Origin of the sequence: Streptomyces sp. MRC013, from assembly GCF_023614235.1 — a bacterium.
Classification (GTDB): domain Bacteria; phylum Actinomycetota; class Actinomycetes; order Streptomycetales; family Streptomycetaceae; genus Streptomyces.
Window position 1 is genome coordinate 568,187 of the sequence record NZ_CP094264.1, and the last position, 57,671, is coordinate 625,857.

Annotated in this window: 43 protein-coding genes and 7 pseudogenes (2 of these 50 running past the window's edge); 27 read left to right on the forward strand and 23 right to left on the reverse strand. The window is 73.7% G+C overall.

Annotated features, from left to right (window positions below):
* From LUW75_RS02620 to LUW75_RS02635, 4 genes and pseudogenes are all read right to left on the reverse strand, one after another.
* Positions 1-1,223 carry the 5' portion of a substrate-binding domain-containing protein gene (locus LUW75_RS02620; protein WP_250334179.1) on the reverse strand. It extends 415 nt beyond the left edge of the window, so 1,223 of the gene's 1,638 nt are visible here — the first part of the coding sequence; its start codon is at positions 1,221-1,223; its stop codon lies beyond the left edge, outside the window.
* A 454-nt stretch (positions 1,224-1,677) separates the two neighbouring features.
* Positions 1,678-2,184 carry a methylated-DNA--[protein]-cysteine S-methyltransferase gene (locus tag LUW75_RS02625; RefSeq protein WP_250334180.1) on the reverse strand — a complete coding sequence of 169 codons (507 nt, stop codon included), beginning with the start codon at positions 2,182-2,184 and terminating at the stop codon, positions 1,678-1,680.
* 17 nt (positions 2,185-2,201) lie between these two features.
* Positions 2,202-3,669 (reverse strand): annotated as a pseudogene (locus LUW75_RS02630) (AlkA N-terminal domain-containing protein).
* A 159-nt stretch (positions 3,670-3,828) separates the two neighbouring features.
* A complete protein-coding gene (locus tag LUW75_RS02635) occupies positions 3,829-4,398 on the reverse strand; it encodes an NAD(P)H-dependent oxidoreductase (RefSeq protein WP_250334181.1) in 570 nt (189 codons plus the stop codon).
* A 120-nt stretch (positions 4,399-4,518) separates the two neighbouring features.
* Here LUW75_RS02635 and LUW75_RS02640 point away from each other — a divergent pair, with 120 nt between their 5' ends.
* From LUW75_RS02640 to LUW75_RS02655, 4 genes are all read left to right on the forward strand, one after another.
* A complete protein-coding gene (locus LUW75_RS02640; protein ID WP_250334182.1) occupies positions 4,519-5,154 on the forward strand; it encodes a TetR/AcrR family transcriptional regulator in 636 nt (211 codons plus the stop codon).
* Between the two features lie 291 nt (positions 5,155-5,445).
* A complete protein-coding gene (locus LUW75_RS02645) occupies positions 5,446-5,670 on the forward strand; it encodes a hypothetical protein (RefSeq protein WP_250334183.1) in 225 nt (74 codons plus the stop codon).
* A 12-nt stretch (positions 5,671-5,682) separates the two neighbouring features.
* On the forward strand, positions 5,683-6,420 hold the full coding sequence (locus LUW75_RS02650; protein ID WP_250334184.1) for a hypothetical protein: 738 nt from the start codon (positions 5,683-5,685) through the stop codon (positions 6,418-6,420).
* Between the two features lie 74 nt (positions 6,421-6,494).
* Entirely contained in the window at positions 6,495-8,948 is a 2,454-nt protein-coding gene (locus LUW75_RS02655; RefSeq protein WP_250334185.1) for a beta propeller repeat protein, read from the forward strand.
* 184 nt (positions 8,949-9,132) lie between these two features.
* Here the strand turns inward: LUW75_RS02655 and LUW75_RS02660 are convergent, their stop codons facing one another.
* The 6 genes and pseudogenes from LUW75_RS02660 to ggt form a co-directional block, all read right to left on the reverse strand.
* Positions 9,133-10,554 (reverse strand): phytoene desaturase family protein, encoded by a 1,422-nt coding sequence (locus LUW75_RS02660; protein ID WP_250334186.1) that lies wholly within the window; start codon positions 10,552-10,554, stop codon positions 9,133-9,135.
* A gap of 120 nt (positions 10,555-10,674) precedes the next feature.
* A complete protein-coding gene (locus LUW75_RS02665; protein ID WP_250334187.1) occupies positions 10,675-11,505 on the reverse strand; it encodes an inositol monophosphatase family protein in 831 nt (276 codons plus the stop codon).
* A gap of 220 nt (positions 11,506-11,725) precedes the next feature.
* On the reverse strand, positions 11,726-12,973 hold the full coding sequence (gene rocD / locus LUW75_RS02670; protein ID WP_250334188.1) for an ornithine--oxo-acid transaminase: 1,248 nt from the start codon (positions 12,971-12,973) through the stop codon (positions 11,726-11,728).
* The gene (gene ddaH, locus LUW75_RS02675; protein WP_250337521.1) at positions 12,973-13,773 is read right to left on the reverse strand and encodes a dimethylargininase; all 801 of its coding nucleotides are present in this window, start codon (positions 13,771-13,773) and stop codon (positions 12,973-12,975) included. Before ddaH ends, rocD begins: the two co-directional genes overlap by 1 nt.
* A gap of 175 nt (positions 13,774-13,948) precedes the next feature.
* On the reverse strand, positions 13,949-14,476 hold the full coding sequence (locus LUW75_RS02680; RefSeq protein ID WP_250334189.1) for an Lrp/AsnC family transcriptional regulator: 528 nt from the start codon (positions 14,474-14,476) through the stop codon (positions 13,949-13,951).
* 413 nt (positions 14,477-14,889) lie between these two features.
* A pseudogene (gene ggt, locus LUW75_RS02685) lies at positions 14,890-16,711 on the reverse strand (gamma-glutamyltransferase).
* A gap of 439 nt (positions 16,712-17,150) precedes the next feature.
* On the opposite strand from ggt, the pseudogene LUW75_RS02690 reads away from it, so the two are divergent.
* A pseudogene (locus tag LUW75_RS02690) lies at positions 17,151-18,756 on the forward strand (alpha/beta fold hydrolase).
* Between the two features lie 160 nt (positions 18,757-18,916).
* Here LUW75_RS02690 and LUW75_RS02695 read toward each other — a convergent pair.
* Positions 18,917-19,360 carry a DUF6278 family protein gene (locus LUW75_RS02695; protein WP_250334190.1) on the reverse strand — a complete coding sequence of 148 codons (444 nt, stop codon included), beginning with the start codon at positions 19,358-19,360 and terminating at the stop codon, positions 18,917-18,919.
* A 73-nt stretch (positions 19,361-19,433) separates the two neighbouring features.
* Positions 19,434-20,213 carry an exodeoxyribonuclease III gene (locus LUW75_RS02700; protein WP_250337522.1) on the reverse strand — a complete coding sequence of 260 codons (780 nt, stop codon included), beginning with the start codon at positions 20,211-20,213 and terminating at the stop codon, positions 19,434-19,436.
* 571 nt (positions 20,214-20,784) lie between these two features.
* On the opposite strand from LUW75_RS02700, the pseudogene LUW75_RS02705 reads away from it, so the two are divergent.
* Positions 20,785-21,726 (forward strand): annotated as a pseudogene (locus LUW75_RS02705) (S41 family peptidase); the annotation flags it as partial.
* Between the two features lie 195 nt (positions 21,727-21,921).
* Here the strand turns inward: LUW75_RS02705 and LUW75_RS02710 are convergent.
* From LUW75_RS02710 to LUW75_RS02735, 6 genes and pseudogenes are all read right to left on the reverse strand, one after another.
* A pseudogene (locus LUW75_RS02710) lies at positions 21,922-22,955 on the reverse strand (ABC transporter substrate-binding protein).
* 36 nt (positions 22,956-22,991) lie between these two features.
* Entirely contained in the window at positions 22,992-23,765 is a 774-nt protein-coding gene (locus tag LUW75_RS02715; RefSeq protein WP_250334191.1) for an ABC transporter ATP-binding protein, read from the reverse strand.
* A pseudogene (locus tag LUW75_RS02720) lies at positions 23,765-24,868 on the reverse strand (FecCD family ABC transporter permease). Before LUW75_RS02720 ends, LUW75_RS02715 begins: the two are co-directional and overlap by 1 nt.
* Before the next feature lie 288 nt (positions 24,869-25,156).
* Positions 25,157-25,879, reverse strand: a complete 723-nt coding sequence (locus LUW75_RS02725) for a TauD/TfdA family dioxygenase (protein WP_250334192.1) — start codon at positions 25,877-25,879, stop codon at positions 25,157-25,159.
* Between the two features lie 306 nt (positions 25,880-26,185).
* Complete coding sequence (locus LUW75_RS02730) at positions 26,186-26,788, reverse strand: hypothetical protein (protein WP_250334193.1); 603 nt, start codon at positions 26,786-26,788, stop codon at positions 26,186-26,188.
* Positions 26,785-27,957, reverse strand: a complete 1,173-nt coding sequence (locus LUW75_RS02735) for an ROK family glucokinase (protein ID WP_250334194.1) — start codon at positions 27,955-27,957, stop codon at positions 26,785-26,787. Before LUW75_RS02735 ends, LUW75_RS02730 begins: the two co-directional genes overlap by 4 nt.
* 1,716 nt (positions 27,958-29,673) lie before the next feature.
* Here LUW75_RS02735 and LUW75_RS02740 point away from each other — a divergent pair.
* Positions 29,674-30,378, forward strand: a complete 705-nt coding sequence (locus tag LUW75_RS02740; RefSeq protein WP_250334195.1) for a hypothetical protein — start codon at positions 29,674-29,676, stop codon at positions 30,376-30,378.
* Positions 30,379-30,634: 256 nt separating this feature from the next.
* On the opposite strand, the gene LUW75_RS02745 is transcribed toward LUW75_RS02740, so the two are convergent.
* Both LUW75_RS02745 and LUW75_RS02750 read right to left on the reverse strand, forming a co-directional pair.
* Positions 30,635-31,021 (reverse strand): hypothetical protein, encoded by a 387-nt coding sequence (locus LUW75_RS02745; protein ID WP_250334196.1) that lies wholly within the window; start codon positions 31,019-31,021, stop codon positions 30,635-30,637.
* 343 nt (positions 31,022-31,364) lie between these two features.
* The gene (locus LUW75_RS02750) at positions 31,365-32,459 is read right to left on the reverse strand and encodes an IS701 family transposase (protein ID WP_250334197.1); all 1,095 of its coding nucleotides are present in this window, start codon (positions 32,457-32,459) and stop codon (positions 31,365-31,367) included.
* A gap of 1,569 nt (positions 32,460-34,028) precedes the next feature.
* On the opposite strand from LUW75_RS02750, the gene LUW75_RS02760 reads away from it, so the two are divergent.
* The 17 genes from LUW75_RS02760 (at position 34,029) to LUW75_RS02840 (ending at position 50,464) form a co-directional block, all read left to right on the forward strand.
* Positions 34,029-35,246, forward strand: a complete 1,218-nt coding sequence (locus LUW75_RS02760) for an IS110 family RNA-guided transposase (protein ID WP_250334198.1) — start codon at positions 34,029-34,031, stop codon at positions 35,244-35,246.
* Positions 35,247-35,576: 330 nt separating this feature from the next.
* Complete coding sequence (locus LUW75_RS02765) at positions 35,577-36,830, forward strand: aspartate kinase (protein ID WP_250334199.1); 1,254 nt, start codon at positions 35,577-35,579, stop codon at positions 36,828-36,830.
* Positions 36,831-36,832: 2 nt separating this feature from the next.
* The gene (locus LUW75_RS02770; RefSeq protein WP_250334200.1) at positions 36,833-38,170 is read left to right on the forward strand and encodes an APC family permease; all 1,338 of its coding nucleotides are present in this window, start codon (positions 36,833-36,835) and stop codon (positions 38,168-38,170) included.
* Complete coding sequence (locus tag LUW75_RS02775; RefSeq protein WP_250334201.1) at positions 38,167-39,504, forward strand: homoserine dehydrogenase; 1,338 nt, start codon at positions 38,167-38,169, stop codon at positions 39,502-39,504. The genes LUW75_RS02770 and LUW75_RS02775 overlap by 4 nt, the downstream gene beginning before the upstream one ends.
* A 26-nt stretch (positions 39,505-39,530) precedes the next feature.
* Positions 39,531-40,013 (forward strand): hypothetical protein, encoded by a 483-nt coding sequence (locus LUW75_RS02780; protein WP_250334202.1) that lies wholly within the window; start codon positions 39,531-39,533, stop codon positions 40,011-40,013.
* Positions 40,014-40,319: 306 nt separating this feature from the next.
* Complete coding sequence (locus LUW75_RS02785) at positions 40,320-40,760, forward strand: hypothetical protein (RefSeq protein ID WP_250334203.1); 441 nt, start codon at positions 40,320-40,322, stop codon at positions 40,758-40,760.
* A gap of 2 nt (positions 40,761-40,762) precedes the next feature.
* On the forward strand, positions 40,763-41,320 hold the full coding sequence (locus LUW75_RS02790) for a thiamine pyrophosphate-dependent enzyme (protein ID WP_250337523.1): 558 nt from the start codon (positions 40,763-40,765) through the stop codon (positions 41,318-41,320).
* Between the two features lie 11 nt (positions 41,321-41,331).
* On the forward strand, positions 41,332-42,339 hold the full coding sequence (locus LUW75_RS02795) for a beta/alpha barrel domain-containing protein (RefSeq protein WP_250334204.1): 1,008 nt from the start codon (positions 41,332-41,334) through the stop codon (positions 42,337-42,339).
* Positions 42,336-43,253, forward strand: a complete 918-nt coding sequence (locus tag LUW75_RS02800; RefSeq protein ID WP_250334205.1) for an isocitrate lyase/phosphoenolpyruvate mutase family protein — start codon at positions 42,336-42,338, stop codon at positions 43,251-43,253. Before LUW75_RS02795 ends, LUW75_RS02800 begins: the two co-directional genes overlap by 4 nt.
* Positions 43,250-44,365, forward strand: coding sequence for a phosphoenolpyruvate carboxykinase (ATP) (locus LUW75_RS02805; protein WP_250334206.1), 1,116 nt, complete (start codon positions 43,250-43,252; stop codon positions 44,363-44,365). The genes LUW75_RS02800 and LUW75_RS02805 overlap by 4 nt, the downstream gene beginning before the upstream one ends.
* Positions 44,362-44,790, forward strand: a complete 429-nt coding sequence (locus LUW75_RS02810) for a YjbQ family protein (RefSeq protein ID WP_250334207.1) — start codon at positions 44,362-44,364, stop codon at positions 44,788-44,790. The genes LUW75_RS02805 and LUW75_RS02810 overlap by 4 nt, the downstream gene beginning before the upstream one ends.
* On the forward strand, positions 44,787-45,929 hold the full coding sequence (locus LUW75_RS02815) for a pyridoxal-phosphate-dependent aminotransferase family protein (RefSeq protein ID WP_250334208.1): 1,143 nt from the start codon (positions 44,787-44,789) through the stop codon (positions 45,927-45,929). The genes LUW75_RS02810 and LUW75_RS02815 overlap by 4 nt, the downstream gene beginning before the upstream one ends.
* On the forward strand, positions 45,929-46,219 hold the full coding sequence (locus LUW75_RS02820; RefSeq protein ID WP_250334209.1) for a glutaredoxin domain-containing protein: 291 nt from the start codon (positions 45,929-45,931) through the stop codon (positions 46,217-46,219). The genes LUW75_RS02815 and LUW75_RS02820 overlap by 1 nt, the downstream gene beginning before the upstream one ends.
* Positions 46,216-47,439 carry an ATP-grasp domain-containing protein gene (locus LUW75_RS02825; RefSeq protein WP_250334210.1) on the forward strand — a complete coding sequence of 408 codons (1,224 nt, stop codon included), beginning with the start codon at positions 46,216-46,218 and terminating at the stop codon, positions 47,437-47,439. The genes LUW75_RS02820 and LUW75_RS02825 overlap by 4 nt, the downstream gene beginning before the upstream one ends.
* 3 nt (positions 47,440-47,442) lie before the next feature.
* Positions 47,443-48,096: a metallophosphoesterase family protein gene (locus tag LUW75_RS02830; RefSeq protein ID WP_250334211.1), complete on the forward strand. Its 654-nt coding sequence runs from the start codon at positions 47,443-47,445 to the stop codon at positions 48,094-48,096.
* Entirely contained in the window at positions 48,093-49,241 is a 1,149-nt protein-coding gene (locus LUW75_RS02835; protein ID WP_250334212.1) for an ATP-grasp domain-containing protein, read from the forward strand. Before LUW75_RS02830 ends, LUW75_RS02835 begins: the two co-directional genes overlap by 4 nt.
* Positions 49,238-50,464 (forward strand): MFS transporter, encoded by a 1,227-nt coding sequence (locus LUW75_RS02840; protein ID WP_250334213.1) that lies wholly within the window; start codon positions 49,238-49,240, stop codon positions 50,462-50,464. Before LUW75_RS02835 ends, LUW75_RS02840 begins: the two co-directional genes overlap by 4 nt.
* A gap of 1,080 nt (positions 50,465-51,544) precedes the next feature.
* Here the strand turns inward: LUW75_RS02840 and LUW75_RS02845 are convergent.
* The gene (locus LUW75_RS02845) at positions 51,545-53,380 is read right to left on the reverse strand and encodes a serine/threonine-protein kinase (RefSeq protein WP_250334214.1); all 1,836 of its coding nucleotides are present in this window, start codon (positions 53,378-53,380) and stop codon (positions 51,545-51,547) included.
* 195 nt (positions 53,381-53,575) lie between these two features.
* Between LUW75_RS02845 and LUW75_RS02850 the strand changes: the two are divergent.
* Positions 53,576-54,168: pseudogene (locus tag LUW75_RS02850) on the forward strand (nucleotidyltransferase family protein).
* A 375-nt stretch (positions 54,169-54,543) separates the two neighbouring features.
* Here the strand turns inward: LUW75_RS02850 and LUW75_RS02855 are convergent.
* Positions 54,544-54,714: a hypothetical protein gene (locus tag LUW75_RS02855; protein ID WP_250334215.1), complete on the reverse strand. Its 171-nt coding sequence runs from the start codon at positions 54,712-54,714 to the stop codon at positions 54,544-54,546.
* Positions 54,715-55,407: 693 nt separating this feature from the next.
* Between LUW75_RS02855 and LUW75_RS24865 the strand changes: the two genes are divergently transcribed.
* Positions 55,408-55,839, forward strand: a complete 432-nt coding sequence (locus LUW75_RS24865) for a hypothetical protein (RefSeq protein ID WP_462933685.1) — start codon at positions 55,408-55,410, stop codon at positions 55,837-55,839.
* A gap of 3 nt (positions 55,840-55,842) precedes the next feature.
* Complete coding sequence (locus LUW75_RS02865) at positions 55,843-56,136, forward strand: GNAT family N-acetyltransferase (RefSeq protein ID WP_462933686.1); 294 nt, start codon at positions 55,843-55,845, stop codon at positions 56,134-56,136.
* Between the two features lie 52 nt (positions 56,137-56,188).
* On the opposite strand, the gene LUW75_RS02870 is transcribed toward LUW75_RS02865, so the two are convergent.
* Positions 56,189-57,671, reverse strand: the 3' portion of a protein-coding gene (locus tag LUW75_RS02870) for an AMP-binding protein (protein ID WP_250334216.1). It continues 140 nt past the right edge of the window; only the last 1,483 of its 1,623 coding nucleotides appear in the window; its start codon lies off the right edge, out of view — the gene reads right to left on this strand; the stop codon is at positions 56,189-56,191.

The following is a 57,671-nucleotide window of genomic DNA, read 5'->3' on the forward strand; positions in this document are numbered from 1 at the left end:
AGCTTGGAGACGAGAGTGTTGCGGGTGCCCGAGCGGGGCTCGCGGTTGATCAGGTGGACGGGTTCGTCGCTGCCGCCGACCTGGGACCAGTTCTTCACCCGGCCGGCGAAGATCTCGCGTACCTGGGTCAGGCTCAGGTTCTCCACGCCCGCCTTCCTGTTGACGACGAGGGTGAACACGGAGAGGGCGACGGGTCTGGGGATCAGCCGGGGGTGGCCGTCGGGGGCGAGGCCGTCGGTGAAGGCGATGTGGTCGCCGAGGCCCTCGCCGACCCCGATCCCGGCGTCCTCGCCGGCCCGCTCCAGGGCGGTGACCCCCTTGCCGCTCCCCTTGAAGGGGCCGTCGAGGACGGACACGCCCGCTCCTTCGCAGCGCTTGAGGTAGTCCTCGGCGGCGGCCCGCGCGGCGCTCTCGAAGGCCGTGGAACCGTGGAGGTGGAGGGTGCCCCCGACACAGTCCATCGGAGGCCGCCGCTCGTCGGGCAGGAGGAGCGTGAAGCACGCCTGGACGCCGACGCCCGCGATCAGGATCCAGATGAGCCACCAGGCGGGCCGGGAGGCGAAGACGTGGCTCTCGGTCCTGGTCGCCTTCAGCCGGAAGAACCTCAGCACCGTGTCGTACCAGTGGCCCTGCCCGCCGACGCCGCTGACGATCGGCTCCGGGAACTCGCCGGTGCCGTTGTCGTCGGGCCAGCGTTCCAGCACGATGAGCACCTTGTACTCGGCGCCCCGGGAGAGGGTCACCTTCGGCAGCCGGACGATGCCCGTGCGGTCCGCTTCGCTGTTGCTGCGGCGGAAGCCGGGCTTGGCGACGGTGCGGACGGTGTTGTCGTCCTCCTCCACCTCCTCGAAGAAGAAGTCGGGCACCTCCTGTTCGCTCGGATCGGTGAGGACCACGGCCGCGACCCGGCGGTCGCGGAAGGTGACCTTGATGCCGTAGGGGTCGGCGGGGTCGGCCAGGTAGTCCTCGGAGAGGATCCTGGCCGACCCGGCGTTCTCGATGCGCAGCAGGACGAACGAGGGGTCCTTGAGCCGGTGGCCGTCGTGCTCCATGTCCCCCAGCACGTCGGCGTACGGCTTGCCGGCCGCGTCGGCGGCCAGGGTGTCCATCTGCACCCGGTAGCCGAGCCGCTTGCGGCCGACGACGGCGAACTCCCACAGGAACGCCGCCACGGGAACCACGAGACTCAGGATCGCGATCCACTGCTCCACCTGTTCGCTCATCACAGGACCCCCGAACTCTTCTGACCGCCAGGGCGGTTGGCAGGAGGCCCAGAGTGACGAGCGGGTGCGGGGGCTGCCACCGGTGTCGGAGCTCTCCGAACGATGTTCACCCGGGGGCCATCTGCGAAATCTCCCGTTCACCGGCCCGGCCCCCGGTCGGGACCCGGCTCCCGCCCCCGTCCGCCCCCTCCGCCCGTTCCCCGACCGCGGTCCGTCGAGGTGGCGCCGGGTCCCGCGGGAGCCGGGAGGCCGGTTGCCCGCCGTGGGGGCGCCGAGGGGGCCCGAGCCGTGTGGCGGGCGTCCGGGCCGGTCGCGCGCCGGTTCGCGTGGGGATTCCGTGCACGCCGGTCCGCGGGTCGCCGGTGGAACGGCGCGGCTCGCGGGCCGCGCGGCCGGGTCGGTCGTCCGGCCGCGCACGGGGCCGGCCGACCGGCCGGGGCCGCGTGACGGGCCGTCAGCCGACCGGGAAGAGGGCCTCCGGGGCCGGGGCGCCGCTCTCGAAGGCGAGCAGGCGGCGCTTGCGGTCCAGGCCGCCGCCGTACCCCGTGAGGCCGCCGTCCGCCCCGACCACGCGGTGGCAGGGGACGATGATCCCGATCGGGTTGCGCCCGTTGGCGAGGCCGACCGCGCGGGAGGCGGTGGGCTGCCCGAGGGCGGCGGCAAGCTCGCCGTAGGTGCGGGTCTCGCCGTACGGGATGGCCCTCAGCAGCTCCCACACGCGCCGCTGGAACGGGGTGCCGTCCAGGCGCAGCGGCAGGTCGAACCGGGTCAGTTCGCGTGCGTGGTAGGCGTCGAGTTGGCGGACGGCCTCGCGGAAGGGGCGCGGGTCGGGTTCGCCGAAGGTCTCCCGGGGCGGCCGGTGGCGCTGGCCGGCCATGTACAGCCCGCTGAGGACGCCGTCGGTGGCGACGAGGGTGAGCGGGCCGTAGGGGCTGTCGACGGTCGTGTGCTGCCGGTTCATGGCGGGCTTCCTCGGACTTAGGCGGGGAGGTGGTTGACGGGGTGGCTGTCGGTGGCCCACAGGTACTGGACGGCGTAGGCGCGCCAGGGGCGCCAGGCGGCGGCGCGGGCCGTGAGGGCGGCGGGGGGTCGCGGGCAGGCCGAGCCCGGCGGCGGCGCGGCGGACGCCGAGGTCGGTGGGGAGGAACGCGTCGGGGTCGCCGAGCGCGCGCATGGCGATGATCTCGGCGGTCCAGGGCCCCAAGCCGGGCAGCGCGATCAGGGTGGCGCGGGCGGCGTCCCAGTCGCTGCCGGGACCCAGCTTGAGGGAGCCCTCCGCGAGGGCCCCCACGAGGGTGGTGAGCGTGGCGCGGCGGCTGCGCGGCAGGGCGAGGGCGTCCGGATCGAGCGCGGCGAGCGCCTCGGGTGCGGGGAACAGGTGGGTGAGGCCGCCTCCGGGGTCCTCGACGGGGGTGCCGTACGCGGCGGTCAGGCGCCCGGCGTGGGTGCGGGCGGCGGCCGTGGAGACCTGCTGGCCGAGGACGGCGCGGACGGCGAACTCGGCGGCGTCGACCGTGCGCGGCACCCGGCGGCCGGGCGCCCGGTCGACGTGCGGGGCGAGCAGCGGGTCGGCGCGCAGCTGCTCGTCGACGGCTACGGGGTCGGCGTCGAGGTCGAGGAGCCAGCGGCAGCGGCTGATGGCGTGGGCCAGGTCGCGCGGGTCGGTGAGGTGGAGGCGGCAGGCGATGTGGGCGGCGGCCGGGGCGAGGGCGGCGACGCCGTGCCCGTACGGCAGGGAGAGGGTGCGCCGGTAGGTGCCGTCGCGCCACTCCTCGACGCCGGGGACGGCGGTCGCGGCGAGGTGGCCGAAGAGGTTGGAGGGGTTCAGCGGTGTGCGGTACGGCAGCCGCAGCGCGATCACGCCGGGAGTGGGCGCCGGGGTGCCGGCGGCGCGGGCGCGCAGCTCGGTCGGGGCGAGGGCGAACACCTCCCGGACGGTGTCGTTGAAGGCGCGTACGGAGGAGAAACCGGCGGCGAACGCCACGTCGGCCATGGGCAGTGCGGTGGTCTCGATGAGGACCCGGGCCGTCTGGGCGCGCTGGGCGCGGGCGAGGGCGAGGGGCCCGGCGCCGAGTTCGGCCAGGAGCTGCCGTTCGATCTGGCGGGTCGAGTAGCCGAGCCGCGCGGCGAGTCCGGGCACGCCCTCGCGGTCGACGACGCCGTCGCGGATGAGGCGCATGGCGCGGGCGACGACGTCGGCGCGGACGTCCCACTCGGGGGAGCCGGGGCTCGTGTCGGGGCGGCACCGCTTGCAGGCCCGGAAGCCGGCCTGCTGGCAGGCGGCGGCGCTCGGGTAGAAGACCATGTTCTGCGGCTTGGGCGGCACGACCGGGCAGCTGGGGCGGCAGTAGATGCGGGTGGTCAGGACGGCGGTGAAGAACCATCCGTCGAAGCGGGCGTCCTTCGACCGGACGGCCCGCACGCAGCGCTCGGTGTCGGTGTGCACGCCCCCAGCATGGTCGAGGCGGGCCGGCCGGCGCTGGCGGGAATCCGACATGGGCCTCGCCCGGCCTGGGGGCGGGTCCTCCGGATCGGTGCGCACGATCGCGGTCGCCCCGCGACGGTGGCCTCGGGCGGCCACCGTCGCGGAGCGGGCGCGCGGGGGTCAGGCGGTGGCCTCGGCGGGGGCGGCGGCGGCCTCGGCGACCCGGGCGAGGACGGCGGGCAGGCCGGCGGCGACCTCCGCGTCCTCGGAGGGGTGGGTGTCGGCGAAGCGGGTCACGGAGCCCGGCAGGGCGAACTCGACGTCCTCCAGCACGCGGGCGCCGGCCACGCCCAGGGCCTTGCGGGCCTCGGTCTGCGCCCACGCGCCGCCGTACCGGCCGAAGGCGGTGCCGACGACGGCGGCCGGCTTCGCCCGGAGGGCCCCGGCGCCGTAGGGGCGGGACAGCCAGTCGATCGCGTTCTTGAGCACGGCGGGCATGGTGCCGTTGTACTCCGGGGTGAACAGCAGCAGGGCGTCGGCCTCCGCGGCGGCGGCCCGCAGCCGGGCGGCGGCCTCGGGAGCGCTCCCCTCGGTGTCGACGTCCTCGTTGTAGAAGGGCACGTCGGCAAGGCCCTCGTACAGCTCCACGGTGACGCCCTCGGGGGCGAGGGAGACGGCGGTCTCGGCGAGCCGGCGGTTGTGGGAGCCCGCGCGGAGGCTGCCGACGAGTGCGAGGATGCGGACGGGCATGGTGGCTCCTGGAAGGGGAGGCGAAGGGAAGGACAGATAAGCGGACCGGAGTCCGGTTACGGTTGTACCAGCGAAACGGACCGTGGTCCATTTTCATTCCGGTCGCGTTAGGCTGCCTCCATGACCCCTCCGCCCCCGCACGGACGCACGGAGCTGTCCCTCACCCCCGCCGGGGCGCCGCCGCGGCTGCGCGCGGACGCGGCCCGCAACCGCGCCCGGCTCCTGGAGGCCGCCGCCCGGCTGGCCGCCGAGCAGGGCGCCGCCAACCTGACCATGGAGGCCGTCGCCTGTGCCGCGCAGGTCGGCAAGGGCACCGTGTTCCGCCGGTTCGGCGACCGCTCGGGGCTGCTGCTGGCCCTGCTGGACCACCGGGAGCAGCAGTTCCAGGCGGCGTTCATGTCCGGCCCGGCGCCGCTCGGGCCGGGTGCCCCGGCCGACGAGCGGCTGCACGCCTTCGGCCCGGCCGTCCTGCGCCACGAGGGCGCGCACCGGGACCTGTACCTGGCCGCCCACCGGCCCGACCCGGTGCGCCGGTACACCGTGCCGGCCCGTCTCGTACGGCTCGCGCACCTGACGGCGCTGCTGCGCGAGGCGGGTACGGACGCCGACGCCGAGCTGTCCGCGCACACCCTGCTGGGGTACCTCGACACGGGCCTGGTCCACCACCTGGTGTCCGGGCGCGGCCTGCCGCCGGGCCGGGTGGAGGCGGGCTGGCACGACCTGGTGTCGCGGACGCTGGCGCGCCGGGACCCCTGACCCCGACCGCCCCCGCCCGCCGGCGCGGCGCTCGCCGGTGCCCGGTGCCCCCTCCGGGCCGCGGGCGGCGGGACCGGGCCCGTCCGGGGCGAGCCGCCGGCGGATCCGCACCGTCCCCGTGGCGCTCCTCCCCGGGGGCGCCGGCGAGCGGGCGGACCCCGGCGCGCGTACCGGCGGGGCGGGGTCCGCCTCCCGGGGATGCGGCGCGCGCGGACCGGGAGGACGATGGCGGTGCGGGGCACCGCGTGCGACGGAGCGGTGCCTCCCACCCCTTCCCCCGGGGGGACGACGATGTTCCAGCTGCTGCACAACCTCAGCTCGACCGATCTGGCGGCCCGGCAGTTCCCGGTCTTCGCGGTGTCCTTCGTCCTGGCGAGCCTGTTCTACAGGTTCGGCAGCTTCGCCCTGGAGGCGGTGGCGTTCCTGGCGACGTGGTTCGTCCTGGACGCGGTCGTCGAGGGCGCGCGGCGGGCGCGCGAACGGCGGTGGGGGGTCCACCCGCAGCAGGGCGGGTAGAGCGGACCTGCGATGGTCGCGGGCATTCCGCGCGGTGTGGTCGACGCGGACGGCCGGCGGGCGGTCGTCCACGACCGGCACGGCACGCTGATCGCGCTCGACGTGGGCACCGGCGCGGTGCTGTGGCGCCGCGGCCGCCGGCTGCGGCCGTGCGCCGTGACGGACCGGGCGGTCGTCGCCGTACGGCTCGGCGGGCCGCCCCCGCGGGACGGGCCGGGCCCGGCGGGCCCGGTCGCGGTGGTGGTCCTCGACGTCGGGGAGGGCACCGAGCGGTGGAGCTCCGCGCCCCTGGACCTGCCGTCCTGGGCCCGCCCCTCGCTCGACGACACACCCGCCTTCACGCTGACCGCCGAGCTGCCCGGCGGCGGGCACGTCGTGCTGCGCTGGGCCGCGCGCACTGTGTACGACGGGGGCGCGCCGCCCGGTCCGGGCACCCCCGCGGACCTGGTCCGGGAGGCGCGCGGGGCGGTGCGCGTGCGCCCGGCCGGCCCGGCGCCGAAGGTGCTGCCCGAACCGCCCGGCCCCCCGGCCCCGGCCGGCCGGGAGGCCCCGGAGGGCACCGGGCCGCTCGCCCCGGACGTCCTGGAGGCGCGGCGGGTGGGGGCGCGGCGGATCGAGCTGGCCGTGCGGCGGGGACCGGAGGCCGACGCGCTGGTGCTGCGGGCGGTGGACCCGGGGGCGGGCGCACCCGCCTGGGAGGTGGTGCTGGACGAGGGTCCGCGCGGGGTCCCGCCGATGCCCCGCCCGTGACCCCGGGCCTCCGGCCGCGGCCGGAGGCCGTGACCCGCAGTCGACCATCCGGCCCGCGAGGAGGGCGGATCGCCATGATCATCCCGGACGAAGAACTGGCCCGCGCCAAGCACATCAGCGTCGAGCAGGTGGTGCTGCTGCGGGAGAGCCGCGGCACCACCAACGAGACGCTCGCGGAGATGCCGGAGGGCGCCGTACGGCAGGCGCTGGTCCACCTCGACCACCCCGACCTGCCCACCGAACGCGGTCTCTTCCGCCTCGAGCAGGAGCGGGACGACGACGGCGAGGTGCCCGAGCAGGCGCTGGAGACGGCCCTCGGGCAGCTGTGGACGGCCGTCCGCTCCAGTCCGCCCGCCCCGACGACGGCCGGCGTGCCCACCCTCCGGGAGGGGATCGGGGCCCGGTCGGGGCCGGCACCGACCGCCGGGACGGCGACGACCGCCTGGGAGTGGCTCGGCCCCGGCAACATCGGCGGCCGCACCCGCGGCCTCGTGATCGACCCGGACGAACCGCGCAGGATGTGGGCGGCGAGCGCCGGCGGCGGGGTGTGGCACACCGCGGACGGCGGAGGGCGGTGGGCGCCCGTCGACGACTTCCTCGGCAACCTCGCCTGCGCCTGCATCGTCATGGACCCGGCCGACCCGGCCCGGATGTACGTCGGCACGGGCGAGGGGTTCTCCAACGGAGACGCGCTGCGCGGCGCCGGCGTCTTCACCACCGCCGACACCGTGACGTGGGCACCGCTGCCGGCCACGCAGACGCCGGACTTCCACTACGTGAGCCGGATCGCGGTGTCGTCGACCGGCGAGGTGCTCCTGGCGGCGACCGACAGCGGCCTCCACCGCTGCGACGACCCCGCGCGGGCCACCTGGCGGCAGGTGCTGCGGGTGCCGGTGGCGGACGTCAGGTACGACCCGGGCGACGACCGCCGGGCCGTCGCGGGGGCGATGCGGGACGGCGAGGCCTGGTACACGCGGGACGGCGGCCTGAGCTGGCTGCCCGCCGAGCGCGGCCCCTGGACGGGGCGCGTCGAGCTGGCCTACGCGGCCCGCACGGCGGAGGTGGTGTACGCGTCGGTGCAGGCGGTGGACGGCGAGATCTGGCGGTCGTCCGACGGCGGTGCCTCGTACCTGCGGCGGCGGACGCTCGGCCCGGACGGCCGGAAGGCGCCGTACCTCGGCACGCAGGGCTGGTACGACAACGCCGTCTGGGCCGGCGACCCGACCGACGAGGACCTGCTGGTCGTCGGCGGCGTCAACCTGTGGCGCAGCACCGACGGGGGCGACCGGCTCAGGGAGATCAGCACCTGGTGGGACGACCGGTCGGTGCACGCGGACCACCACGCGATCACCGCGCACCCCGGTTACGACGGGAGGGGCAACCGGACGGTGTTCTTCGGCAACGACGGCGGCGTGTTCGAGGCGGCGGACCTGGCGGCCGTGGGCACCGAGCCCGGACCCCCGTACGTGGCGGGCTGGACCGAGCTGGTCAACAACTACGGCGCCACGCAGTTCTACGGGGGTGCGGGGAACGCCTCCACCGGCACGATCATCGGCGGCGCGCAGGACAACGGCACCCTCGCCGTCGATCCGGCCGCGGGCAGCGAGACCTGGCGGAAGATCTTCGGCGGCGACGGCGGCTGGTGCGCCGCCGACCCGAGCGACCCGGACGTCTTCTACGGCGAGTACGTGCACCTGGGCATCCACCGCTGCACGGACGGCGCGACGACGGACGGGGTGTCGGCGGGCGAGCCGTGGTACGAGAGGTACATCAACGGCCAGGTGCTGGACCCGGTGGCCAACGCGTGGCAGTGGAAGCCCGTCCCCTATCGCATCCCGGACGCCATGACCGGCGACGCGCTGTTCATCGCCCCGTTCGTGCTCGACCCGAACGAGCCCCGGCGGATCCTCGCCGGCGGCATGTCCCTCTGGCGCACGGACGACGCCGGAGAGCCCAACACCCTGTCCTCGGGCCCCGGCTGGCGGTCGGTCAAACCGCCGGCGGGACGTCCGGTCAGCGCGATCGCGGTGGCGCCCGGCCACCCGGAGGTCGTCTGGGTGGGCCACGCGGACGGCCAGGTGTTCCGCACGGGCGACGGCACGGATCCCGTTCCGTCCTGGGACCGCGTCGGCGTGACCGGGCCCCGCCCGCTCGAACCGGCCCGGTACTGCACCTGCCTGACGGCCCACCCGGACGACCCGGACACCGTGTACGCCACGTTCGGCGGGTACGTCCGCGGCAACGTCTGGGCGACCGGGGACGGCGGCGGCGAGTGGGTGAACCTGGGCTCCGCGCTGCCCGCCGCCCCCGTACGGGCCCTCGCCGTGCACCCGCGGCACCCCGCGTACCTCTACTGCGGGACGGAGGTCGGGCTGTTCGCCAGCGAGGACGCGGGGCTGTCGTGGTCGCCGACGAACGAGGGCCCGACGAACTGCTCGGTCGACGACCTGTTCTGGATGGGCGGGACGCTGGTGTGCGTGACGCACGGCCGCGGCATGTTCCGCATCGACCTGTCCGACGCCGGATGAGCCGCCGGGCGGCTCCCGGCGGCCGGGCCGGGAGCCGCCGGTGCGGTCCGGCGGCCGTCCGCCGCGCCGCGCCCCGTCCGCCCGGGGCGCCCGCCCCCCGCCCGCGCGCCGGGCGGGCGCCCCGTGCACCCGCCGGGGTCGGTCCCGGCACGGGCCGGTCCCGCCCGGTCCCGCCGGTGCGTCCTCAGCGCGGCCCGCGGCGCAGGTGCCGCCAGACCGCCTTCGCGGCGTTGTGCCCGCACATGCCGTGGACACCGGGGCCGGGCGGGGTGGCGGAGGAGCAGAGGAACACCGCCGGGTGCGGGGTGTGGTGGGGGCGGAGGGTGAGGCGGGGCCGCAGGAGGAGCTGGAGGCCGGCGGCGGCGCCGCAGGCGATGTCGCCGCCGACGTAGTTGGCGTTGTGGGCGGCCATGTGGGGCGGGCCGGCGGTGGCGCGGGCGAGGACGAGGTCGCGGAAGCCTGGCGCGAACCGTTCGAGCTGCCGCTCGATCGCGTCGGTGAGGTCGCCCTCCCAGCCGTTGGGGACGTGGCCGTACACCCAGAAGACGTGCTTGCCGGCCGGGGCGCGGCCCGGGTCGACGAGGCTGGGCTGGGCGGTGATCAGGAACGGCGTGCCGGGCGCCGTGCCTCCGGACGCCTGGCGCAGGGCGGTGCCGATGTCCCGGCTGAGCGGGCCGACCTGCACGGTGCCGGCGCGGCGGGGCTCCTCGGCGGTCCAGGGGACGGGGCCGTCCAGCGCGTAGTCGATCTTGAAGACGGAGGCGCCGTACCGGTAGCCGTCGTAGAGGCCGCCGAGGCCGGCGATCCGGGCGAGGGCGGTGGGCGAGGTGTCGAAGACGTACGCGCGGGCCGGCGGCAGGTCGTCCAGTCGCTTGACCTCGTAGTCCGTGTGGACGGCGCCGCCGAGTTCCCGCAGGTACGCGGCGAGGGCGTCCGAGAGGGCCTGGGAGCCGCCGCGCGGCAGGGGCCAGCCGTTGGCGTGCGCGGCGAGCGCGAAGACGAGGCCGACGGCGCCGGTCGCGAGGCCGTCGAGCGGGGCGATGACATGGGCGACGAGGCCGGCGAAGAGGGCGCGGGCGCGGTCGTCGCGGAAACGGCGCATCAGCCAGGTGGACGGGGGCAGGCCGTCGAGGCCGAAGCGGGCGAGGGTGAGGGGGTCGCGGGGCAGCGCGGTCAGCGGCAGCGACATGAAGTCCCGGGAGAGCGTGTCCCACCTGCCGACGTACGGGGCGACGAGACGGCGGTACGCGCCGGCGTCGCGCGGTCCGAGCGAGGCGGCCGTCTCGGCCACGGACCGGGACAGTACGGCGGCCGTGCCGTCGTCGAAGGGATGCGCCATGGGCAGCGGCGCGTGGAGCCACTCGAGGCCGTGGCGGCCGAGCGGCATGGCGCGGAAGGCGGGCGACCCGGCGCCCAGCGGATGCACGGCCGAGCACGGGTCGTGGCGGAAGCCCGGGAGGGTCAGCTCCTGCGTGCGGGCCCCGCCGCCGACCGTGCCCTTCGCCTCGAACACGGCGGTCGAGAAGCCGCGGCGGGCCAGCTCGACGGCGGCGGTCAGCCCGTTGGGGCCCGCCCCCACGACGACGGCATCGAGCATCGACGGCACCTTCGGACTCCTTCGTCAGCCGGCGGCCAGGAGAGCCCAGGATAGGGCCCTCCGCCCGGCCGTCCGGCGGCGGACGGGCGGGGGCGGCCGTCCGGGCGGCGGACGGCCGGGCCCGGTGCGTCACTGCGGGCGGAGGAGGGACGCGACGCGCGCGGCCGTCGCCGCGTCCCGTGCCGCCGTGAACGGCAGGGCGTTGCCCCCGGTGACGCGGAACGGCGCGCCGTCGATCGTGCGGTGCGCGCCGCCCGCCTCCGTGACCAGCAGGAGCCCCGCCGCGTGGTCCCAGGCGTACTCCCAGGTGAAGGCGACGGCGTCGGAGTCGCCGCGTGCCACCGCCAGGTACTCCAGCCCCGCCGAGCCGCACGGCCGGGGGGCGACGCCCTCTGCGGCGAGCCCCTCGATGGCGCGCTTCTGCGCGGACGTGGTGTGGTCGGGGTGGGACGTGGCGACGCGGAGCGCCGCGCCGGGCTCGGGCGTGCCGGCCCGCAGGGCCGAACCGTTCAGCCGGGCGCCCCGGCCCCGCACGGCGACGGCCGTCTCGCCGAGCGCCGGCGCGTGCGTCCAGGACGCCAGCAGCTCCCCGTGGCGGGCGAGGGCGACGAGGGTGCAGAAGCCGGGCTCGCCGCGGACGAACTGGCGTGTGCCGTCGACCGGGTCGACGATCCACACGGGCGCGTCGCCGCGCACCGCGTCGTACACGCCCGGATCGGCGTGGACCCCTTCCTCCCCCACCACGACGGAGCCGGGCAGCAGTGCGATCAGGGACCGCGCCAGGTGCTTCTCGGCCTCGCGATCGGCGACGGTGACCAGGTCGTGCGGGCCGGACTTCTCGCCGACCTCGTGCGCGGCCAGCTTCCGCCAGCGGGGCATGACCTCGTCGGCGGTGGCCGCGCGGATCGCGTCCTCGACGGCGGACAGGAAGCCGGTGTCGTCCAGAAGGTCATCGATCATGTGTCCATCACACCACGCCCCGCTGACACACGGGGTTCACGGGTGGTGACGTCCGATGGCGCGGGCGGCTCCCGCCGCAACCCGCCGTTCCCCCGGGGTTCACGGCCCCGGGGAAACGGCCTGCGGCCTTCCGCGCCGGGGCGGGCGCGGAAGGCCGCAGGCCGTGGGACGAGGGGCGGTCGTGGGGCGGGCCGCCGGCCCGCCCCACGACCGCGCGGGCTCAGCCCAGGACCTTCCGCAGAGCCGCGAGCGCGGACTCCAGCTCCTCCTCCGTGATGGTCAGCGGCGGCGCCAGCCGGATCGTGGAGCCGTGGGTGTCCTTGACCAGGACGCCCTCGGCCATGAGGCGCTCGCTGATCTGCCGCCCCGTGCCGATCGCGGGGTCGATGTCGACGCCCGCCCAGAGCCCGCGGGCCCGGTAGGCCGTGACGCCCGAGCCGGTGAGCGCGGCCAGACCCCGGCCCAGCACCTGGCCCAGCTCGGTGGCGCGCCGCTGGAACTCGCCGGTGGCCAGCAGGTCCACGACCGCCGAGCCGACCGCCGCGGAGAGCGGGTTGCCGCCGAACGTCGAGCCGTGCTCACCGGGCCGCAGCACGGAGAGCACGTCGCGGCGGGCGACCACCGCGGAGACCGGGACGATGCCGCCGCCCAGGGCCTTGCCCAGGAGCAGCATGTCCGGCACGACCGCCTCGTGCTCGACGGCCAGGGTTCGGCCGGTGCGCCCCAGGCCCGACTGGATCTCGTCGGCGATGAAGAGGCACCCCGCGCGCCGGGTCAGCTCGCGGACACCGGTGAGGTAGCCCTCGTCGGGGATGATGACGCCCGCCTCGCCCTGGATGGGCTCGATCAGCACGGCCGCCGTCGTCTCGTCCACGGCCGCCTCCAGCGCGGCGAGGTCGTTGTAGGGGACGACGCGGAAGCCGGGGGTGAAGGGACCGAAGCCGGTGCGGGCCGACTCGTCCGTCGAGAAGCTCACGATGGTCGTCGTGCGGCCGTGGAAGTTGCCGTCGGCGACGACGATCGTCGCCCGGTCCGGCGCGACGCCCTTGACCTCGTACGCCCACTTGCGCGCCACCTTGACGGCGCTCTCCACGGCCTCGGCGCCGGTGTTCATCGGCAGCACCATGTCGAGGCCGGTCAGCGCGGCCACGCGCTCGGCGAAGCCGGCCAGCCGGTCGTTGTGGAAGGCGCGCGAGGTGAGCGTGAGCTCGTCGAGCTGGCGGTGGGCCGCCTCGACGAGGGCGGGGTGGCGGTGCCCGAAGTTGAGGGCCGAGTAGCCGGCCAGCATGTCGAGGTAGCGGCGGCCCTCGACGTCCTCGACCCAGGTGCCCTCCGCGCGGGCGACGACCACGGGCAGGGGGTGGTAGTTGTGCGCGAGCACCGGGGCCTCGGCGCGGATCAGCTCCGCCGACGAACGCGTCTCGGAGGCGGACACCGGGGCGGCGGCGGTGGTGGCGGAAGCGGTCATCAGCGGATCTCCTGTGTGCAGCACTTGATGCCCCCGCCGGACTTGCGGAACTCCGAGAGGTCGACGGGGACGGGGGCGTAACCGCGATCGGCGAGCTGGTCGATCAGGCCGTGTGCCCGGGGGTCGATGAAGACGTGGTGGCCGTCGGAGACGGAGTTGAGGCCGAAGGTCAGGGCGTCCTCCTCGCTGGCGATCACCGCCTGCGGGAAGAGCCTCCGGAGGACCTCGCGGCTGCCGGGGGAGAACGCGCCCGGGTAGTACGCGACGTTCCCGGCGCCCGTCGCGTCGTCCTCGCCGCCCGTCTCGCGGAGGAGGAACAGCGCGGTGTCCAGGTGGTAGAAGCGGGGGTCCACCAGCTGGAGGCCGATCACCGGCCTGCCGAAGAACTCCTGCGCCTCGTGGTGGGCGGCCCGCTGCGTACGGAACCCGGTGCCCGCCAGCACGTACCGGCCGGTCGGCACGAGGTCGCCCTCGCCCTCGCAGACCGCCGAGGCCTGGTGGACGTCGTACCCGGCCTCCTTGAACCAGGCCGCGTACAGCTCGGCCTCCGGCTGCCGCTCGGGCGCGTGGAAGGAGGAGCCGAAGACCCGGCCGTCCACGACGAGGGCCGCGTTCGCCGCGAACACCATGTCGGGCAGGCCCTCCGCCGGGGCCACCGTCTCGACCGTGTGGCCATGGTCGCGGTAGACCTCGACCAGGTGGTGCCACTGGTCGCGGGCGAGCGAGAGGTCGACCCGGTCCTCGGGGTTCATCCACGGGTTGATGGCGTAACGCACGTCGAAGTAGCGGGGCTCGCACATCACGTAGCGCCGGGGGCGCCAGTCACGGCCGAGCGAGGCAGGTCTCACGGGCACAGAGGATTCCTCCGCCTTCTGCGATGACGACTGGGGTGCTCCCACCGTAGGAAACGGCCCGTTCACACAACAAGAACGAAGGGCTGCGCCCATACGCAGGAACGCTGCGTGGAACGGCGGGTCAGAGCAGGTTTCCTGCGCCGTTCGCCGCCGCGCCGGGGAGGGCTCCCGGGGCGGACTCGCTGGCCCCGGCCTCCGGGCTGTCGGGCAGCAGGTGGGACAGGACCATGTAGCTGATCGTCTTGCGGATGAAGGGCTCGCTGCGGATCCGCTCCAGCACCTCCTCGAAGTGCTCCACGTCGGTGGCCCTGACGTGCAGCAGCGCGTCGGCGGCGCCGGTCACCGTCATGGCCGCCGCGATCTCCGGGTACTTGCGCGCGACCTCCGCGAGGCGCCGGGGCGGGGCCGCGTTGTCGCAGTACACCTCGATGTACGCCTCCGTGCGCCAGCCCAGCGCGGACGGCCGGACGGTGGCCCTGAAGCCCGTGATCACGTCGGCCCTGCGCAGCCGGTCCACCCGGCGCTTGACCGCGGTGGCCGACAGGCCGACCTCCGCGCCGATCTCGGAGAAACTCGCCCGGGCGTTCGCCATCAGGGTCGCGACGATCTTCCGGTCGATCTCGTCGAACGGTGTGGACTTGGCTGTCATGGCAGGCGATCTTTCCTCGTGCCGCCCCGGGGCGGCGGTGGTTCCGCCCCCCATCTTGCCGGAGCGCTCCGGTGCCGCGCGGGGGCGTCCGTCGCCGCGGCCGCGCGTCCACGCGCCCGCCGGAGGGCGGTTTCCCCGCCGTACGCGTCGGCCGCCGGGCCGGGCGGGCGCGGCGCGCGGCCGGGGCGTTCATCCGCGTGGAGCGGGGCGCAGGGGGAGACGCGGGCCGCGCCGCGGGGCGGGATCACCGCCGTCTCCCACCCGACCCGTTCGCGTTTCGCACCCGGGTGGTCCACGGCGCCCGCCCTCCGGCGGGGCGTCGCGCCCCTCCGGCCCGGGGCCGCACCGCCGCGCGGTCCGCTCCCCGGCGGGGCGGGAGCCGCCTCCCGGACCGCTGGGGAGCGGACCGCGCGTCAGTGCGCCGGACGGACGACCATCGCGGACCCACCGCCCCGGCGAACCGTTTCGGCCGCGGCCAGCCAGCGTCCGTCCGGGAGGCGCTGGATCCCGGTGGCGGCGCCGATCTCCGGCGTCCGGCGGAAGGCGTGGCCCAGGGCGGTGAGGTGGGCGCGCAGCGGGCTGTCGTACAGGCCGGGTTCGAGGTCGGTGACGGGACGGTTGCGCTGGCTGGCGCGCGGCGCGGCGATCGCGTCGACCAACGGCAGACCCCGGTCGACGACGCCGGTGAGGGTCTGCAGGACGGTGGTGACGATGGTCGAGCCGCCGGGCGAGCCGAGCGCGAGGACGGGGCGGGCGTCGCGGTCCAGGACGATGGTCGGGGACATCGAGGAGCGCGGGCGCTTGCCGGGGCCGGGCAGGTTCGGGTCGTGGACCGCCGGGTCGGCCGGGGCGAAGGAGAAGTCGGTCAGCTCGTTGTTGAGGAGGAAGCCGCGGCCCGGCACGGTGATGCCGCTGCCGCCGGTCTGCTCGATGGTGAGGGTGTAGGCGACGACGTTGCCCCAGCGGTCGGAGACCGTCAGATGGGTGGTGTCCTCGCCCTCGTACGTCGTCGGCACCGCCTTCCCGGTCGTGGCGCACGGTTCGGGGTTACGCGGGTCCCCGGGGGCGAGCGGGCTGGTCAGGGCCTTGTCGTCGCTGATGAGGCAGGCCCGCGCGTCCGCGAACCGCTGCGACAGCAGCCCCCGCACCGGCACGTCCTCGAAGGCCGGGTCGCCCACCCACCTCCCGCGGTCGGCGAAGGCGACGCGGCTGGCCTCGACGAACCGGTGCAGGTACCCCTCGTGGGAGGCGCGCGACAGGTCCGTTCCCTCCAGGATGTTGAGCGCCTCGCCGACGGTGGTGCCGCCCGACGAGGACGGTGCCATGCCGTACACGTCGAGGCCCCGGTAGGAGACCCTGGTGGGGCGCCGGAAGATCGGCTCGTACTCCGCGAGGTCCCGCACCGTCAGGTCGCCGGGCCGCACGGTGCGATCGGCGCCGGGCCGCACGGGCGGGGTGCGGACGGTGCGGACGATGTCGCGGGCCAGGTCGCCCCGGTAGAGCGCCCCGGCGCCCCGGCGGGCCAGCTTCTCGTACGTGCGGGCGAGGTCGGGGTTCTTCATGACCGAGCCGACGACCGGCAGTTCGCCGCCCGGCAGGAACAGCTCGGCGCTGGCCGGGAAGTCCCGGAACCGGTCCTCGTTCTCACGGGTCTGCTCGCGGAACGTCTCGTCGACGACGAAGCCGTCCCTGGCCAGCCGCACGGCCGGCTCCAGCAGCTCCTTCAGCGGTTTGGTACCCCAGGCGTCGAGCGCGGATTCCCAGGTCGCGGGGGTGCCGGGGGTACCGACGCCGAGGCCGCCGGTCATGCCCTCCTCGAAGGGGATGGGTCTGCCGTCCTCCAGGAAGAGGGGAGGCGTCCGCCGAACGGGGCGCGGTCTCGCGGCCGTCGACGGTGTGGACGGTGCGGGTGCGGGCGTCGTAGTGGACGAGGTAGCCTCCCCCGCCGATGCCCGCCGAGTACGGCTCCGTGACGCCGAGGGCGGCGGCGGTGGCGACGGCCGCGTCGACGGCGTTGCCGCCCGCGCGCAGCACCTCGATCCCGGCCGCGGACGCGTCGGGGTCGACGCTGGAGACGGCCCCGCCGTACCCGACGGCGACGGGTTGCTTCGCGGGCGCCGGGGCGGTGGGCGCGGTCGCGGAGGGCGCGGGGCCGGGTGGCGCGGCCGCGCCGACCGCGAGGACCGTCGCGGCGGCGACGGCGAGGGAGACGTTCCGTACGGTGGGGCGACGCATGCGGGTACCTCCGGTCAACGGACTTCCGCGCAGCGTAACTTCAGACCGCACGGCGCGTCAGGACCGCCGCGCGCCCGCGGCTCCCGCGAGCCGGCGGGCACCGGGAGGCGGGGGCCGGGGGCGCGTCGGAGGCGGGGGCCGGCGTCCGGAGCGGTGCGTCAGACGTCCGGGTCCCGCCCGGTCGCGGCCCCGCGGACGCGTCCGCCCCGGAGCCGGGGGACCTACCCGGGGGTCTCCCCGCCGGCCGCCTCTCCGCGCTGCACGCGGGCGGGTGCCGCACCGGCGCGGCGGCCGGCGCGTCCGTGCGGACCGTTCCGCCGGGACCGCGCGGACCCATTGTTACCGTCACGTAACCCACCCGACCGTTACCTGAGGTAATCCCCAGGGGTTACCGTCGGGTCACTTCCAGCCCCGCGCCCACGCGAACGAGGAGCGACCCATGGGACACGCGCGCACAGCCATGCGCACCGCGGCCGTCGGCACCGCCGCCGCCGTCCTGGCCACGGGGGCGGCCTTCGGGTTCGCCCCCGCCGCCGCGGCCGGCACCGCCCCCGTGACCGCCGTCGCGGCCGGGGCCGCCGAGACGTCCGGCGTCCGGTTCGTCGACATCGCCGGGGACGGCGGCACCGTCCTCAAGGCCAACGTCGTCACCCCCTCCGACGCCACCGGCACCCGCCGCTACCCGGTCCTCGTGCTCCCCACCAGCTGGGGCATGCCGCAGGTCGAGTACCTGGCCCAGGCCCGCAGGCTCGCGGACGCCGGGTACGTCGTCGTCAGCTACAACTCGCGCGGTTTCTGGCAGTCCGGCGGCCACATCGAGGTCGCCGGCCCGCGCGACGTCGCCGACGCCTCCGCGGTCGTCGACTGGGCCCTCGCCCACACCCCCGCCGACCCCGACCGCATCGGCATGGCCGGCGTCTCGTACGGCGCCGGGATCACCCTCCTCGCCGCCGCGCACGACGAGCGGATCAAGGCCGTCGTGGCACTCAGCGGCTGGGCCGACCTGGTCGGCTCCATCTACAGCGGCCGCACGCAGCACCTCCAGGCCGCCGCCATGCTCGGCGGTTCCGCATACCTCACCGGCCGCCCCGGCCCCGAACTCCAGCGCATCCTCGCGGGCTTCCTCTCCTCGGACCTGGACGGCGAGCGGGAGATGATCGCGTGGGGCCGCGAGCGCTCCCCCCGCCACGTACGTCGACCGCATCAACGCCAACGGCGCCGCCGTCATGCTCGGCAACGCCTGGGGCGACACGCTCTTCCCGCCCAACCAGTACGCCTCCTTCTACGAGCGGCTCACCGGCCCCAAGCGCCTGGAGTTCCGCCCCGGGGACCACGCCACCGCCGAGGGCACCGGCCTGCTGGGGCTGCCCAACGACACCTGGACCAGCGCCCACCGCTGGTTCGACCACCACCTCAGGGGCGTCGACAACGGCGTCGACCGCGAACGGCCCGTCCAGCTCAGGTCCCGCACCTCCGGCGGCTACGAGGGGTACGCCGACTGGGCGTCGGTCGGCGCGCGCGAGGAGCGCCTCCCCCTCGGCGACCGGCGGATCGGCACCGGCGTGGACTCGGGCGCCAACGGCGGCACCCTCATGCTGTCCAGCACCCTCGACCAGTTCCTCCGGATCCCGCCGACCGTCTCGGTGCCGCTACTCCCCCGCTCGTACGCCGCCGTCTGGCAGTCGGAGCGGTACCCGACGGCGCGGCGCGTGCGCGGCACGGCGCGGCTGCACACCACCGTCACCGGCACGGCGAGCAGCGGCACCCTGGTGGCGTACCTGTACGACGTGGGGCCCCTGGGCGTCGGCAGGCTGGTGAGCAACGCGCCCCACACCTTCCACGGGAAGACGCCGGGCGAGCCGTTCACGGTGGACCTGGAGCTGTTCTCGACGGCGTACGACGTGCCGGCGGGACACCGGCTCGCCCTGGTCGTCGACACCGCCGACCCCCTGTACATGGAACACAACCCGGCCGGCGCGCGGCTGACCTTCTCCTCGCCGCCGTCCGACCCCTCGTACCTGTCGGTGCCGCTGCGCGCGGAGTGATCTTCGGCCGCCGCCGGACCGTACTGGAGACCTCCCTCTCCCTCGCGGGTACCGGGGCCAGCGCAAACTATCCAGCCCGGAAGGGGGCTCCACACCCCGACACGGAAATCGGGCATTAACGGTATTTCATGATGAGACGGGGCAAATGCTAGAGGGGTGGTCAGCGTCCCTCGGCCGCCTCCCCGTAGGTCTGCGACAGCTGGGGCGAGCCGGAGATCGCCCAGTCGAGGCCCGCGCCGACGACGTCGAGCTCCCGCCCGGAGGCCAGGCGGACCACGGCACGGCCACCGGGCAGGACGTCCCACACGGCGCCCGGCACGGTGCGCACGATCACCGTGCCGAGGTACAGGCCCGCGTCGTTGCCCAGCCACGGCAGCTCCTCGGGATCCTCGCGCCAGCGCGGCGGCATCTGGTCGAGGGCCTCCAGGGAGCGCGGGGTGTCGTCGAGCGGCACTCCCGCCTCCTCGGCCCGGGAACGCAGCAGGGCGCACTCGGAGAGCAGGCCGGCGACGCCCTCCGGGTCTCTCTCCAGGGCGGACGCGAGGGCCGTGCTCCGCCCGCCGGTACGCCGCCTGCGCCAGGAGTCCAGAAAAGGGATGTCCATACGGCCCAGCGTGTCACCCCGCGGGCGCCGCGCACTACGGGGCGCGCGCGGGGCCGGTGCGGACGGCGCCGGGTCACACGTCGAGGTCGACGACGACGGGGGCGTGGTCGGACGCCCCCTTGCCCTTGCGCTCCTCGCGGTCGACGTAGCCGTCCCGGACGGCGTCGGCGAACGGCCTGTTGCCGTACACCAGGTCGATGCGCATGCCGCGGTTCTTCGGGAAGCCCAACTGTCGGTAGTCCCAGTAGGTGAAGGGGCGGTCGTACTTGAGGGCGCGCGGCACGACGTCGCTCAGGCCCGTCCCGCGCAGGGCCTCCAGCGCGGCCCGCTCGGGCTCCGTGACGTGCGTGGAGCCCTCGAAGAGGGAGCGGTCCCACACGTCGTCGTCGGTGGGCGCGACGTTGAAGTCGCCGAGCACCGCGAAGGGGCGCGGACCCGCCGCGTCCTCGGCGACGGCGGCCCGGAGGGCCTCCAGCCAGCGCAGCTTGTACACGTAGTGGTCGTGGGCGACCTCGCGGCCGTTGGGCACGTACACGGACCAGAGGCGGACGGGGCCGCAGGTCGCGGAGACCGCCCGCGGCTCCTGCACGCCCTCGTACCCGGGCCCCCCGGGCAGACCGCGCACCACGTCGTCCAGGCCGACCCGGGAGACCAGGGCGACGCCGTTCCACCGGCCCGTGGCGTTCACCGCCGACTCGTACCCCAGCTCGCGCAGCTCGGCCGCGGGGAACTGCTCGGCGCCGCACTTGGTCTCCTGGACGCACAGCACGTCCGTGCCGCTGCTCTCCAGCCAGGCCAACAAGCGGGGCAGCCGGGCGGTGATCGAGTTGACGTTCCAGGTCGCGATGCGCATGCCGGACAGCCTAACGGCGGGGTCCGACGGCGGGCGCTCACGCCTCCGTGCGCGGCACCGCGGACGACGGCGCGCCGGGCCTCGGCGGGGCCTCGGCGGGGCCGCGACGCGGTCGTCGGAGCCGACGAGGACGAGGGTGGGGACGCCGACGCGGCCGAGGTCGGCGCGGACGTCGAAGGCGGCGATGTGGCGGCCGGGGTCGGTGGTGCGGGCCATCCGGCCGGCCCAGCCGACGATCCCGGGCCTGGCGGCGGCGAAGACGGAGGTGAACCACTGCCCGGGGACGAGGCGGGCCGTCGGTTCGAGGCCGCGGGCGCGGACACCGCGCCGCCGGTACTCGTCGGCGGTGCCGGGGCGGGGCGGGGCGACGGCCGGGGCGTCGGACACCGGATCCCACGGGTGGCGTGGCCCGGTCCGCGACGGTCGGCCCCGAACACGACCGCCCCGGGCATCGCCGGTCGCGGTGGCCGGCCCCACCGTCGATCAACCGGGCAGCCGGATGGCCGGGAGAACGCCCTGTCGGCGACCGTGGGACCGTCCCGGGCAAGTCGTCTACGGGGAAGGCGGAATCGTGCGCATCGTCACGACCACCGCCGCCGCGCTGGCCCTCGTCGGCCAAGCCGCGACGGCCGCCACCGCCCACCGACCGACCACCGACGGAATCTGGCGCATGGACGGCTACGGCACGGTCCTGTCCATCCGGAAGGGAACCTTCCAGGAGTACCAGACCACCGCCGTCAGCTGTCTCAAGGGCGATTCCCCGCAGCGGACCGGTCCCGGCGCCTACACCACGCCCGATGGCACTGTCCTCACCGTGCGCGCCCAAGGGGGCGGCGACCGCGGGGCCCTGCGGGTGGACGGCTCCGTCGGCGCCCGGAACCTGCGCCGGATCCCGGAGTTGCCCGACGCCTGCACGCGTCCGGCCCCTGAGGGCCCGCTCGCCGCCTTTGACGTCTTCTGGCAGTCCTTCGAGGAGAACTACCCCTTCTTTTCCGCCAAGGGCGTCGACTGGCACACCGTGCGCGACCGGTACCGCCCCCGGGTACACACGGGAACGACGAGGGACGAGCTCTACGCCGCCTTCAGCGAGATGGTCAAGCCGCTCCACGACGCCCACGTCGCCGTCCAGGACGGCAAACGCGTCTTCGCGCAGATTCGCCCCGGCACCGTCCGGCCCAGCGGGGAGTTGGACGCCGAGGTCAAGACGTTCGTCGTGGCGCACGACCTCGAGGACGCCCGCGACCTCCAGGACTTCGCCAACGGGCGGATCACCTACGCCGACCTCCCCGGCGGGCAGGGCCATCTGCGGATCTCCGGCTTCGGCGGGTACGCGGGCGGCGGCGCCCCTTTCGCCGCCCAGCTGGCCGAGCTCGACAGGGCGCTGGACACGGTCTTCGGCCAGGAGCGCACCCGGCGCCTGAAGGGCCTGATCATCGACCTGCGGGTCAATGGCGGCGGCTCCGACGCCTTGGGGATCCGCATCGCCGAGCGCCTCACCGCCCGCCGGCACCCGGCCGCTCGGTGCGGAGGCTTCGGACCGTGCCCGCTCCGTGTCCGGCGTACGAGTCGTGCCCGGCTCGCACGGCGGCCCGCCGCCGGGGCCGCCCCGGCCGCCGGCGGTCGGGCCGCCGCCGCGTACCGCCGTGTCCCCGGCGGCGCGCGTCCCGTGCCCGCCCGGGTGGGCGGCTCACCGGGGCGGCCCCGGCGTTCAGGAGCCGGGGTTCCCCAGGTCCGCCGCGAGCGAGCCGACGGCCGCGGGGTTGCGGGGGCTCTCGACGAGTTCGGCGTAGTCGAGAACGACGATCCGGTCGTTTCTCACGGCGGAGACGTTCGCGAGCGGCTTGTAGGACGTGAGGAACTCGCGCTTCTGCTCCGCGGTGGTGTCGCCGTAGTCGTTGATCACGATGACCTCGGGGTCGCGGGCGACGACCGTCTCCCAGCCCACGGTGGTCCAGCTGTCCTTGAGGTCCTTCATGATGTGGTCGCCGCCGGCCTTGGTGATGATGTCGTGGGGCCCGGCGAAGGCGCCGGACGTGAACGGCTTGTCCTGTCCGCTGTCGTAGAGGAACACCCGCGGCCGGTCGGCGCCCTTCGGGGCCTTCGCCTGTGCTTCGGCCACCTGCCCGCGGAACGAGGCGATGAGGGTCTCGGCCCTGTCCTCGACGTCGAACACCTTCCCCAGGTTCCGCAGGTCCGTGTAGAGCGCGTCGAGCGGCGGCATCACCCCGCGGGCCTTGCCCCGCCCGTTGCGGCACGACTCGCTGAGGAGGTACGAGTCGACGCCCACGCGCCGCAGCGCGGCGGGCGTGAAGCCCTCGCCCTCGTCGAAGCCGTAGTTCCAGCCCGCGAAGACCAGATCGGCGCGGGCGTTCAGGACCAGTTCCTTGTTGATCCGCTCCTTCGAGAGCCACTCGGCCTTCCGGTAGCCGTCCCTCCACGGCACCTTCGCGAGGTCGCCCCTGTCGTCGGGCATGACGTACCCCGCCATGTGGTCCTCGAGGCCCAGGGCGAACATGATCTCGGTGATCCCCACGTCGTTGGTGACCACACGGCGCGGAGCCCTCCGGAACGTCTTCCTCTCACCGCAGTTCTCGATCGTGACCGGGTAGTGGCCGTCGGAGGCCCGGGCGCCGCCCCCTCCGCCTCCCCCGGGGAGACGTCCGCCCCGCATCCGGTGGCGGTGAGGGCGAGGGCCAGGACGAGGGCGAGGGCGAGGGCGGCGGGGCGGGCGCGGTTCGGCATGGGGTGGCGACTCCTTCGGGAGCGGACGGGGGAGGACTACCGGGCGGGAAGACGGTCGAAGAGCAGCCGCACCGCGCCCGTCTCCGGGTGGGGGACGCGGTGTGCCCGCACGCCGAAGACGTCGGCCAGCAGGGCGGGCGTGAGAACGTCGTGGGGGGCACCGGAGGCGACGATCCGCCCGCCGTCGACGACGTGGACGAGGTCGCAGTGGAGTGCGGCGAGGTTGAGGTCGTGCAGCGCGGTGAGCACGGTCAGCCCGCTGGCCCGGACCAGCGCCAGGACCTCCAGCTGCTGGGCGATGTCCAGGTGGTTGGTGGGCTCGTCCAGCACCAGGACCCGCGGTTGCTGGCTGAGGGCGCGGGCGATCAGCACCCGTTGCTTCTCACCGCCGGAGAGCGTGAGGAAGCCGCGGTCGGCCAGGTGGCCGGCGCCGACCTCTTCCAGTGCGGCGGCGCACACGCGCCGGTCCTCGTCGGTCTCCCGGGCCACCGCCCCCTGGTGCGACAGCCTGCCCATGGCCACGACCTCGGCCACCGTGAAGTCGAACTCCGCGACCGCCTCCTGCGGAAGGGCCGCGAGCCGACGCGCGCTTTCGCGCGTGCTCATGGCCAGCAGGTCGTCACCGTCGAGGCGTACCGCACCGGCCGTGGGGCGCAGGGCCCGGTAGACGCACCGCAGCACGGTGGACTTGCCGCTGCCGTTGGGCCCGACGAGCCCCACGACCTGGCCGCTGCCCGCCCGCAGCGAGACGTCCTCCACCACCCGCGCACCGGAGATCTCCACGGTGACCATGTCGACGTCGACCCGCATCACACGCCTCCGAAGGTGTAGGTACGGCGGCGCATGAGCAGGACGAAGCAGGGCACGCCGACCGCGGCCGTCAGCACGCCCAGAGGCAGTTCGGCGGGGGCGAGCACCACCCGTGACAGGATGTCGACCCAGATCAGCAGCACGGCGCCGGCCAGGGGGCGACGGCCAGCAGCCGGCGGTGGTCCGCCCCGACGAGCATCCGGGCGGCGTGCGGGACCATCAGGCCCACGAAGCCGATCGCCCCGCTGACCGCGACCACGGCGCCGGTGACGACGGAGGCCGTGAGGAAGAGCTCCCTGCGCAGCCGCTCGGGGTCCGCCCCCAGCGCGGCGGCGGTCTCGTCGCCCATCGCCAGGGCGTTCAGGCGCCGGGCCGACCAGCCGAGGTGGGCGAGGCCGCCGAGCACCGCGACCGCGGCGATCGGCACGGAGGACCAGTTCGCCCCGCCCAGGCTGCCGAGCAGCCACATCATCGCGGACCGGGCCGCTTCACCGTGCTCGGCGGCGAACACCATGAACGTGGTCGCGGCCGAGAAGCCGTAGTACATCGCGGTACCGGTCAGCACGAGCCGGAGCGGAGTCAGACCCCGCGGGGTCCGGGCTATCGCGTACACCAGCGCCATGGCGGCGAGGGCGGAGAGGAAGGCCGCCGTGGACAGCGCCCAGACGCCGAGTGCGCCGAAGGCTCCGAAGATGAGCACGGCGTTGGCGCCGACGGCGGCGCCGGAGGAGATGCCGAGGACGAACGGGTCCGCCAGCGCGTTGCGGACCATGGCCTGGACGGCGATGCCGATGGATGCCAGACCGGCACCGACGACCGCCGCGAGCACGGCGCGCGGGAAGCGCAGCTCCCACACGATGGTGTAGGAGGGGAGTTGGTCCGGAGCGATGGACCCGCCGGTCAGTCCCGCCCAGAGGTGGTGCAGCGCCTCGGTCCACGAGAGCCCCGACGCCCCGATGCCCGCCCCGCAGGCCAGGGAGACGGGGAGCGCGACGCACAGGCCGGCCACGAGCAGGGGCAGCGGGACGCGCCGGGGTGGTGGGGGGCCCGCCGCGCGCGGTGCGGTGCGGCGGGGCGGGTATGCGGTCGCGGAGCGTGGCCACAGGCGGATCGCTTTCGCCTCGGGCCGTGCGCCTGCGTGATCGAAGGAGCGGGCCCGGGCGCCGGGCGCCGCGCGCAGCACCTCTCGCAGTCCACGGCGATTGACAGGAGCTTCACCACCGCGGGTAATCGGGCTCGCGGGATCCCGTGCGGGACCCCGCCTACCGTTGCGGGTCAGCGCCGGACTTCGACCGGACTTCCCCCACGAGGCGCTTGCAGCTTAGCGTGTGCCGCCGCGCTCCTTCCTCCCGAGCGGGGCGCGGGTTCGCGCCGCCGCGGCGGGGCCGTCCTCAGCGGGCGTCGGCCGTTCGCAGGGTGAGGATGCGCACGGTGCGCTCACCGGTGTGCGCGTCGCGCCCGTGCCAGCAGCGGTAGTTGTCGAGTACGAGGATGTCGCCCTCGGCGAGCCCGAAGCGCGGCAGGGCCGGTTCGAGGGCGTGCACGGACTCCTCGAAACGGGCCAGCATGGCGCGTACCCGGTCGGCGTCCGGGTCACGGTGCAGGGGGGCGGCCCCGTCGGTGCGGCGGGCGATACGGCGGCCGGTGCGGGTGTACTCGACGTGCCGGGCGACACGCGGGGCGGCGGGAAGTCCGCGCAGCCCGGCCCACTCGCCGTACAGGTCGACGTCGGTGCCGGTGAGGAAGTCCAGGAGGGCGGGGTCGGTCGACGCCAGGCCGTCGACGAAGCCGTACGCGTCGGCCGCGAAGGAGTCGCCTCCCGAGGGGGCGGGCCGGACGCACTGGATCAGGACGTGGTCCTCGTCGGGGTGGCGCCGCCTGCCGGGTACGCCGCCGACGTCGACGACGAGGTCGAGGCCGTCGGCGTGCAGGTGGACGGGGGCACCCTCCCGCGAGGTGCGCACGCGGTGCGGGTACAGCTCGCGCAGGCGGCTGCCGAGGGTGCGGGCCGCGGCGGCCGCGAGGGCGTCGGCGGTGTTCTCGTAGCCGGTGAGGACGACGGCTCCGTCCCGGGACAGGAGGGCGCGGGCCTCCCGTTCCCGTTCGCAGGGCACCCGGTCGGGTACGACGCCCGGGGGGACGGGGGAGGCTGGACGGCTGGGCGGTGGGATTGGAGGAGTACATGGCCCGAGCTTGCCGCATCAGGCGGCGTTCCGGGGTTTCCTCCCGGTTCGGGGCGGTGTTTCGGGTTCACGGGGAGGGGCGGGTGCCGGTCGCGGGGACGGCGGCCGGTGCGGTGGAGAGCGGGTCGGTGCCGGACCGCCGCGCGGCCCCGGGTCGCGGGCGCGTCCCGGACCGGAAGGCGCGGCCTGGCGCCGGAGGTCCGCCCGCCCCGAGGTCAGGGGGGAGCCGCCCCGAGGTCAGAGGCTCGCCGTGGAGACGACGTACACGCGGGGAGCCTCGGGGTCGGTCAGGTCGACGGTGATGTCCCGGGTCGGCCGGGGCCGGTCCCGGCGGTGGGTGGTGCCGGACCAGCGGCGGTCGGGCGGGAACGTCCAGCCGACGACACCGGCGTCGCGGCGGTCGACGGTGACGCGGCCGGCTTCGAGCTCGGCGCGGCCGGTGCCGCTGTCGCGGAGGAACGCGTCGAGCCCTGGGCCGGTGGTGGTGAACTGGACGTACAGCCGGCTCGACTTCCAGTTGCTGGTCTCGAAGTAGGCCACGTCCCGGGACTGGGCCGGGATCGGCACCTCGAAGATCCGGCGCTTCATCTTGGACGGCCAGCTGTCCCGGAGGCCGCTGGCGGAGGACTCGGCCGCCTTGTCGCGACCGCTGGAGCGGCTCTGCTCGGCGGAGACCGCCAGGTAGCCGGCGGGGATGCCGATGAGCAGGATGATGACGAGGGCGGTGAACCAGCGGCGGCGGACCGTCTGGGCACGGGTCTCGCCCGCCGGGCCGGGAGCGGTCCGGGCCGGGGCGGGCGCGGTCGGGGCGGTGCCGTTGCGGTTCTCGATGGGGTTCATGCTCCTGGTTCCTCGGTGGTGTTCCCGGGGCCGCGGGCGCCGCCGGCGCGGAGGGCCCGCGCGTACCTCTCGTACCGCTCGTAGCGCTCGACGCGGCGCCGGTTGGCGCGGCGGAAGCGGCGGGCGACCAGCCGGGCGAGGTCGGCGGCCCCGACCATGCCCGCCTCGGGACCCAGCTCCGCCTTGACGATGCGGGCCTCGGGGCGGTAGCCGCGGCCGGTGAGGTGGCGGCGGAAGGCGTCCCTGGCAGGGTCGATGAGCAGGTCGTCGGCGGCGCTGACCCCGCCGCCGACGACGAAGCAGGACGGGTCGAGGGCGGCGGCGAGGGAGGCGAGGCCGATGCCGAGCCACTGGCCGACGTCCTGGAGCAGCTCGACGCACATGGCGTCGCCCTCGCGGGCCAGCTCGGTGACGAGGGGGCCGGTGATGTCGGGGATGTCACCCCGGACGCGTTCGATGAGGGCGTGGGCGACCGGCGAGTCGGCGGCGGCGAGCTCGCGGGCCTCGCGGACCAGGGCGTTGCCGGAGCTGTACTGCTCCCAGCAGCCGCGGTTGCCGCACGGGCAGCGGTGGCCGCCGGGGACGACCCGCATGTGGCCGAACTCGCCGGCGACGCCGTACTCGCCGCGCTTGAGACGGCCGTCCTCCAGGACGCCGCCGCCGATTCCGGTGCCGAGGGTGATCATGACGAGGTGGTTCTCGCCGCGGCCGGCGCCGAAGCGCCACTCGGCCCAGGCGGCGGCGTTGGCGTCGTTGTCGATCACCACGGGGACGGGGAGCCGGGCCTGGAGGGAGTCGCGCAGGGGTTCGTTGCGCCAAGCCAGGTGCGGGGCGAAGAGGATTCGGCTGCGGTCGGCGTCGACCCAGCCGGCGGCGCCGATGCCGACGGCGTGGACGTCGTGCCGGTCGGACAGGTCCAGGACGAGTTCGACGATGGTGTCCTCGACGACCCCGGGGCTCTTGGACTTGTCGGGCGTCTCGACGCGGATCTTCTCCAGGACGGAGCCGTCCGCGTCGACGACCCCCGCCAGCACCTTCGTGCCGCCGATGTCGATGCCGACCGTGGGGACCCGGGGAGCGGCCGGGTGGGAGCGCCGCCCGCGGCTGCCGACGGCGCGCGGGAGGGGGCCGCGTTCCGCGGCGCGACGGGTGTCGCGGTGCGTGCTCACGGGTCCTGTCGTCCCTGCCTGTCGGTGGGCCGGGCGCGCTGCGGTCCGGCGGCGGGCGGCGCCCGCCACCGTCGATTCTGCCAGGAGCGGGCGCCCGGCCGGTTCACGTCGGGGCGGCGGTGTCCCCGGTGCGGCCGCCGGCCGCGACTCCGCGCCCGGACGGGACGAAGCGGCGGTCGACGGGACCGGCGCGGCGGGCGCGGGGCGAGTCTCGGGTGATGGGAGCACGCCGGGACCGGTGCCGAGGCCGGGTGCGGCCGGACGGCGCGGGGTGGCGGAGGCGGAGGCGGAGGCGGGGTGGCGGAGGGAGGCGGCCCGGGCAGCGCGGACGGAGGCGACGCTGCCAGGGCGGACGAGGGCGGCGCGGGACCGGGCGGACGGGAACCGTACCGTATTGACGGAGTGCCCTCGTTCTGCAGGTGCCGTATGCCTGTTTCCGGCGGGATGAACGGGGGTCACTGAGGCGGTGAGTCCGGGAGCCGCGCGGGCCCATCCGTGGAAGAAACGGACCACGGCACAGGTCCGTGATCGGCGGCGAAAGTGAGAGTCACCTGTGGGGCGACGTCAGTGGGCCCCGGGTCGTGTCCCGGAGCGTCTGCGGTGATGAAGGCGTGCGGGGAGATGGCTTGACCGCCCCGGGCCTTGCTGACCCGTGTCCCCGGCATGCGCGAAGTGGAAGGGCCCGGTCCGCGTGTCAGGACGGGTTTCCGGGTTCGGTTCGTACGGGGCACTCCGATCAGAAGGTCCGCGGCTCCTCTCACCATGCTGCTCAACGGCGCCGAGCACTCCGTTGACCCGGTTGCACGAGCGGGGGACTGGGTCGAGCCGATCAGGGGAGGGGCCCGTGGAGTCCAGCGTGTTCCGGATCGTTCAGGGCCGGGACGCTGCTTGTGGCAAGTACGGGCTCTGCGCGGTTCGTATCCCGGTTCCGGGCGGAGAGCCACGGCCAGCAAGGTGATCGATGGGTGACTGGGAGAGTCAGTGGCGTGAGGATTCCCTGCGCCGCCCGGACCGATCCGGCGGACCGGGGGCGTAGAGAGGTAGAGGGATTTCGATCACGCGTACCACGAGTAGAACGAGAGTGCTGACGGCGGCCTGCGCCATGGCTGCCGCCGTCGCGGTCCTGACCACTTTCGCGAACGCGGCGGCAGTCTGACCCGGTCGCGACGCGATCGGTCCCGGTACCGGCTTACAGGTGTACTCCAACGATGAGCACGTTCGCGTCTTCGGGGCGGAACGCGCCCTCGCCGAAGGGGTGCCGCTGCCCGGGCAGACCCAGGAGGACGGCGGTCGCGTCTCCCTCGCCGGACCCGTCCCTACCGTGGCGTCGCGTCAACTACTCCTCCCTCGGCCGGGGCCGCAACGGCACCCCCGCCCGAGAGGGCACCAACGACTTCGGCGCCCGGCACGCCGCCAACAAGCACAACATGCGCAGCAGGAAGGCCTCACCGCCCCCTACAGCGGCCGTGCCGGCCGGGGAAGCGGAAACCCTTGGGAGTACGACGGAGTCATCACCGGCGGAGGAAGCGTCCGCGCGACCATCACCAGCGTTGCCGAACGCGGTGAGCGCGGGCCGGGAGGCGTCCGGACACCCGGTGGACGCCCCATCGGGACCATCACCGTCTTCTGCCGCGGGCAGACGCTGTGCCCTGGCCGGGTGAACCGGATCTGACCGGACGCAGTGCCGGCGGACACTGGAGGAGGGAGCCTTGCGTCATGGAAAATCTCTCCTCCCGCGTTCTGCTGGCGCTGCGCCGGTTCATCGGGGTCCCGCTGTCGGGAACGGCTTGGTACGTCTACGGCGCACATCCCCTCGGGGACCCTGTCTTCAGGGTCCGGCTGAACGGCCCCGGCCATCCGGCCGAGCCCGTCGGCTCCCTCCTGGTCGACCTTCCGTTACCGGCGAGTACCGCGGAGGATCGCGGCTGGTGGTGGTACGTCGGAGCCCTGCGCCGTATCACCCGCCTCCTCTCCGGAACCGAAAGTCCGCTCGCGTACGGCGATGACGGCGTGGCGGTGGTGGACGCCGCCGCCGTCCTGGGGAAGGAGGGTTTCCCGGACGAGCCGGAGGTCACGCTGGAGGACGGAGCGGACTACGTCGTCGGCGATCTGTGCGGCGACGCGCTGTGGCACGGGACCCCCGCGTCCGCCGCGCCAGGCCTGTACCGCATGGTGGGCTTCGACCTGCGTACCTCCGACACTCTGCGCGTCTACCTGTCCCACCAGAACCGGGTGATCGGTGTCGACCTCGCCGTACGGGATGGGGGGACCGGACGGCCGCGCATCGTGGGCTGGTGGGCCTCCGCCAAACTCACGGCCCTTCTCCGCCCCGATGATCCCGCTTCCCCCGCCGTCCACAAGGTCCCCGGCACCGGGGACCCCGTCCGCGAGGCGGTCTACGACCTCACTCGCTGGGCCTGACCCGCCCCATCGCCCCGGTGACTTGGTCACCTGTCACTGCCGACCTCCGTGGCTGCAGTCCGGACCGCGTGTCAGGACGGGTTCACGCGTTCGACCTCGGTGGCCCGGTAGCGGTAGGACTCTGCGCCGGTCCGGAAGAAGGTGACGCGGTCGGCGACGGCCGCGCGGAGCCTGGGATCGGCGGGGGATCTCGTCCCGCTCGGCGAACGGCGGGTTCGTGGCGGCCACGGTGGCCCTCGGTGGCCCAGGACGGGGATCAGGTTTGCCTGCGACAGGCGATGTGGTCGAACCGGCCCCGCTTCGCGTATGCGGTCCACCGTGTGGCGTTGCTGGTGCTCGTGCCGGTGAGGTCGGCGAGGACGGATGCCTGCGGGTCGGAGGCCAGGGCGGGACGGGCGCTGTTGCGGCCGGCGAGGCCTTCGGAGCCGTGGCGCCGGAGCAGCGGGCCAAGGTGTCCGGACCGGGCGGGTCGTGCGGGTTCCCGACCGGGGAAGAGCCGTGGCGTTGTGCTGGCTGTCTGGTTGACGGTCCAGCGCTCCGCGCTTACTTCCCGCTGCCCAAGCAACAGCTGACCACCTCTGGGCGGCAGGCGCGGGCTGTGTCCGTCGGCGCTGGGTTCCACGGCGCCGCCGCTGACGATCACGTCGTGGACGGTGGGTCCGAGAAACCGCGTGCAGGGAAATCCGAGGAGCAGTACCAGGACCCCGGCGGTGCGGACGATGCCGGGGAGGGCCTCTGCCGGGAGGCGGCAGCGCAGTTGTTGAACCCGCTCTTCCTCCTCGGTGAACGCCTTGGGTAGGCGACGCGTGGGGACGGCACGTCCGGATCTGAGGCGGGGCCGCGGCGTCCGGCCCAGGTGATGAAGGGTCCGACGTCCCTCCCTGCGACGCTGTCTTCGTCGAACCACCGGTCGAGGTCGGGCTGAGTGAGCGGATCGAGGCCGGTTCCCCGGTCATCGAGCCACGTCAGCGGTTCGGGCACTCACCTCAGCGTTGACCTCGTTCTGTTCTGCGTGGAGATCCGAGTGGATCTGCGGCGGTTGGCATCCAGTGCGGTTTCGTGATCTGTCTGGCCAGTTGGCCAGTTGACCGTGGTCGGTAGCGGCCGCGGCGGGCTGTCGCTTGGTGTTGTCGCCACCGGGTGGGCCAGTGCAGGAGCCTGGCCGCTGTCACGGCTTGTGGGAGGAGGGTGACGGCGGGCAGGTGGCGGATCTCGGGGACGGTCAACGTGATCGGGTCGCTGTCGCGAGTGGGGTGGTGGGGATCGATGGGCCGGTCGAGGGCCGCGTCGACTGCGAGGGCGGTCGGGAGGGCCGGGGCGAGCGTGGCGAGGGTGACGTGGCGGTGCCAGGAGGTCCAGTTGCGGACCTGGTGGGATCGAGTCCGACCTGGCCCTTGGGCGGCCCGGAGGCACTCCTCAACGCTCCAGCGGACGTCGGCGACCCGGACGAGCCCCGCCAGGGCGACCGCGGCAGGCGGCCAGCACAGGTGGAAGGCCAGTTCACCAGTGGTGTGGTTGCGGCGGATCAGCAGGTGGCGGTGGCTGCCGGTGCCGATGGGGATCCAGGCCCAGTCGCAGTAGCACGGGCCTTTCGCCCCGGCTCCGGCACTCTGCCGCTGCCAGGCGCTGGTGGGCAGGCGTTCGGCGACGGTGTCCGCCCGGACGAGGGCGCGGACGTGGTTGATCCGCACCCGGGCACAGTAGGCGACGGCCAGCACGTAACCGGTGCCGCGTGCCTCCAGGGCGGCACGGAGCCGCGGGTCCTGTCCGCGGGCTTCGCCGCCGGGCACCCACGGTGCCGCTACCCCGGCCTCCAGCGCGGCGGCGATCATCTCCCGGGCCAGGCGGGGTTCGGTCTGGAACTGCACCCCCTCGGGTGTCCCGGCGGCGTGGCGGCGCCCTGGATCAGAGCACCGGGGTTGTTCGGGCAGGTGGAGCCGGCGGTCGGTCAAGACCCGTCCCCGGCCGGTGACGTAGGCGGGTCGACCCCACCGAACCGGCCCGCCATCCGGGCCACGACCTGGTCGAACATCTCCCGCCAGCGGGCAGGGTCCCCGCTGCGGCCACCGCACGATCGTCATGAGTCCACGCAACCCTGGACGATCACGCGGTGGCCGTCCCAGTTCTCACGCGGGTCCGGCCCAAGATCGCGAAGCCGCGCTGGAGCATCAGACGCCTGGTCACAGCGTTGGACCTAGCGGCGGGCCGCTGGACCGTGTCTCTCCGATCAGTTAGCTCGTTGCTCTGGTCATGCTCAGCAGGAGGCATCCGACTGACGGCGAGTGGGCCGTGCTGGGGCCACTGTTGCCGGTGAGTGACGACCGGTGCGGCCGGTGGCGGGACCACCGCCAGGTGATCGACGGGATCACTCATCGGCTCAGCGCCGGCGCGAGCCACCTGAACGCTTCGACCCCTGGAAGGGGGTCCATAAGCGGCACGCGCCGTGGTCGGCGGACGGCGCCTGGGAGGTGCGCCAGCACGTCCAAGCCCAGGTCGATGCGGAGGGCGGCGTCGACTGGGAGGTGAATGTCGACTCGGCCTCGGTGCGGGCCCACCAGCGTGCCGCCGGAGCACCCAAGAGCCCACCGTCCGCCCCGCTGGCTCTTCGAAAGAGGCACCACGGAGATCAGTTCGCCTTCGCGCGCGCATCGCTCTGCGGCTCCTGCTGGAGGAGGCGGTGCTGCAGGCGGGGGCCTCGGCCGCTCCCGGGGCGGACCGACCACGAGGATCCATGTTGCTGCGGAGGGTCGCTGCCGCCCGTCGTCCCTGCTGATCGCGCCCGGGCAGCGGGTGGACTGAGGTTGGGCATGACATGTCCTGAAGTCGATTGCGGGCCGGCGGCGATCGGACTTAAGGTCGACACCGTCCATTGACCCCTCCTCCCAAATGCGTGAACTCGGCCGGTGTAACGGTCAATTGACAGCTCACAGGTATCAACATACCGTTCTCGTAACACATTCTCGGTACGTGATCGGTAAGACGTCGTTGCTCGGATACCAGTTGCCTTTCGTGTGTTCGGCGCCCCACACCATGCCGGATCGACGTCAGCCTCTGGTTGTCAGGAAAAGATTTCCATGCCCGGAGTGTTAGCTCAATGCATGATTCGTTCGCGGGTCGACGGGGGAAGCGTCGAACCTACACCTCGTGGCGGGAGACCTCGTTCGCCGGCGATGGTCTCTCTATTCCCTGAGCACGGACGGTCGCGGCGTCCGATGGCGTCTTGCGCAGAACGGGCGAGGCGCTCCGCCGGTCTGCGATCCCACGGCTCGGGCGGACTTTCCGACTGCGCCCGGTATCGGTACCGGGCCGCCGTTCACCTCGGGTACCCAGCGGGTATTCCGGTCCGTCACCGTGTGCGGTGAACGGTCCGCCTCACACCCCCGAATCCCCGTTATGTTTTTCGCGGTCCTGCAAGAGGGCCGCTGGCCTCCGGGCCCGGCATGACTGTGTCCCCCTGTCGAACGAATGACCTGGGGGGTGGTGTCACCGGGTCCGGGAGGTGTTCGTCGGAGACGCTGATCAGAGGTCCGGCCACCGTCCGGTCCGGCGCAACGCCGGACAGTTCACGGGCGGCAGGTCTGCATAACGTGGATGCGCGAGCACGACACCCGAGCCGAGGCCGGCACCGCCAACACCTGCGAGAGGGCACGATGTTCGAGATCGAAGGCGTGGGCGTGTTCCTGGGCCTGGACGTCGGCAAGACCGCCCACCACGGGCACGGACTCACCCCGGCCGGGAAGAAGGTCTTCGACAAGCCCCTGCCCAACAGCGAACCGAAGCTACGGGCCGTGTTCGACAAACTCACCGCGAAGTTCGGCACCGTCCTGGTGATCGTTGACCAGCCCGCTTCCATCGGAGCCCTGCCCCTGACCGTCGCCCGCGACGCGGGCTGCCAAGTCGCCTACCTGCCCGGACTCGCGATGCGCCGGATCGCCGACCTCTACCCGGGCGAGGCGAAGACCGACGCCAAGGACGCCGCGGTGATCGCGGACGCGGCCCGCACCATGCCGCACACCCTGCGCTCGCTGGAGCTGACCGACGAGATCACCGCCGAACTCACCGTGCTCGTAGGCTTCGACCAGGACCTCGCGGCCGAGGCCACCCGCACCTCCAACCGCATACGCGGCCTGCTCACCCAGTTCCACCCATCGCTGGAGCGGGTCCTGGGCCCCCGCCTCGACCACCAGGCCGTCACCTGGCTCCTGGAGCGCTACGGCTCCCCGTCCGCCCTGCGCAAAGCCGGCCGCCGCAGACTCGTCGAGCTGATCCGCCCGAAAGCCCCCCGCATGGCCACCCGGCTGATCGACGACGTCTTCGACGCACTCGACGAACAGACCGTCGTCGTCCCCGGCACCGGCACCCTCGACATCGTCATCCCCTCCCTGGCCGCCTCGCTCGCCGCCGTCCACACCCAGCGCCGGACCATGGAAGCCCAGATCAACACCCTGCTGGAGGCTCACCCTCTTTCCCCGGTCCTGACGTCGATGCCCGGCGTCGGCGTCAGGACCGCCGCCGTCCTGCTGGTCACCGTCGGCGACGGCACCAGCTTCCCCACCGCCGCCCACCTCGCCTCCTACGCCGGCCTCGCCCCCACCACGAAGCAGTCGGGCACCTCCATCCACGGTGAACACGCACCCCGAGGCGGAAACCGGCAGCTCAAACGGGCGATGTTCCTGTCCGCCTTCGCCTGCATGAACGCCGACCCCGCCTCCCGCACCTACTACGACCGCCAGCGAGCACGCGGCAAAACCCACACCCAGGCCCTCCTCCGCCTCGCCCGGCAACGCATCAGCGTCCTGTTCGCCATGCTCCGCGACGGCACCTTCTACGAACCCCGGACACCAAAGGCCGTCGAACTCGCCGCATAACCCCAGCAACACCGAACCACCCCAAACCGAACCCAGGCGCCTTGACGAAAGACATAGAGGCACCCCCCGGAACCCGGGCCTTTCACCATTCCTCCCGGCCGCTCGGCCCGGTTCGGTCTCCTCTTCCGTTGCCCTTGTCTCGTCACCCTGCACCGATGTGACGGAACACCCTGCACCCGGAGCAGGTGTGCGTTGTTGTCCGCATGCCCCAGGAAGCCCTCCGCGGTGTTCTCCGTGTGACTCCCGAGTGAAATTCTGCTGCCCCTGCCTTCGTGCGTTCGGTCCGGCGACAGATGGACGAACGACAAGATGCCGAATGGAGCAAAGCAAGTGCTGCTCGTCCAGAAGTACGGTGGGTCCTCCCTCCAGGATGCCGACCGCATAAGAAAGGTCGCCGAGCGAATACTGAAGACGCAGAGAAGTGGGCACGATGTCGTCGTGGTCTGCTCGGCCATGGGCGACACCAGTGATGACCTGATCGATCTGGCGGAGAAGGTGAGCAGCAAACCGCCGGCCCGCGAGATGGACATGCTGCTCTCCTCCGGAGAACGCGTCTCCAACGCGCTGATGGCCATGGCCATCCATGAACTGGGAGGCACCGCTCACTCCCTTTCCGGGACGCAGGCCGGGGTGTTCACCGATGCCGCCCACGGTCGGGCCCGGATCGTCGACGTGGTACCCGACCGGGTCCGCCGGGTGCTGGATCAGGGGGCGATCGCCCTGGTCGCGGGGTTCCAGGGGATCAGCAGGGACACCCATGACACGACGACCCTGGGGCGTGGCGGTTCGGATGTGACGGCGGTCGCGCTGGCCGCGGCGCTCAAAGCCGACACCTGCGAGATCTACACGGACGTCGACGGCGTGTTCTCCGCCGACCCTCGCATCGTCGACAGTGCGAGACTCCTGAAGACCATCAGCTACGCGGAGATGCTGGAAATGTCAGCCACCGGAGCGAAGGTACTCATGTCACGCTGCGTGGAGTACGCCCGCCGACATGATGTGGACATCTGCGTTCGCTCCTCCTTTACAGACCATCCAGGAACGCTCGTTTCAAATTCGGTGGAGGAAGCTGCAGTGGAAGGTTCTTGCGTCTCCGGCGTGACCCACACCCGGTCGATTTGCAAGATTACTCTGGAGGATGTCCCGGCCGATCCTTCTGCGGTGGCGCAGATATTCGAGTTAATGGCCGCCGCCGGTATATCCCTCGACATGTTGCAGAACATCGGCGCCTCGCCGCGGTCCACGTTGGCGTTCACCGTCCCGGGAGAAGACGGCCGGCGGACCCTGGAACTCCTGGAGGAGCACCGCGCCCACATCGGTTACGGCCCGGTGCGGTGCGACGGCGGGGTCGGCCAGGTCTCGCTGGTCGGAGCGGGTATCCGCAGTGAGCCCGGTGTGGTGGCGACGCTGTGCCGGACGCTGGCCGGAATCGGTATCGGCGTGGACCTGATGTCGGTCTCGGAGATCAGGGTTTCGGCGCTCTGCCCCACCGACCAACTCGACGAGGCGGTGCGGACGTTGCACCGGAGCTTCGGTCTCGACAGCTCCGTTCCGGCGGTCGTCTACGCGGGGACGGGGCGCTGACCATGACACCTGGTGGCACGGGATCCGACACGCTCACCCGCCCCTCGCCCGTTCCGTTACGGCAGGACGACGGCACCGGTACCGGCATCGGCATCGGCATCGGTGAGGGGACGGCCCTCTACGTCGGTGCGGTGCTCGGAGGCGGGCTGCTGGCCCTCCCGGCCCTCGCGGCACGCGTCGCCGGGCCCGCCTCGCTGATCGCCTGGGCGGTGATCGTGCTGCTCTGCGTTCCGGTGGCCAGTGCCTTCACGGCGCTGGGAACGCGATATCCGGACGGGGGCGGCATCGCCACCTTCGTCACCAAGGCCTTCGGCAGGCGGGCGGCGACACCGGTCGGCTGGAGCTTCTACTTCACGGTGCCCGTGGCGAACTGCTGCGCCTCCTACATCGGTGGCGAGTACGTCGCCGGTGCGCTCGGCGGCGGCCGTGCCACGGCCATGGTGTCGGCGGCCGTGATCCTCGTCGTGGCCTACGTCGGCAACTGGTTCGGGCTGCGCATGTCCGGGCGGATGCAGTTGGCGATGGTCGGGCTGCTGATGCTGGTCCTGCTGACCGCGGTCTTCACCGCACTGCCGCAGACCCGCGCCGAGAACCTGGAACCGTTCGCCCCGCACGGCTGGCTTGCGGTGGGCGGGGCGATCACCCTGCTCTTCTACTCCTTCGCGGGGTGGGAGGCCGTCACCCACCTGTCCGGCGAGTTCTCCGACCCCCGGCGTCAGCTGCCCAGGATCACGGCGCTTTCGGTCGGCGTCGTCGCGGTGGTGTACCTCGGTCTCGCCTTCGCCTGCGTCGGCGTGCTGGGCCCCGCCATGAACGGTTCGGCGGTGCCGCTGACGATGCTCATGCAGCGCGGCATCGGAGACGCGACGCAGGCCGTCACCGTGACCGTCGCGATCCTCCTCTCCTTCGGCACGGTGAACGCCTTCGCCGCCAGCGGAGCCCGGCTCGGCGCCGCGCTGGGACGGGACGGAGGTCTGCCCAAGTGGTTCGCCAAGGGCGGCGCGGCCGGCGAGGTGCCCCGGCGCAGCCTCGCCGTACTCGCCGCGATCGCCACCCTGGTCATGCTGGTGCTCTCGGTCGCTCCGGTGGGCGTCGACTCGCTGATGTCGGCGGCGTCCGTCCTGTTCGTCACGGTGTACGTGGCCGGTCTAGCCGCGGCGGTGCGGTTGCTGCGACGGATGAGCGCGGCCTGGTGCGGCGCCGTGATCGGGTTGATCGCGCTGGTCGGTTCGCTCACCTTCTTCCGCTACTTCCTCCTCCTCCCGGTGCTGTTGGTCGCCCTCGCCGAGATGTTCCGACTGATTCAACGGAGTCGTGCAGTCGAAAGGACAACGCCATGAACACCCGGCCTCTGAAAGTAGCCGTACTCGGTTGCGGAGTAGTCGGCACGAAGGTCGTACGGCTGCTGCACGACAGGCGTTCCGCGCTGGCCGACCGCATGGGCGCGCCCGTCGAGATCGCCGGCGTCGCGGTGCGCGACCTCCAGCGGCCCAGGGACCTCGGCATCGATCCGGCGCTCCTCACCAACGACCCTCTGGAGCTGGTCAAACGCGATGGCATCGATATCGTCGTCGAACTGCTCGGGGGCATCGAGCCGGCCCGCTCGCTGATGGTGACGGCGATGGAGCGCGGCGCCTCGGTGGTGAGTGCTAACAAGGCAGTGGTGGCCGAGCACGGGCCCGTCCTCCACGAGATCGCCGCGCGCCACGGCGTCGACCTGCTCTACGAGGCGTCGGTGGCCGCGGCGATACCCCTGCTGCGTCCGCTGCGCGACTCGCTCGGCGGTGACGACGTCACCCGTGTCGTCGGCATCGTCAACGGAACCACCAACTACGTCCTGGACCGCATGACGGAGACCGGGAGCGGCCTGGACGCGGCGCTGCGCGAGGCCATCGAGCGGGGGTACGCCGAGGCCGACCCCACCGCCGACGTGGAGGGAACCGACGCTGCGGCCAAAGCCGTGATCCTGGGCTCGCTCGCGTTCCACTCCTGGATGTCCCCGACGGACGTGTACCGCGAGGGCATCACCGGGGTGACGGCGGAGGACGTGGCCGACGCCCGGGCCTGCGACTGCGTCGTCAAGTTGGTCGCCGTGCTGGAGCGGACGGCCGCGCAGGACGAGTTCCTGGTCCGGGTCCAGCCCATGATGGTGCCTCGTACCCACCCGCTCGCCGAGGTGAAGGGCGCGGACAACGCCGTGCTCATCGAGGCCGCCAGCGCGGGCCGGCTGCTGTTCCGCGGCGCCGGCGCCGGGGGAGCGCCCACCGCCGGCGCGATCGTCGGTGACGTGGTGACGGCGGCGCGGCGGAGGTTGCTCGGGCAGCACGAGCCCGCCGTCCGCACCACCGTCGCGGACCGTGCCCGTGCCGCGGGAGGGCTGCGCGGCCGCTACCACCTCCGGGTGCGGGTCGACGGTTCCGCCACGTCACTCGACGACATCGTCTCCGCGCTGCGCCGCAACGAGGTGCGGGTCGGCTCCGTGCGGCGGCGTCGAACGGCGGGGCCGGACACCTGGGTTCTGGTCACCGAGCCCTGCCGGGAGGCGGACCTGCTCTCCGCCGTGGATTCCCTCAGCGCCCTGCCGTCGGTGGGCGACGTACCGCGGTTTCTGCGGATCCTCGATTCCGACGGTCAGGAGGTGGTCGATGGCCAGGGCTCCACGGCCGATCGCTGAAGTACCGGGACCCCTACGGGAGAATCATGACCATTTCGGGAAATTCCGCGCGACCGTTGGCGGAGAGCGCGGTGGTGGACCCTTTCGCTCTCTACCGCATCGTTGAAGCGCACACTCCGGACGCCGCCGCCATACGGAGTGCCGCGCTGAACGGCGCACTCAAACTGTTCTCTCCGGTGGTGGCGATCGCGGTGGCCGGAAGCATGCGTTCGTGCTGGGACGACGAATGCCGGCAACGCCATGCGTTTCTGGGAAGCAAACTGTCCGCGTTCTGCGAACGGGCCGGCCTGGAGATCGGGGCGGCGGACCCGGAGGCGGCCGTCACGGCCGGGCGCCTGTACGCGGCGTCCACCACCATGCGCATCGAGGGACCGGAGGTCCTGGCGGCCTGTCACGCCGCCCAGGTGGCCTCGGAACGCGACATCGAACTGCTGACCGTGAGCCGTGCGGCCTACTGCTACCGGGCCATCCACTCGGCCGGAATCCAGGTGGCCATGCGCACACTCTGACCGTCGTAGGCGGTTTCAACAAGTGCCCCGGCCGCGAAGGCGGCGTCCACGAAAGGGCAATCCCGCATCGCTGGATTGCCCCTGTGGTATGCCTGGAATTACTCGGCGCGCTTTCCTGACTGCTTACCCCAAGATCCTCTTGTGGTCGCTTCATGTTCAGGACATGATTATCGAGCTCAAGGGATCAGAAATCCCTGCGCCGTTTTCGTCAAAAGCGCGTACCAGACGGGGGTTTCATCTGTGAGTTCCACCACGCGAAGCAACGCCTCCGAGGTCGTGATGCGATCGTTCTTTGACCACGGGTTCATGAGTTTCACGGGTGTCCCGTGCTCGTTGCTCAAGGGGCTTTTCCGGATACTCGAGGATCCTCAGTGCCCCGCCCGTTACCTGCCGGCGCCGAGAGAGGACAGCGCGGTCGGCGTCGCCTCGGGGCTGACACTGGCCGGCAGCACGACCGTCGTCCTCATGCAGAACTCCGGCCTGGGCTATTCGCTCAACGTCCTCACCTCGTTCACGCTCGTCTACGACGTCCACCTGCCGCTGGTGGTGAGCTGGCGGGGGCACGACGGCAACGACGCGGTCGAACACGCCGTCATCGGGCGCGAGTTGACCCGACTGCTCGATGTGTTCCACCTGCCGTGGACGGTCCTCGACCCCGACGCGCCGCAGCAGTCCGTCGACGCCTTCCTCAAGCAGTACGACGGCGGCCGGCGCACCGCGGCCCTCATCGTCAAGGAAGGCGTGTGACCATGCTCGACATCCGCGACGCGATCCAAGCCGTCCGGGCCCGTGAACCGTCCGCGCGGTACGTCACGACCTGCGGCTACATCACCCGGGACGTCTACAACATCGACGACCGGGAGAACAACTTCTACCTCGTCGGCTCCATGGGGATGGCCGCACCGATCGGCCTCGGCGTGGCCCTGGCGGACGCCGGCCGACGGGTGGTGGTGCTCGACGGGGACGGCTCCTTCGCCATGAACCTCGGCTGCCTCCCGATGATCGCCGAACACCGGCCGGACCTGGTGCACTTCGTCCTGGACAACGGGGCCCACGAGAGCACCGGCGGACAGCGGACGGCGGCGCTCGGCGACCCGGTGTCGTTGGCCCTCGCCGCCGGATACGCCGCCGCGTACTCGGTGGGCAGCCGCGAGGAACTGGAGGCCCTCGACCTCACCGGCACCCCCGCACTGGTGCACGTCCGGTGCCGTCCCCGCACGCACGCGGCGGGACGCCGGGTGGCCCTGACCCCGCAGGAGCTCGTCTCCCGCTTCCGAGCGCATCTCGGCGTCCCGGCGCACGCCTGAAGGAGGATCGCGTGAAACCCGTACTACTCGACTGCACCCTGCGTGACGGGGGCAACCAGAACGACTGGCAGTTCACCCCGACCGACGTGCGGACCATCGTCAGCAGGCTCGACGCGGCGCGCGTCGACGTCATCGAGGTGGGGTACCGCGGCGGCTCGGGAAGCCGAAGCAGCTCGACCGCCGGGCCCACCGCGCACTGCACCCCCGAGTTCCTCGCGATACTGCCCTCCACCCGCCACGCCGAGTTGGCGGTCATGGTCGTCCCCACGGTCTGCCCCGTCGACGCCATGGACGACCTGCCCGACAGCCCGATCTCCATGGTCCGGATAGCCGCGTACCCCTGGAACATCGACGGCGTGCCCGAGTACGTCCGGGCGGCACGCGCCCTGGGACTGCGGACCACCGTCAACCTCATGGCCGTGAGCTATGCCGACCTTCCGCGACTGGCCGACATCGCGGCGACGGTGCGCACGGAGCTCCCCGACGTGATGTACGTGGCCGACTCCTTCGGTTCGCTCACGCCGGACAGCGTGCGCGAACGCATCGAGCTCCTCGCCGACCGGCTGGACCGCCCGATCGGCATCCACGCGCACAACAACCTCGGACTGGCCGCCGCCAACGCGCTGGCCGCCATGGAGGCCGGTGCGACCTGGCTGGACGCGTCGCTGTGCGCCATGGCCCGCGGGGCCGGCAACCTCGCCACGGAGCAGGCCGCCGCCTTCCTGACGGCGTGGCCGGCCTACGAGACGCACACCGACCTGCCCGCGATCTGCGAGGCCTCCGAGTATGTGGCCGAACGGGTGCTGCCCCGCCCGATGACCGTGCGCCGCGCCGAGATCGCGGCCGGCGTCAACGACCACCACTACTACTACCAGGGCCGCCTGGAGAAGGCCGCGGCCCGCCACGGCCTGGACCCGTGGGAGGTCGGCCGTCGGATCGGCGCCGTCCGCCCGCACAAGGTGCTCGACGATGTGATCGAGAGCGTGTGCCACGAGATGAGTGGAGGACTCCCCGCATGACCACCAGTCAACCGTCCGCACGGTCCAGTGCGGCGCAGGCGCTGCGCGCCGCCCTCGAGTCCCCCGGCCTGGCCCGGGCCATGGGAGCCCACAACCCGCTGAGCGCACGCCTCGCCGAGGAAGTCGGGTTCGACGTCATCTGGTCCAGCGGCTTGGAGATATCCGCCGCGGCCGGCGTGCCCGACGCCAACATCCTCGCGATGCCCGAGTGCCTGGAAGCGGCGGCCGGCCTGGCGAACGCCGTCGACCTGCCGGTGCTCGCGGACTGCGACTCCGGATTCGGCAACGTCAACAACGTCGTCCACATGGTGCGCGCCTACGAGTCCCGCGGGCTCGCCGGGGTCTGCATCGAGGACAAGCGGTTCCCCAAGCTCAACAGCTTCGTGGAGGGGGACCAGGAACTCGCCCCGCTCGGCGACTTCGCCGGCAAGGTCAGGGCTGCCACGGAGACCCGGGAGAACCTCGTCGTCGTCGCACGCCTGGAAGCGTTGATCTCCGGCAAGGGGATGGCCGAGGCGCTGCGCCGAGCCGAGGTCTACGAACGCGCCGGTGCCGACGCCCTGTTGATCCACTCGAAGCTCTCAGAGCCGGACGAGGTCTTCGCCTTCCGCGAGGCGTACACCGGTGACCTCCCGGTGGTCGTCGTCCCGACCACCTATCACCACGTCACGGTCGGCGAGCTGGAGGAGCGCGGCTTCGCCATGGCCATCTACGCCAACCACGCCCTGCGCAGTTCCCTGCGTGCCATGCGGGAGACACTGGGCAGGATCATGCGGGACGGGACCACCCGCCATGTGGAGGAGAGTCTGGCCTCGCTGAAGGAGATCTTCGACCTCCAGCGGGTGCCGCAGATGCTGGAGCAGCAGGCCCGGTACGAAGAGCTGGGCCGCGACCTGGCGGAGGCCGGACGATGACCGTGACGACGGGTACCGTCGTGCAGAGCCTGGCCTTCGCCGGCACCCGCCTGGACCTGGAGCTGGAGCCCGGCGCCGACATCAGCGGGGCGCTGGACTTCCTCGGGACGCACCTGGTCGCCGAACCGCCCGGCGACGGCACACACCGGAGCCCCGTCCTCGCCACCGTGCGCATCGCGGCGGCGGAGTCGGACCGCCATGCGCCCCCGGCCGGCACGCCGTGGGAGGACGTCTACGTCCGCAAGAGCGCCAGCGAGTTCTTCACCATCCCCGCGCGGCGCGCCGAGGCCCACGGGTGCGAGTACCTGGAGTGCACCAGGACCGGTACCCGCTTCGCCTTCGACCGCACCGCGCGGACCATCGACGCGGTGATCGGGCCGGACGGCACCATGGACCTCGTCGAACTGATCCGCGACCTCGTGCTCAAGGACCAGGAGAACTCCGGGGCGGCCGTGCTGCACGCGACGGCCGCGTATCGCGACGGCTCCGCCGTCCTGATCACCGGGGCGAAGGGCGCGGGCAAGAGCACGCTCCTGCTGGAGCTGGTAGAGAAGTTCGGCTACCAGATCATGAGCGGCGACAAGACCGTCCTGCACGAGCAGGCGGACGGCTCGGTGCTCGCCACCGGCTGGCCGGACTACCCGCACCTCGGGTACGGCACCATCGCCAAGTACCCCGGTCTGCGGGAGATCGCCGGGATCGCCGACGGCTACGCACCCGACGCCGGCCACGCGTTCTCGCCGGTGGGCAAGTTCGCGGTGGACCCGGCCCGGTTCCGGGAGCGCTTCCCCAGCGCGCCCCGCGGGGTGCGGGTGCCCGTCTCCGCGATCATCCACCCGTCCATCGGGCCCGGTGACCGCACGGTCCTGGAAGCCTGCCCGCCCGTGACGGAGGCGCTCGCGGCCGCACTCGACGCCAACGTGGAGTCGGCGTTCGACGGCGCGAACGCCGGGTGGCACCACTATCTGACGGATGCCCGCGCCGCCCAGGCGGACCGGCGGAGCCGGATCACGGCCGCCCTGGCGAGGGTCCCGGCATGGCAGCTGACCGGCCCCGGCGACCTGACGGCGGACAACGTCCCGCTGCCCGTGGCGGAGGCGAGTGCCACATGATCGAGCTGACGATCACCAGCACCGGTCTCAACTCCCACTACGACCTCACGGACGAGCTGACCGAGCGGTTGCGCGAGCACGGCGCGGGCGACGGGCTGGCCGGGGTCTTCGCCCATGGCAGCACGGTCGGGCTGACCATCATGCGGTACGAACCAGGGGCCGTGCAGGACCTGCTGCGGGCCCTGGAGCGGCTGGCACCGGACGACGGCAACCGCTACCTGCACGAGTTGACCACCGGCGACCCCAACGGCTTCTCGCACCTGAAGTCGTCCTTGCTCGGCACGAGTGTGCTGGTGCCCTTCCTCGACGGCGGACTGGGCATGTCGCCCTCGCACCGTGTGGTACTCGTCGACTTCGACCTGAAGCCGGCCACCCGAAGAGTCCTGATCGACCCGCCCCGCGCGGCCAAGGAGGAAAACCGGTGAAACTGCGTCTGGCCACCCCGGGGCCGACCGAGGTACCCCAGCGGCTCCTGCTGGCCGGGGCCCGGGAGATCGTTCATCACCGTTCGTCGGAGATGGAAGAGCTGATCCACGAGGTGAACGAGGGGCTGCCGCCGCTCTTCGGCACGACCCGCCCCGTCTACACCATCGCCGCGTCCGGCACCGGCGCCATGGAGGCGGCCGTCGCCAACTGCTTCTCCGCCGAGAACGAGGTTCTGGTCGTCTCGAACGGCTACTTCGGCGAACGCTTCCAGGCCATCTGCCGCAACTACGGACTCACCGTGCACGTGGTGGAGAGCGACTGGGGCACCAGCGCCGACCCGCAGCGGGTGGCCGAGGCGTACGCCCAGCACCCCGGGATCCGGGGCGTCTTCGTCGTCTACAGCGAGACGTCGACCGGCGCCCTGAACGACGTCGAAGCCATCGGGCGGATGTTCCGCGACACCGATGTGGTCGTCGTGGTGGATGCCGTCAGCGGACTGCTGGTGCACCCGCTGGAGATGGACGAGTGGGGCCTGGACGTCGTGCTCGCGGCCTCGCACAAGGGGTTCATGCTCCCGCCGGGCCTCGCCTTCGTCGCCCTGTCGGACAAGGCGTGGACGGCCGTGGGGAGTTCCTCCGGCCCGACCTACTACTGGTCGTTCGAGCGGCTGCGCCACTTCTACCCCATGTCCTCCTCGTCTCCTGCGGTCTCCCTGCTGCTCGGCCTGCACGAGTCGTTGAGGATGCTCGGCGAGGAAGGACTGCCCGCCTTCCGGACGCGGCACGCCACCCTGGGCAAGGCGGCCGAACGAGCCCTGCTGGAACTGGGCTTCACCACGTTCATCCGGCCCCCGCACCGCCGCAGCCACGTCATCACCTCGGCCCTGGCACCCGAGGGCGTCGACACCACCCGGCTGCTGAAGACCCTGTCCACGCAGTACGGGCTGACCATGACCGGGGGGCAGGCCCACCTCAAGGGCAAGCTGATCCGGGTGGGACACGTGGGCGCGGCGGACGCCCTCGACCTGTGCGCGGTGGTCGGGGCCCTGGAGATGTCCCTGCTCGCCCTCGGGCACCGCTTCACTCCGGGCACCGGCGTCGGTGAAGTCGTCCGTACCTTCCACGAAGAGGTGAAGTGATGCTCGTCCTGTTCCAGCGGGAGACCTGCCCCGACTGCAAGCCCGTACGGGAACTGCTGACCCGGCTCCAGATCTCGTACATCAACGTCAACGTCCCCAAGCCGCGCGACGAACGGCATGAGCTGATCCGGGTGACCGGCAGCAAGTTCATCCCCGCCCTGGTCGACGGGGCGACCGTGATCCCGGGCAGGCTGCGGGAGAACAGCGAGATCATCGCCTATCTCACGGAGCGGTTCGGCGAGCCGCGCGCGGACGGGTCCGGGGAGCCACAGCCGGAGTCCGCGGCATGAGCGACGGCTCCGGACCGGTCGTCGCGATCGTCGCGGGTACCCCGCAACTGGTGGACGCGGCACGGGCGCTGGACGTGCGGACGGTCTTCGTGCACGCCGCGGACGAGCCGCGGCCGCGGTCCGCGGACGCGGCCGATCACGCGGTCGCCGCGGACCTCGCGGACGACGCTGCGGTCCTCGCGGCGCTGGCCCCGTTCCACGAGCGGTACCGGCTGGTCCGCGTGCTGTCCCTGACCGAGCGCGGGCTGCTGCCCGCCGCCGCGGCGGCGGAAGCGCTCGGCGTGGCCGGGAACTCCCTGCACACCGTCCGCCTGCTCCAGGACAAGCGGCGGATGCGGGAGCTGCTCGCCGCCCGAGGACTCAGCCCGGTCCGGAGCCGTTCCCTCCTCTCCCCCGCCGACCTCGCCGGCTTCTGCCGGGAGGTCGGCGGGCCGGTGATCCTCAAACCGGCCGGCGGTTCGTCCAGCAAGGCCGTGGTCCGGGTTGCGGAACCGCGGGACGCGGAAGCCGCCTGGCGGTGGTTCGGCACGGCCGGCGGCACCGACCCCGTCGCGGAGGAGTTCCTCGGCGGGCCGGAGATCAGCGTGGAGGGGTTCACCCACCGAGGGCGGCACACCGTCGTGGCGATCACCGACAAGCAGGTGCTGCCCTCGTTCGTGGAGGCCGGGCACACCATGCCCAGTGCACTTCCCCCGGCGGTGCTGGAGGAGGCCGCGGCGCTGACGCTGGCGTTCCTGGACGCCGTCGGCCTGCGCGAGGGACCCTCCCACACAGAGCTGAAGATCACCGAGCGCGGTCCTCGGATCATCGAGTCCCACAACCGCATCGGCGGGGACAAGATCCGCGAACTAGTGCGCCGGGCCCACGGCGTCGACCTGGTCGGTCTCACGGTGGGGTGCCCGCTCGGGCTGCTCCCCGCGCCACCGGGACGGCCGGCCGCCCTCGGCGGCGCCGCCATCCGATTCCTGACCCCGCCGCCCGGAACGGTCCGGCGGATCCGCACACCCGACACCGGCGCGGGACCGGACGTGATCAGGCTCGAGGTCGGCGTCGGCGAGGTGATCGGCCCGGTGCTCCGTTCCGAGGACCGCGCCGGGTACGTGCTGACCGGCGGCACCGACGCGGCGGACGCCGCCCGGCGCTGCGAGCGCCTCGCGGAACAGGTGCTGATCGAGGTGGATCCGGCCGGACGGCCGGCGGACCGGCCGGCCGGAGGCTGAGCGATGCGCTACGCCGTCGTCACCGACATCCACGGCAACACCACCGGTCTGCGCGCGGTCCTGGCACGGGTGCGGGACCAGCACGTGCACCAGGTCGTCTGCCTGGGCGACGTCTTCGAGTGCCACGTCGGCAAACGGGACGTCGCGGGCCACACGTTCTCGCGCGTCGACGAGGTCTTCGACCAGGACCCCGAGCTGGTCGCCCTGCTGGACGGCGCACGGGTCGTACGGGGCAACCAGGAAGAGCGCATCAGCACGCTCGTCCCCGGTCCGGCCCGCCCCGCATGGGCACGTCCGGTGCTCGACGCGCCGCTGTCGTTCCACACGGACTTCGCCACGTACTGTCACGGTCACGCGCTGCCATCCTGGCAGGAGCCCGAACCGGGCCTATGGTGCCCCCTGGAGGCCGGGTTCACCGGGCGGGCCCTCTTCCACGGCCACCATCACCGCAGCGCCGTGCACCGGCTGCCGGCCACCGGGCGGGCCTGGGCCGACGTGGTGAGCATCCCGCTCCGCCTCGGCGAGGCCGTGCACCTCGCCCCGGACGGCCGGTACCTCGTCAACGTCGGTCCGGTCCGCGGGCCGGTCCCGACCTGGGCCGTCGTCGACGAGGTGGAGGCGACCGTCACCTACTACCGAATCGAGGCGCCCGGATGACCCGCCAGGTCCTGCTGCTCAACTCCGACAAGCCCGAGGTCGTACGCGCCTTGGCGGACCGCGCCGACCTGCGGGTCCGGGTACTCACCCGCAAGGCGTACGCCGGGCTCTACACCGGCTGGGAGACCGCCTTCGTCGACAGCTTCGAAGACCTCTCGCAGGTCGAGCGCGCCGCGTACGAACTCGTCAGCGGCGGCCCGGTCGACCACGTCATCGCCGCCACCGAGAAGAGCGTCCTGCCGGCCGGGCTCATCCGGTCCCTGCTGGGTCTGCCCGGGCCGACCTTCGACCAGTCCCTGTGGGCGGCCCACAAGCGCGCCATGAAGGCGAGACTGCGGTCCGCCGGTCTGCCGGTGGCGGACTTCGCGCAGGCCGCGACCGTCGACGACATCCCGCGGGCCGCACGGCGGATCGGCTGGCCGGTGATGGTCAAGCCGGTGTTCGGCTCCGGTTCCCGGTGCACCTACCGCCTCGACTCCCAGGAGGAGTTCGACGCCCGGCGGCTGTCGGGCGGCTTCGAGGCCCTCGCGGCGCGCCGCGTCCCCGTCCAGGTCGAGCGCCTCGTGCGATTCCGCGACGAGTACCACTGCGACGGTGTCGTACGCGGTGGCCGGGTCCGGCTGGCGGCGGTCTCCCGCTACTTCACCCCGCCGCTGCACACCCCGCACGAGTACAGCAGCGGCTACCTCATTGCCCAGGACGACCCGTTCGCCAAAGACGTGCTCGCCCTGCACGACCGGGTGGCCGAGGCGCTCGAACTGTCCGACGGCGTGACGCACCTCGAGGTCTTCGAGACCGCCGAGGGACCGTTGATCGGAGAAGTCGCGATCAGGCCGGGGGGCCTGGGCGTCTCGCGTATGTGGTGGCACGCCTTCGGCATCGACCTGTGGGAGGAGTTCGTCCGGGCCTCCCTCGACGAGCCGTCGGAGCTCGTCCCCCGCCCCCAGGAGCGGACCGTCGGCCGCACGCAGCTGCCGGCTCGGGACGGCCTGCCGGAACAGGCCCTCGCCCTGCCCGGGGTCGTCGAAGCCCTGCCCCCGGAACAGAGCGGAACCGGCAACGTCGAAGTGCACTACGCCGTCGACGGGCCCGAGGCGGCCCGCCGGCTCAACGACCGGCTGCACGCGCTCGGGGGGCCGCGGTGAGGGGCTCGCTGGTCCACAGACTGCTGCCCGCCCCGGGAGCACCGCGCCTGCTCGCCGCCTCGTGGCTGATCAAGACGCTGGGCAGCGGTCTGTACCTGCCGACCAGCGTGCTGTTCTTCACTCGTGTCGCGGGCCTCTCCGCCGGCCGGGTCGCTCTCGGCCTCACCCTCGCCGGGCTGATATCCCTCGCCGGAGCGGTACCGCTCGGCGGCCTGGCGGACCGCTACGGCCCGCGCCGCACCTACGGCGTCCTGCTCATCGTGCAGTTCGCGACCATGGCCATGCTCGCGCTGGTCCGCTCCTTCCCCTTGTTCCTGGCGCTGATCGTTGTCTTCACGCTGGCCGAACAGGGCAGCAGCGCGGCCCGCGGAGCGCTGATCGCCGTGGTCGGCGAGGGGGCCGAGCGGGTGCGGCTGCGGGCGTACCTCCGGGTCGTGACGAACGTGGGGGTGGCCATCGGCGCGGGACTGGCGGCCATCGCCATCGACCTGGGGACCACCCTCGCCTTCACGGTTCTGCTGCTGGGCACGGCGCTGACGTTCCCGGCCGCCGCGATCCCCTTGCGCGGACTGGCCGCGGACGCCGTCGTGGCCGGCGGGAAGGCGGTTCCGCGGTCGTCGCGCCGGCAGGTGTTCCGCGATTCCCGGTACGTCTGGGTCACGGCGATCTGCGGTGTGCTCAGCCTGCAGTCGCAGGTCCTCTCCTTCGCCGTGCCGCTCTGGGTCGTCAACCACACGGCTGCTCCCCCGCTGACCGTCTCCGTCATCGTCGTGCTCAACGCGGCCATGGTCGTCCTCCTGCAGATCCGCGCGAGCCGCGGGGCGGACGACGATGCGCGCGCGGCACGCCTGTGCCGGCGCGCCGGGCTGAGCCTGCTGGCCGCGTGCGTGGTGGTGGTCTTCACGCGTGCGGCGGCGCCCTGGCTCGCCGTGCTGCTGCTCATCGTCTTCGCGGTGCTGCTGACGGCCGGTGAACTCTGGACCTCGGCCGGGTCGTTCGGCCTGAGCTTCACCCTCGCGCCGGACGGCGCGCACGGCCAGTACCAGGGCTTCTTCTCCCTCGGCCGTGGAGTGGCGACGGCCGTCGCCCCGTGGCTGCTGTCCACGCTGTGCCTGTCGGACGACGGCGGGCGCGGCTGGCTGGCCCTGGGCGCGCTGTTCGCCCTCGTCGGCGCACTCATGCCGGTCGCCGTCCGCCGCTCTCCCCTGCGCGTCGCCGCCTAGTACTCCGGTCTGGTTCCGTGATCCGTCTGGTGAGTTGGTCAGTCGACCCTGGTCGGTAGTGGCTGCGGCGGGCTGTCGCTTGGTGTCGTCGCCGCAATCCGCACCGAGCCGGAAGGTCCTCACCTGGTTCAAGATCCCTCAGCCGGGACTTGGCTCACCGTCCACGACCTCCCCGGACAGAACACCTAGCGCGGCGGACGCGATGCAGGAGGTCCCGGTGGGCGAGGGGAGTGACGATCCGACGATGGTGGTCGGGTGCCTGCGCTAGCAGCTCCTCCGCCGTTCGAGGAAGGGCTTCGAGGTGCTTGTCGCGCGGAGACAGGACTTCGGCTGCGACGAGCAGGGCGCGGACGTATCGGGTGGCCGGCGCGCCGGCCAGCTCGTCGAACTGCTGGTGGGTCGGCTTCGCGCCAGCGCGCGTGGGCTCGTTCGGTAGATCGTGAACCCCGTCGCGGGACAGCCGGTAGGTCACGCTGTGCGGCCGCCCGGCGCCGACCGGGGCCAGGTACGCGGCCCCAGGAGGGAGGGCAGAGCCTGCGCGTCACCGCCGGGTCGCTCGGCCGGTTGGGCCTCGGGGAGACACCGTGAGCACAACTGGACGCGGTAGGTGCCACCGCTGCTGGAACCGCACCCCTCACAGGCGCAGGTGGGGTCCGATCCGACGCGGGGACCGCAACCGAGCGGGGGTGATCCAGGCGCGGCCGGGGAACGGGCTCCGGTTCAAGGCTCGGGCTGCCTGCTCAGCGGAGGGGCTCCCCGGGGCCGACGTGACGTGGGTGAGGACGGCTTCTCGGGCTGTCCCGGCCTTGGGCTGCACGTCCACGTCAGGTCCGGTCGGCGGATCGTGGTGCGTCGGGCCGCCGGCGGGGGTCCATCGGCATCGGCGAGTCGGAGCCGGCCTCTCCACCGCCTGCCGCAACTCGCCGTGACGGTGCGGACCGTATGTGGCACGGGGTGCAGTACGGCAGCCCGGCGACACGGGTGGAGGCGGCGCGGACAGCGCGGGCGGGCCCGGGCGGGCGCGGCGCGGGCGACGGGCCCGTGCGGGCGGCCCGGACCGGCCCGCGCCGCCCACACCGGTCAGCTCGTCCGCTCCACGTCCATCGCGCCGCGCCACACCCTCACGTCGAGGGTGATGTAGTCGCTGGGGTCGGATTCGGGCGAGAAGCCGACGACGGTCAGCAGGGCCACGTCCCCGGCGCCGTTCTGCAGGCACATGCGGGATCCCTTGGACATCTGCGAGTCGTCGACGGAGGTGGTGAAGCGCGTCTCGTCGAGGCAGGTGTCCAGCGAGCCGGCCTGTCCGCTGCGCAGGAGCACCAGGCGGCCGCTGCTCGGCGTGGAGACGCCGGACATGCCGTAGAAGACGTCTCCGCCGTCCTCCTTCGGCTTCACCGGGTCGTCCGCGAGGGACAGCTCGTACCCCTCCGTGAGGTCGATGCCCTTGAAGTCGACCGGCTCCGGCGGGGTGGCGGGGGCACCGTCCGGGGACGGGGTGCCGCCGGCGCCCGCGTCGGCGCCCGTACCGGCGTCCTCGCCGGCCCGGTCGCCCTCCTCCCTGCCGGTGGTGTCCGCGGAGGCGGGCGGGGTGTCGGGCGTGCCGGAGGCGGCGCCCTGCGCCTGGCCGGTGGGGTCGGTCCTCCCGTTCAGGAGGGCGTACGCGGTGGCGCCGCCCGCGACGGCGAAGGCGACGACCGCGGCGGTGGCGATCAGCGCGGCCCGGGACCTGCGCTTCGGCGCGGGCGCCGGTGCCGGGGCGGGCGCGCCGGGGCCGTACGGCGCGGCGCCGACGGTCGGGTGGGCGTACGGGTGCGGCGGGGGCGTGGGGGCGTGGCCGGGGCCCGCGACGGGCGGGGGGCCGAAGCCCTGCGGCGGCGCGGACGGCGCGGCGTGGGCGGTGGCGGAGTGCGTGGGGGCGGGGGTCGCGGGACCGGTGGCCGGGGCGCCGGACCCGGCGGGCGGCGCGGCCGGCGGGGGCGGCGTCGTGGCGGCGGCCGGGGCCGGGGCGGCGGTGCGGGTGGTGATGTCGGCGGCGACGGCGCCGGGCAGCCATTCCTCGGGACGGCGCAACGCGGTCTGGTCGCTGGCCCGGTGGCACATCGTCAGCACCTCGGCGACGGACGGACGGACGGCCGGGTCCTTCGCCAGGCAGCGGGTGACCAGCTCGCGCAGCCGGTCGGGGAGCCCGTCCAGCGAGGGCTCCTCGTGCACGATGCGGTAGAGCACCCCGTGCGAGGTGCCCTCGCCGAACGCGGGGCTGCCCAGCGCGGCGTACGCGGCGACCTGCCCGAGCGCGAACACGTCGGTCGCGGGCGTCACCGTGCTTCCGGCGGCCTGCTCCGGCGCCATGAAGGCAGGCGTGCCGACGGTGACGCCGCTGCTGGTGAGCGACGTGGCGTCGGCGGCGCGGGCGATGCCGAAGTCGATGACGCGCGGCCCGTCGGCGGCGAGGAGGACGTTGCCGGGCTTCAGGTCGCGGTGGACGATGCCCGCGCCGTGGATGACCTGGAGGGCCTCGGCGACGCCGGCGACCAGCAGCAGCACCGTGTCGACGGGCATCGGGCCGTGCTTCTGGACGGCGTCGGCGAGGGAGGGGCCGGGGACGTACGCGGTGGCGAGCCACGGCTCGCGGGCGTCGGTGTCGGCGTCGATGACCGGCGCGGTGTAGAGGCCCTGGACGCGCTGCGCGGCCTGGACCTCCCGGGCGAAGCGGCGCCGGAACTCGGCGTCCTGTGCGAAGTCGGGCCGGATCACCTTGATGGCGACGGGGCGGCCGCCCGGCGTGTACGACAGGTAGACCTTGCCCATGCCGCCGGCGCCGAGACGCGCCGCGAGCCGGTACCCCGCGACGGAACGCGGATCGTCCCCCTCCAGCGGCTGGAAGACGGTTCCCCCATGGTGCTGACCACCACTCATCGATCCATGTCTCCTGAAAAGGCCCCACCGCGCGCGGTGTGTTGCGTGAACGGCACTGCGGTGCCGGACCCGCACCCTATCCAAGCGGGACGCCGGGGCTCCACGCGCGAGCGGACGCGGTATGCACTCCTCGTGGACGGTACGAGAGCGGGCGAGACCGCAGCGGCCCCTTCCCCTCCGGCGCCGGTCGCCGGCCTGCTGCTCGCGGCGGGCGGCGGCAGGCGGCTCGGGGGCGGCCGAAGGCCCTGTTGGAGTACGGCGGGCGGCCGTTGGCGGAGCACGCGGTGACCGCGCTGCGGGCGGCCGGGTGCGGGCCGGTGCACGTGGTGCTGGGCGCCGCGGCCCGGGCCGTGCGGGAGGGGGCGGACCTCACGGGGTGCGTGCTGGTGGAGAACCCGGAGTGGGAGCGGGGCATGGCCTCGTCGCTGCGGGCGGGCCTGGCGTCGCTGGCGCCCCGGGCCGCGCCGGGCGGCGGCACGGGCGCGGCGCTGGTGGTCCTGGTGGACCAGCCGGGGATCGGCGCGGAGGCGATGGCGCGGGTGGCCGGGGCGTACCGGGGGCGCGGCTCGCTGGCCTCGGCGTCGTACGGCGGGAGGCGCGGGCACCCGGTGCTGCTGGGCGCGGACCGGTGGGCGGGGGCCGCGGCGGGCGCGGAGGGCGACCGGGGGGCCCGGGCCTACCTGCGGGCGCACGAGGGGGAGATCACCCTGGTGCCGTGCGGGGACGTGGCGGATCCGTACGACATCGACACGGTGGCGGACCTGGAACGCCTCCGGGGAGAGGGGTGAGCGGGCCGCGCGGCGCGCGGGGGCCGGGTGCGGTGCCGCCTCGGCCCGGGGGTCCGGCACCGGCGGGAACGGCGGTGCGGGCGGCACCTGCGGGAAGGCCGTGCGGGGGCGGGGCCGCAGACCGTGAACCGGCCGCGGTCCGCGCCGGACCCGGCGGCGGGGCCTCCGCGGACGGCGGGCGGCGGGACCGCGCCCCTTCCGGCGGCCTCCCGGACGAGGGGTAAGCGCTCCCCGCCGCCTCCGTGCGGGCGGGACCGCGGTTCGCGGGGAGCGGCGCACGGTCGAAGCCGCCGCTCCGGGCGGGGCCGGACGCGCGGGCCGGGGCCGCCCGGCCCTCCGCACCGGCCCGGGGCGCGGGGCGGGAGGGGCCCGCCGTCAGCGGTCGGTCGCGCGGCTCGGGTCCACGAGCCTCTCCAGTACCCGGCGGACCGCCCGGTAGGCCGTCGCCGCCGTGTCGTCGGAGGCGTTCTCCTCCTGGTTCCTGGCCCAGTCGCGGGCCGCCCGGATGCGGCGGAGGAGTTCGTCGGCGTCCACGATGTCGCTCATGTCCCTACGCCTACCCCGCCTCCGTGCCGCCATGGCAGGGAGGCGGTCCCGACGGCGGTACGCCGGGGGTTCGGCGGGATCGGGCCGCCCGGTGCGCCGCCGCGTACGCGGGTTCCCGGAGCCGTGGGGCTCCTCCGTCGTGCGCGGGTGGTGCGGCGCGGGTGCCGGAACCCGTCGGGGGAATGGCCGAATGCCCTCCCCGGCGGGCCCCGGGTGGTGGACGATGGTCGCCGGAACGAAGGGGGCGATCGCCGTGGAACAGAACGTGCCGGTGCGCTGCCCGGCCTGCCGCCGCGCGCACACGTACGCACCGCCCGTCTATCCGTGCGCCTGCGGGGCTCCCGTCACCCCCGCCCTGGTGGGGGACGCCCCTCCCGAGCCGATCACCCACCGCACCTGGACCGACGAGTGGGTCACGGTGCGGTGCGGGGCGTGCGGACGCCGGGACCAGTGGCCGCAGCCTGAGCTGGGCTGCCCGTGCGGCACGGTGCTGCGCCTGCCGGTCCGTCCGGCGGCCGCACCGCCGCCCCGCCCGTCGGCGCCGGGCGGCCCGGCCGGTGCGGGACCGGAGCCCGGGGACCCGGCCGCGACCGCGGTGCCCGCCGGACCGCCCGGCGCCGCAGACCAGGGCACCGGCGGCCCCGGCACCCCCTCACCACCGACCCGACCTTCTCCACCACGGGTTTCTCCACCGTGCGGGCCGCCTCCCCGTACCCGCCGCCTTCCTCCGCCGTCCGCCCCGCCTTCAACCCGGTCACCATCCGCACCGCCCGCGACGTGGTGACCGCCGCCGCCCTCTACCTGCGCTGGCTGGGCTTCCGGGAGGTCGTGCAGCCCGAGGAGCGCCGCTCCTCCGTCACCCCGGCCGTCGAGCTGCGCGGCCCCGGGATGGTCGCCCAGGTCGACCCGACGACCCGTCCGGTGCCGCTGCGCGCCGTGGAGTGCCTGTGGCTGGAGGGGCTCGCCTCGTCGTCGGCCGCCGTGTACTTCTCGCTCGCCGGGTACGAGGACGCCTCCCGCGCCCGCGCCGACGGCGTCGGCCTGCCGCTGTTCGTCATGGACCTCACCGGCACCCCGCAGCCCGTGAACACCCCCGCCGACGACCTCCTCGCGCGCGGGGCGTGAGCGATGCGCGTGCGCCCCGCCCGCCCGGAGGACCTGCCGTTCCTCCAGGACGTCGAACGCGCGGCCGGTGAGCCGTTCCGCGCCCTCGGCATGGACGCCGTCGCCGACGACGACCCTCTGCCGCTCGACGTCCCGGAGGAGTACCGGGCCGCGGGCCGGGCCCGGGTCGCAGACCGGGACGGGCGCCCCGTCCCGTACCCGGCCCGGGACCCCGTGGACGGCGCCGCCCACGTCGAGCAGGTCTCCGTGCATCCCGACCGCCGCCCGCGCGTCCGCATGCGCCGCGACCTGCGCTGACGCAGCACCGGGGGCCGGGGCCCGAAGGCCGGGGGCCGGCGGGGCGGGGAGATCAGGCGGGACGTGCGTACCGCTCGCGCAGTTCGACCTTGCGCACCTTGCCGCTCACCGTCATCGGGAAGGCGTCCAGGACCTCCACCCGCCGCGGGACCTTGTAGTGCGCCAGCCGGTCGCGGCAGTACGCGGCGATCTCCTCGTACGTCGGCGGGTCGGCCGGGTCGCGCGGGATCACGCACGCCAGGACCTCCTCCCCGTACCGCTCGTCGGGCACGCCGACCACCTGCACGTCGGCGACCTTGGGGTGGCCGTACAGGAACTCCTCGATCTCCCTCGGGTAGACGTTCTCGCCGCCTCGGATGATCATGTCCTTGATGCGGCCGACGATCCGCACGTACCCGTCCTCGCGCATCACCGCCAGGTCGCCGGTGTGCATCCAGCGGCCCGCGTCGATCGCCTCGGCGGTCCGCTCCGGCTCGTCCCAGTAGCCGAGCATCACCCCGTACCCGCGCGTGCACAGCTCGCCCGCCTCGCCGCGCGGCAGGGTCGCCCCGCTCACCGGGTCGACGACCTTGACCTCGACGTGCGGCAGGACGCGGCCGACCGTGCCGGTGCGGCGCTCCAGGTCGTCGTCGCGGCGGGTCTGCGTGGAGACCGGCGAGGTCTCCGTCATGCCGTAGCAGATGGACACCTCCGCCATGTTCATCTCGGCGACGACCCGCTTCATCACCTCCACCGGGCACGGCGACCCGGCCATGATCCCGGTGCGCAGGGAGGAGAGGTCGTACGCGGCGAAGTCCGGCAGGTTCAGCTCGGCGATGAACATCGTCGGCACGCCGTACAGGGAGGTGCAGCGCTCCCGCTCGACGGCGCGCAGGGTGGCGGCCGGGTCGAAGGAGGGCGCGGGGATGACGACGCACGCCCCGTGGGAGACGGCCGCCAGGTTTCCCATCACCATGCCGAAGCAGTGGTAGAACGGCACCGGCAGGCAGATCCGGTCCCGTTCGGTGTAGCCGAGGGTCTCCCCCACGAAGAAGCCGTTGTTGAGGATGTTGTGGTGGGAGAGGGTGGCGCCCTTGGGGAAGCCGGTCGTGCCGGAGGTGTACTGGATGTCGACCGGGTCGTCGCAGGACAGCAGGGCCTCGCGGGCGGCCGGTTCCTCCGCCCGCTCCGGTGCGGCGCGGGCGACCAGCGCGTCCCAGCTCGCGTCGCCTATGTACACGGTCTCGCGCAGTGCCGGACACTCGGCGCGCACCCGCTCGACCAGCGCGCGGTAGTCGCTCGCCTTGTGGGCGAGGGAGGCGACGAGGAGGCTCACCCCGGCCTGGTTGAGGACGTAGGCCAGTTCGTGGGCCCGGTAGGCGGGGTTGATGTTCACCATGACGGCGCCGACACGGGCGGTGGCGTACTGGACGAGCACCCACTCCGGGCAGTTGACCGCCCAGATGCCGACCCGGTCGCCCCGCTCCACGCCCGACGCGAGGAGCGCGCGGGCCAGCTCGTCGACGGCTGCGCCGAACTCGGCGTACGTCCAGCGG

What these genes read in the sequence shown, in the direction of transcription:
- LUW75_RS02625 (WP_250334180.1), bottom strand. Translation starts at nt 2,184, where the DNA reads ATGAACCGGCAGCACACGACCGTCGACAGCCCCTACGGCCCGCTCACC.
- LUW75_RS02635 (WP_250334181.1), bottom strand. Translation starts at nt 4,398, where the DNA reads ATGCCCGTCCGCATCCTCGCACTCGTCGGCAGCCTCCGCGCGGGCTCC.
- LUW75_RS02640 (WP_250334182.1), top strand. Translation starts at nt 4,519, where the DNA reads ATGACCCCTCCGCCCCCGCACGGACGCACGGAGCTGTCCCTCACCCCC.
- LUW75_RS02645 (WP_250334183.1), top strand. Translation starts at nt 5,446, where the DNA reads ATGTTCCAGCTGCTGCACAACCTCAGCTCGACCGATCTGGCGGCCCGG.
- LUW75_RS02650 (WP_250334184.1), top strand. Translation starts at nt 5,683, where the DNA reads ATGGTCGCGGGCATTCCGCGCGGTGTGGTCGACGCGGACGGCCGGCGG.
- LUW75_RS02655 (WP_250334185.1), top strand. Translation starts at nt 6,495, where the DNA reads ATGATCATCCCGGACGAAGAACTGGCCCGCGCCAAGCACATCAGCGTC.
- LUW75_RS02665 (WP_250334187.1), bottom strand. Translation starts at nt 11,505, where the DNA reads ATGATCGATGACCTTCTGGACGACACCGGCTTCCTGTCCGCCGTCGAG.
- rocD (WP_250334188.1), bottom strand. Translation starts at nt 12,973, where the DNA reads ATGACCGCTTCCGCCACCACCGCCGCCGCCCCGGTGTCCGCCTCCGAG.
- ddaH (WP_250337521.1), bottom strand. Translation starts at nt 13,773, where the DNA reads ATGTGCGAGCCCCGCTACTTCGACGTGCGTTACGCCATCAACCCGTGG.
- LUW75_RS02680 (WP_250334189.1), bottom strand. Translation starts at nt 14,476, where the DNA reads ATGACAGCCAAGTCCACACCGTTCGACGAGATCGACCGGAAGATCGTC.
- LUW75_RS02695 (WP_250334190.1), bottom strand. Translation starts at nt 19,360, where the DNA reads ATGGACATCCCTTTTCTGGACTCCTGGCGCAGGCGGCGTACCGGCGGG.
- LUW75_RS02700 (WP_250337522.1), bottom strand. Translation starts at nt 20,213, where the DNA reads ATGCGCATCGCGACCTGGAACGTCAACTCGATCACCGCCCGGCTGCCC.
- LUW75_RS02715 (WP_250334191.1), bottom strand. Translation starts at nt 23,765, where the DNA reads ATGCGGGTCGACGTCGACATGGTCACCGTGGAGATCTCCGGTGCGCGG.
- LUW75_RS02730 (WP_250334193.1), bottom strand. Translation starts at nt 26,788, where the DNA reads ATGAACCCCATCGAGAACCGCAACGGCACCGCCCCGACCGCGCCCGCC.
- LUW75_RS02740 (WP_250334195.1), top strand. Translation starts at nt 29,674, where the DNA reads ATGGAAAATCTCTCCTCCCGCGTTCTGCTGGCGCTGCGCCGGTTCATC.
- LUW75_RS02750 (WP_250334197.1), bottom strand. Translation starts at nt 32,459, where the DNA reads ATGACGATCGTGCGGTGGCCGCAGCGGGGACCCTGCCCGCTGGCGGGA.
- LUW75_RS02760 (WP_250334198.1), top strand. Translation starts at nt 34,029, where the DNA reads ATGTTCGAGATCGAAGGCGTGGGCGTGTTCCTGGGCCTGGACGTCGGC.
- LUW75_RS02770 (WP_250334200.1), top strand. Translation starts at nt 36,833, where the DNA reads ATGACACCTGGTGGCACGGGATCCGACACGCTCACCCGCCCCTCGCCC.
- LUW75_RS02775 (WP_250334201.1), top strand. Translation starts at nt 38,167, where the DNA reads ATGAACACCCGGCCTCTGAAAGTAGCCGTACTCGGTTGCGGAGTAGTC.
- LUW75_RS02780 (WP_250334202.1), top strand. Translation starts at nt 39,531, where the DNA reads ATGACCATTTCGGGAAATTCCGCGCGACCGTTGGCGGAGAGCGCGGTG.
- LUW75_RS02785 (WP_250334203.1), top strand. Translation starts at nt 40,320, where the DNA reads ATGAGTTTCACGGGTGTCCCGTGCTCGTTGCTCAAGGGGCTTTTCCGG.
- LUW75_RS02790 (WP_250337523.1), top strand. Translation starts at nt 40,763, where the DNA reads ATGCTCGACATCCGCGACGCGATCCAAGCCGTCCGGGCCCGTGAACCG.
- LUW75_RS02800 (WP_250334205.1), top strand. Translation starts at nt 42,336, where the DNA reads ATGACCACCAGTCAACCGTCCGCACGGTCCAGTGCGGCGCAGGCGCTG.
- LUW75_RS02805 (WP_250334206.1), top strand. Translation starts at nt 43,250, where the DNA reads ATGACCGTGACGACGGGTACCGTCGTGCAGAGCCTGGCCTTCGCCGGC.
- LUW75_RS02810 (WP_250334207.1), top strand. Translation starts at nt 44,362, where the DNA reads ATGATCGAGCTGACGATCACCAGCACCGGTCTCAACTCCCACTACGAC.
- LUW75_RS02820 (WP_250334209.1), top strand. Translation starts at nt 45,929, where the DNA reads ATGCTCGTCCTGTTCCAGCGGGAGACCTGCCCCGACTGCAAGCCCGTA.
- LUW75_RS02825 (WP_250334210.1), top strand. Translation starts at nt 46,216, where the DNA reads ATGAGCGACGGCTCCGGACCGGTCGTCGCGATCGTCGCGGGTACCCCG.
- LUW75_RS02830 (WP_250334211.1), top strand. Translation starts at nt 47,443, where the DNA reads ATGCGCTACGCCGTCGTCACCGACATCCACGGCAACACCACCGGTCTG.
- LUW75_RS02835 (WP_250334212.1), top strand. Translation starts at nt 48,093, where the DNA reads ATGACCCGCCAGGTCCTGCTGCTCAACTCCGACAAGCCCGAGGTCGTA.
- LUW75_RS02845 (WP_250334214.1), bottom strand. Translation starts at nt 53,380, where the DNA reads ATGAGTGGTGGTCAGCACCATGGGGGAACCGTCTTCCAGCCGCTGGAG.
- LUW75_RS02855 (WP_250334215.1), bottom strand. Translation starts at nt 54,714, where the DNA reads ATGAGCGACATCGTGGACGCCGACGAACTCCTCCGCCGCATCCGGGCG.
- LUW75_RS02865 (WP_462933686.1), top strand. Translation starts at nt 55,843, where the DNA reads ATGCGCGTGCGCCCCGCCCGCCCGGAGGACCTGCCGTTCCTCCAGGAC.